Source organism: Massilia mucilaginosa (assembly GCF_011682145.1).
Taxonomy (GTDB): domain Bacteria; phylum Pseudomonadota; class Gammaproteobacteria; order Burkholderiales; family Burkholderiaceae_D; genus Telluria_A; species Telluria_A mucilaginosa.
This window is the reverse complement of sequence record NZ_WHJH01000022.1, coordinates 1-57671: the sequence shown is the minus strand read 5'-3', so window position 1 is coordinate 57671 and position 57671 is coordinate 1. Positions and strand designations below refer to the sequence as shown.

Sequence of the window (57671 nt, the reverse complement as noted above, 5' to 3'; positions counted from 1 at the left end):
TGGTCAGGATCGGCCGCACGCGGCTCCACGGCAGGCCCACACGCGCGCCGCCGGGCAGGCGCGCCATCAGCAGGTCGCTGTCGGCATGCGCCGCCAGCGCCTGCGCATCGAATTCCATGGGGGCGCTGCGGATCAGTTGCAGCAGGATCGGCAGCAGGGGCACGCGCTCGCCCTCGACCACGATGCCCAGTTCCAGCTCGAACCAGGCATTGCCCTCGGCGCCCGGGTCGACCTCGGCGTACCAGTCGTCGATCGCGCGCAGGTCGAAGCGGAAGCTGGGCGCCAGTTCCAGCAGCCAGCCGCGGGCGCGCAGGGCCGGCAGGCCGGCGCGCCCGAATTCCAGCCAGGCCTCGCTATCGGCCAGCTCCAGCGCCCCCGCGAAGCGCTTCAGCGCGGGCGCGCCGCTGGGGCGGAAGCCGTAGCGTTCCAGGGTGGCGCGGGCCAGCGTCTCGGCGCCGCCGTCGCGCTCGATCTGCTCGCTGCCGCCTGGCGCCTGGCGCACCAGCCGCGCGCCGGGGTCGGCCGAGGCGCGCGTGCCGTCGTAGTCGAAGGCCAGCACGGCGTAATCGTGCCAGCCTGCGGCGTGCTCCATGCTGCCCAGCAAAAGATACGGGGTGCAGCCGATATCGCGGCGCACGGTTTCGGCCATCACGGGCGGCAGCGGGATCAGGCGCTCCAGTTGCAGGGATTGCATTTCAGCGCCAAGGCGCGCCGCCTGCGCCGCCGCGACCTGGGGCGCCAGCCGGACCAGGTCCAGCACGGCCGCCGTGGGCATGGCGCGCAGCGCGGCCGGCAAGTCGAGCTCGCCCACTTCGTCGTCATGCAGGTACATCGGCGGATCGGTCGGCAGGATGGTGTCGATGGCGCCGCCCTCGCCCTCCCAGACCAGGCTGATCATGCCGTTCGCGCTGCGCCAGGCCGGCGCGGCGGCGCGCCGCGCACCGCGTGTCAGTGGCCGCATCCTGCCCTTGAGGTCCTTGCGCGAGCCGGCCCGCAGCAGCAGGCCCTGGTCGAGCAATTGGGCGAGCAACTGCGCTCCGAGCGCGCCGCGTGGCTGGGCCACCGCGCCGTAGGCGTCGCCGTCGGCGCGCAGGGCGAGGAACAAGCGGATCAATTCGCCCTGCGCGCCGCCACTGGCCGCTTCGGCCACCAGTTCGTAGCCCTGCGCAATTGCGCTGGCGCTGGCGTAGCCGCCGCCCGGGCGCGGACGCGAACGGCACAGCGCCAGGTCCAAGCCGCTATGTTGCTTGGATGGCAGGAAAACGTAAATCAACTGCGAAGCCGGCTTGTCCATCCCGGCGACATCGGCTGCGGCGGCCACCCGTGCAAGCCGGTCGAGCCAGGCGGTGCTGGCATACGGCAACGCAGGCGCGGATGGCGCTTGCGCCTCCGGGCGCTGCAAATACGTCAACAGGACGGCGACCACGTGCTTGCAGTTGTATTCCATGGGACAGGAGCAACTGCCGTCGATCATCACCCCGCCATCCTCGCTCACCGCGATCATTTGCCGGTAGAACGAGCGGCCGCTGCCGCGCACCGTGCCCACGATGTCGTCCCCCTCGACGCTGCAGAAATGCACTTTGCCGCGCCGAAAGTAATCACTGCCGCGCGCGTAAGTCGCTTCATCGATATTTTCATGAATGTCGTCGTCGTCGAAAATGGGCATATGCATGGGAATTGAGGGATCGGAAAGATGGCCGCTATTATCGCAGCGCAGGCGCGGCATGGCACGGCATATATGACTTGCGTACGACGCGATGGTTCCCGGCTGCCAGCGCCGCAAGATACCTGGCGGATCCCGTTTCAGCGCCCGGGCAGACGATCGGTCTACTGCATTCCGGCGCATTGCTTGCCCGCCGATAGGCAAAAACGCCACCCGAGGGTGGCGTTTTCAGTTGGTGCGGCCCGGCTTCAAGGCCAGGCGCTGCTGTCTCAGTTAAAGATGAAATACAAAACCACCAGTACGACGGTCGGAATTCCAAGCATCCAGCCAATGACATATTTACCCATGATCGTGCTCCTGTAGAAATTGTGTGGTGTCGATGTGTGCAGAATGCCCTGAAAAACCGAACCCGTCCGTACGTTACGTCACGCAAGGAGCACATCGGGTTGGCGCGGCGCGCGCCGGCCGCGGCGGCGGCATCCGGCGGCGCCGCATTTGCACGCCCCACAGCCGATCGCTCCGGATAAAATACCGGCATCGATACAGCGCCAGCATCGCCCCATGAAAATTCTCGAATACGCCAGCTTTACGCCGCCGCGCAACAAGGCGCACTATGACAAGCTGCGCCAGGCCATCGAACGCGACGACTTTCGTTCGATCGATGTCAAGAAACTGGCCAATCTGAGCCACGCGCGCATCTATCGGGCCAAGCTCGACTACGCCGACCGCCTGCTGTTCTCCATTGTCCGCTACCAGGGCGAAGCGTATGCGCTGCTGCTCGAGGTGATCGAACAGCACGCCTACGACAAGTCGCGCTTCATGCGCGGCGCCCGCATCGACGAAGACGCCATCCCGATGGCCGACCTGGCCGAGGCGCTCGAACACGCCACCCCGATGCCTTACCTGCATCCGCAACGGCGCCGCGTGCACTGGCTCGACAAGGCCATGTCCTTCGACGATGCCCAGCACGCCATCTATCTGCATCAGGCGCCGCTGATCATCGTCGGCAGCGCCGGCAGCGGCAAGACCGCGCTGACGCTCGAGAAAATGAAGCAGGTGCCGGGCGAGGTGCTGTACGTGACCCATTCGGCCTACCTGGCGCAGTCCGCGCGCGACCTGTACTACGCCCAGGGCTTCGAACAGGCGGGCCAGGAAGCGACCTTCCTGTCCTACCGCGAGTTCCTCGAGTCGATCCGGGTGCCGCCCGGACGCGAGGCCGGCTGGCGCGATTTTTCCGCCTGGTTCGCGCGCCAGCGCCAGCAGTTCAAGGGCATCGACGCCCACCAGGCCTTCGAAGAAATCCGAGGCGTGCTCGGCGCCGACGCGGCCGCCGTGCTCACGCGCGAGCAATACCGCGCGCTCGGCACGCGCCAGTCGATTTTCGCGGCCAGCGAGCGCGACGCGCTGTACGATCTGTTCGAGCGCTACCGCGCCTGGCTGCGCGAAGCGGGGCTGTTCGACCTGAACCTGGTGGCGCACGCGTGGCGCGCCGAGGTGACGGCGCGCTACGACTTCGTGGTGGTCGACGAAGTGCAGGACCTGACCGTCGCCCAGCTCTCGCTGGTGCTGCGCGCGCTCAAGAACCCGGGCCAGTTCCTGCTGTGCGGCGACTCGAACCAGATCGTCCATCCGAACTTTTTCTCATGGAGCAAGGTCAAATCGCTGTTCTGGCGCGACCCCGGCCTGGCCGAGCGCCAGCAGTTGCACGTGTTGCGCGCCAATTTCAGGAATGGCGCCGAAGTCACGCGGGTCGCCAACGCGCTCCTGAAAATCAAGCACCGCCGCTTCGGTTCGATCGACCGCGAAAGCAATTTCCTGGTCGATGCCGTCAACCTGGAGGCCGGCACGGTCAGCCTGCTGGCCGACAGCGACAGCGCGCGGCGCGAACTGAACGCGCAAACGCGCCGCTCGACCCGTTTCGCGGTGCTGGTCCTGCGCGACGACGACAAGGAAGAAGCGCGCAAGCATTTCGACACGCCGCTGATTTTTTCGGTGCACGAGGCGAAGGGACTCGAATACGACAGCATTGTGCTGTTCCGTTTCATCTCCGGCAACCGGGCCCGCTTCGCCGACATCGCCGAGGGCATCGACGCGGCCGACATCGCCGGCGGCGAACTGGCCTACAGCCGCGCCAGGGACAAGTCCGACAAATCGCTCGAAATCTACAAGTTCTACGTCAATGCCCTGTACGTGGCGCTCACGCGCGCGATCCGCCATGTCTACCTGGTCGAATCGGATGCCGCCCACCCGCTGCTGCGCTTGCTCGATATCGCCCAGGCCGGCGCGCAGGCCCAGGCCGGCCAGGCCGCGTCAAGCCTGGAAGACTGGCAAAAAGAGGCGCGCAAGCTGGCCTTGCAGGGCAAGCAGGAGCAAGCCGACGCGATCGAACGCATGATACTGAAAAGCACGCCGGTGCCCTGGCCCGTGTTCGGCGAGGCCAGGCTGCGCGAGAGCCTGGCGAAAGTGTTTCGCGAGCAAGCCCCGGGCAGCAAGCACAAGAGCCAGCTGTACGAGTACGCCGCCTGTTACAACGAGTCGGTGCTGGCCGACCTGCTGGCGCGCTGTGCCGGCTACGAGCAGGCGCTGCAGTTCCGCCGGCTGGGCGCGACCCAGGGGCGGCGTCACTACATGCCGTATTTCGCGCGCAATATCAAGGATGTGCTGAAACTGTGCGACAAGCACGGCGTCGAGCACCGCACGCCGATGAACCAGACCCCGCTGATGGCGGCGGCCGCGGCCGGCAATCTGCCCCTGATCGAGGCGCTGCTCGCGCGCGGCGCCGACCCGTCCGCCACCGACCACCTGGGCCGCAATGCGCTGCACTGGGCCATGGCCACCGCCTTGCGCGACAGCGCCTATGCCGGCGGCGCGTTCGGCGCCGTCTATCAGCTGGTGGCGCCGCCCTGCATCGACGTCATGGCGGGCGAGCGCCTGGTGCGGATCGACCGCCGCCAGTCCGAGTACCTGCTGTTTCAAACCATGTGGGTGCTGTTCAAGGAATGCTTCGGCCGGGCCGACGCGAGCGACCGCGGCGTTTTCGACGCCGGCATGCTGCTGGCCGCCTACCAGAAATGGCCGGCCGCGGTGCTGGCGCCCGAACGCGCCAGGCGCACCTTCATTTCGGGTGTGCTGGCGCGCAACGAGGTCGTGCGCGACTATGCCTACAACCGGCGCCTGTTCCAGCGCATGAGGACCGGGTGCTACCAGTTCAATCCGCAGTTGGCGCTGCGCCAGCCGGGCAAGGAGGATCGGGCGTGGGTCAAGGTGTTCGCCGCGCTGAACTTGCCGCTGGTCAAGGAGCTGGCCGACCCATGCTACGCCGATTTGATCGACGCACTGCTTGCGCAGGCCGGCATGGCGCCCGCCGGCGAGGCGATCTGGCACGCGGCGGTGATGCGCCGCGCCGGACTTGCGCCCTGAGCCGCGCCGGAAGTACACCATGCATGCTGATGATGGCTGGGCCATCCCTTATCGTTTCTTCGACTGCTCAGGAGGAGCAACGGTTTTCAGACAGGGGAGTTCCGGACCGTCGGCGATGGCACGGGCTGCGGCGTTGGCGTTGGCGGAGCCGGCGCCGATCGCTTTCACCACGCACGCTTCGCTCTTGCGGATCTGCGCCACGGCCAGCAAGGGCACGCGCTTCGGATGCGAGAGGTCGGATTGATCGGTGCCGTTGACGCGCACAATCAAGGCGGCAGGAACAAGCTTGCCGTCAATCCGGGCCACGCGCCATTCGGCTTTTTTTCCCAGCGAGGAAAAACTGTGCGTGACCACCTCCCCGTACTGCAACTCGAAGACCTTCTTTTGCGGGCTGACGATATTCACCGAGCTGCGATCGTCGTCCTCGAGCACTTCCAGCGCGAACTTGCCGACGCCGGGGCATGTCAGGATAAAGGCGCCGGTGATCTTTTCAAGGATGGTCTTCTTGCACGACTTGCCCTCAAGGCTGGTGTACACGCTTTCCATGCCGGTCCGGGCGGACACCCCGCCACTGGCGCCAAGCGCCACCGCAAAAATCCACACCATCGAGCGAATAGTCATCCATGTCCTTTTTGTTGAACGCTTGCCAGCGACAGTGTCATCCCCGCATTGACCGAAATGGCAAGCTGGCAAATTTGATTTTGCGAACATTATCACTCAAGGTGCTGCGCTAGCCTACTGCTAACAGGCCAGCGCGCAGCGCAGCGAACACCGTGCGCTTGAAAACCACAATGGCCGGCACGCGCGACACGCGGGCCGGCCATCGACAGGATCACTTCTTGAAGACGCTGTTTACCCCAGCTTGAAAATGCTCACCGAGCGTTCCAGTTCGGCCGCCATCTCCTGCATGGCTTGCGCGGCAGCAGCGGCCTCTTCCACCAGCGCGGCGTTTTGCTGGGTGGCCTGGTCCATCGACGCCACCGCCTGGTTGACTTCGCCGATGCCGGCGCTCTGCTCGTCCGACGCGGCCACGATGTCGCCCATGATGTCGTTGACCTTCTTGACGCTGCCGACCACCTCGTCCATGGTGCGGCCGGCGCTGGTCACCAGTTCGCTGCCGGTGGCGACCTTGGCGGCCGAGTCGTCGATCAGCGCCTTGATTTCCTTGGCCGCCTGGGCCGAGCGCTGCGCCAGCGAGCGCACTTCGGTCGCCACCACGGCGAAGCCGCGCCCCTGCTCACCGGCGCGCGCCGCTTCCACCGCCGCGTTGAGCGCCAGGATATTCGTCTGGAACGCGATGCCGTCGATCACGCTGATGATGTCCGCAATCTTCTTCGAGGACGCGTTGATCGCTTCCATGGTCGAGACCACCTGCGCCACCACCGTGCCGCCCTTCCGGGCGATGGCCGATGCCGACAAGGCCAGCTGCTTGGCCTGGCGCGCATTGTCGGCGTTCTGGCGCACCGTCACGGTCAACTCTTCCATCGACGAGGCGGTTTCTTCCAGCGAGCCGGCCTGCTGCTCGGTGCGCGACGACAGTTCCTGGTTGCCCGAGGCGATCTCGCTCGACGCCGTCGCCACTTCGCCGGTGCCCTGGCGGATGGTCGTCACGACCGTGGCCAGGCCGGCGCTGATGCCGTTCATCGCTTCCATCAACTGGCCGATTTCATCGTGCGTGGCAGCGTGCAGGCGCACCGTCAGGTCGCCCTGGGCCAGGCGCGAGGCGGCCGCGGTCGCCAGTCCCAGCGGCGTCGACACGATTTTGCGCACGATGAAAAACAGCGCCGCCGCAAAGCCCAGCAGCGCAAGGCCGCCGACCACGAACAGGGTCAGGCGCAGGCGGCCCACTTCCTGCGTCACCTCGTCGGCAAAGGCCACGCCGACGATGGTCCAGTTCCAGTCGTCGTTGGTGCGGTACACCAGGATGCGCTCGCGCCCGGCCTCGCCCTTGGCGCCGGCCGGCACCACGTGCATCATGCCCTTGCCGCTGCGCAGGATCTCGTCGATGAACGCGCGTCCGCCGGTATCGCGCTGCGCCAGCGCTTTCTGGCCTTCCAGCTCGGGATGGACCACGTACTCGCCGAACTTGTCGCCTTCCTTCGCATTCAACACAAAGTAGTAACCGGACTCGCCCACCTTGAGCGACTTGATCAGGCTTTTCAGCGCATCGATGTCGCTCGACATATCGACACCCACATACAAGATGCCGATGACTTTGGCATCGGCGCCCATCACCGGCACGTATTCGGTCACGTGCGGCTTGCCGAACAAGACCGCCATGCCGCGGTAAGCCTTACCCTGCATGATCTTCTCGAACGCCGGGTGGGCCTTGCCGAGATTGGTGCCGACCGCGCGCGCGCCGTCCGCCTTCTTGACCGAGGTGGCCACGCGCACGAAGTCGTCGCCATGGCGGATGAAGATGGTCGCATTGCCACCGGTCATTTCGGAAAAGCGGTCCACGGTGGAGAAATTCAGATTCAGGTCGACGCCGTCGTGCTGCATCACTTGCGCCATCACCGCGCCGGTCTGCACGCTGCGCGCGCTGTCGATCGAGAACTTGCCGGGCAACAGGCTGGCGAACACCCTGGAAAACTTTTCGATGTTGCCGAGCTGGGTGCGGTTGAAGGTTTCGATCACATTGCCCACGCCCTCGGCTTGCGTGTTGACCGTGTCGTTCGCGCGTTTTTCAATGGCGTTCGACATGGCATGCGCCACGAACAGGATGAAGGCGATGAAGATCGCGCTGATCAGGGCGATGGTAAATAGCGTTAATTTGGCACCAACCATCAGTGCCCGGGGTCGGGTTTGGGATGTGTTCATATCAGGAGAAAAGAAGAAGGAGGAAAGCTGCCGTGCGGCGCAACGAGGCGCGCAGGTACATGTTCAGAATACATGAGGTTGTGCGCCAAAAAATCGTCCAAACGTTATTTTTTGGAAACCGATGTTTTCTTCCAACAACTATATGAGGGGTACTACGTAGGCGAGTAAACAACATTTGCGCCGCTGCCACGGAAAACGCCGTCGGATGGGAAAACGTGCCGAGTTGTAAGCAGATAGCGCAAGTTGTAAGCGCGTGTAAAGACCGTCAACTCATCGGTTGCGGGCCGCGTTTTCAGCTCAGTGACACGGCAAATGTGCACCGAACCTCAAACCAGAAAAAGGACTGACCATGAAAAAAGTAATCGCTACCCTGACCGCCGGACTGTTCGCCAGCGCTGCGTTTGCACAAGCCCCGACGCCGGCCCCGGCACCAGCAGCACCGGTAGCGAAGGCCGACGTCAAGGCGGAAACCAAAGCCGACGTCAAAGCAGCAGCCAAGGACATCAAGACCGCCGAGCCAGCCGCCAAGCCGGCGCCTCAGGCAGGCAAGTAAGCAATCAAGCCCCGCCATCCATAAAAATATAAACCGTTTATACCAATTCCAAGGAAACCACATCATGAAAAAAACTATCGCTACCCTGATCACCGGCCTGTTCGCAACCGCAGCTTTCGCCCAGGCGCCAGCGCCTGCCGCCGCACCGGCGCCGGCGGCGAAAACCGAAGCGCAGGTGGTCAAGACCGACACTAAGGAAACCACCGTCGTCAAGACCGATACCAAGGCTGCCCACGGCGCCGCGGACACCCATTCGGTCAAGACCGAAGTCAAGGAAACCAAGTCGGCTGCGGGCGTGAAGGAAGAAGTCACCACCAAGACCGAAGTGAAAACCGAGAAGAAGACCAGGCACGCCAAGTCGGCCAAGGCGGCCAAGGCGGCCAAGCCGGCTGACAAAGCCACGCCAGCGACGGCCGGCGTTGCGGCACCGGTGGTCACGGCAGCGGCAACGCCGGCTGCGCCAGCGACCAAGTAATCCCGCGCGACTTCCTGAAAAACGCCAACCCATGCGGGTTGGGGTTTTTTTCGTTCCAGGCTGGCGTAAATTGACTGTATTTTGTCATTTACGCCAAACCTCCGGCCTCATAAGATGGTTTCACACCCCGGATGCGATACCGATCCGGGCTTGAAGCTCATCGAATGATTCACCGGAGTCCGACTCATGACTGCATTCCCACGGCTGGTGCTCATCGCACTGGCCTCCCTCGCCTTTTGCGGCCCCTCCTTCGCGCAGGACGGCGCGGCCGTCGCGGCGCCGAGCGCCGCCACAAGCCCGGACGCCGAAAAAATCGCCCCGTACGTCGCGCGCTTCGGGCGCGCCAGGCCGGTGATCGCGGTGGTGGGCGAAAACGCAGGCACCGTCATGTCCGACTACGTGCTGCCCTACGGCGTGCTGGCCCAATCCGGCGTGGCCGAGGTAGTAAGCGTGGCCACCCAGCCCGGCCTCTTGCTGTTGCCGCCCTTGAAAATCGCCCCCGGCGCCAGCGTCGCCGAATTCGACCAGCGTTATCCGGACGGCGCCGACTACGTTGTCGTTCCCGCCGTCAAACACGCCGATGACCCGGCCCTGCTGGCATGGATCGGCACGCAGGCAGCCAGGGGCGCGACCATGGTCGGCATCTGCAACGGCTCCATCGTGCTGGCCAACGCCGGCCTGACGCGCGGCCACCGCGCCACCGGCCACTGGAGCACCCACGCAGCGCGCATCAAGCGGTTCCCGGATACGGCCTGGCTGAAGAACACGCGCTATGTCGCCGACGGCAAGCTGGTCACCAGTGCCGGCATCAGCGCGGCGATACCGACATCGCTGGCGCTGGTCGAAGCGATCGGCGGCAGCGAACGCGCGCAGGCGCTGGCCACCCGGCTCGGCGTGGCCAACTGGAGCGCCGCGCACGACAGCGACGCCTTCCGCATCACCTTCGGCGACCGCATGACGGCGCTGACCTCGTACTTTATGCGTCCGAGCGACGATATCGGCATTCCGGTCGCCGACGGCGTCGATGAACTGGCGCTCGCCCTGAGCGCCGACGCCTACACCGCCACCCTGCGCGGCCGCGTCCACGCGCTGGCGCAGAGCGGCGCGCAGGTCACCACGCGCAGCGGCTTGATGCTGGTGCCCGGCGCGATTGCCGGACAAGGCAAGCCGATGGACTGGATCCTGCCCGCCTTCGACGCCACGCCGTCCGCCCAGGTGCTCGACAAAGCCCTCGGCGAAATCACCGCCCGCTACGGCGCGGCGGCGGCCCGCTTCGTGGTGCTGGAAACCGAATACCCGTGGCAGGGCGATAATGCGACCATCCGATGACATAATCCCAGACATGCTCACTTCCACCCCGCGCCGCATCGTCTTTCTCGCCTACGACGACATGAACCTGCTCGACCTGGCCGGGCCGCTGCAGGCGTTCGCCACGGCGAACCGCTTGAGCGAGGCCGGCGGCGGCCCGGCCTTGTACCAGACCGTCATTGCGTCGGTGGGCGGCGGCAGCGTGATGTCCAGCGCCGGCCTGGCGGTCGACACGCAGCCGGTCGCCACGCTGGGCGCGGCCGGCATCGATACCATGATCGTCGCCGGCGGCTGCAAGGGAGAAGAATTTACCGTCAGCGCGCAGCTGGCCGGCTGGATCGAAGAACACGCGGGCGCCGTGCGCAGGCTATGCTCGGTGTGCACCGGGGCCTTTGTGCTGGCCGCCGCCGGCCAATTGCAGGGGCGCCGCGTGGCGACCCACTGGGCCTGGGTCGAGCGCTTCCGCCAGCGCCACCCCGAAGTGGAAGTCGATGCGGACGCCCTGTTCATCCACGATGGCAGCGTCTGGACCTCGGCCGGCGTCACGGCCGGCATCGACATGAGCCTGGCGCTGATCGAAGCCGACTACGGCCACCGGATCGCCATCCAGACAGCGCGCCAGCTGGTCATGTTCATCAAGCGCGCCGGCGGACAATCGCAGTTCAGCGTGCCGCTGGCGGCGCAGGCGCGCGACGACGGCAATTTTGCGGCTCTACATGCGTGGATCGCCAGCCATATCGATCAGGACTTGAGCGTGGCGCGCCTGGCCGGCATGGCCAACATGTCGCTGCGCACCTTCGTGCGGGTCTATACCGCCACCGTGGGCCGCACGCCGGCCAAGACGGTCGAAGCGATCCGCATGGAAGCGGCATGCCGGGCGCTCGAATCGAGCACCCTGCCCCTGAAAGCCATCTGCCAGAAGATCGGCTATGCCGAAGAACAAACGCTGCGCCGTGTCTTCCTGCGCAATTTCGGCGTCAATCCGCTGCAGTACCGCGCGCGCTTCTCGGAACGCGCGCGCAGCTGAGGCTTACCACATCAAATCGTCGGGAATCTGGAACGCCGCGTACGGGTCGTCCGCATCGACCTCGGTGCTGGCTTTGTTCACGCGCACCACGATCGAGGCATTGCGCTCGGCGATCTTGTCGGCGATCACGCGCGGCACCAGTTCGGTCGAATCGCCCTGGCGGATGATCACCAGCCGCCCGGCCACCAGGTGCGCCTGCACCGCCGCCGACACGTAAAAACGCTCGATCTTGTTATTGTGGGTGAAGTTGTAGGCGATATCGCCATTGCCCTTGCTCTGGCGGTTCTTCTGCACCATCTGGGTGATCTGCGCCGCGATCGCCTTTTCGTTGGCGGCCGCGTCGCGCTGGGCATTGAGTTCGCGCGCCCGCTCGGCGTTCTTGCGCTGGGTTTCCAGCGCGGCCAGGCGCGTTTCATCCACGCTCTGCGTGCCGGTGCGGCGCTCGACCTTCTTCTGCTTGGTCTTTTCCTGGTTGGCCTGTTTGGCCTTGTTTTTGTCGACCAGGCCGGCTTTCAAAAACTGCTCTTGCAACGAGGCCATATGCACTACTCCGTAAATGAGGTTCGCCGGCCCGGGCAAGGGCGCCAGCCGGTGGAAAGTCGATAGCATAGCAAAAATGCGGCCGCTGTTAGAATCCGCGCATGACATTCTTCACTCCACACACCGCCACCCTGCGCTGGCTGCTCGCCAGCCTGGCCCTGGCCACGGCGCCGGCCGCCGCCCAGCAGCGCAACACGCTCATCGAACTGATTAACGCCTACCGCGCCGCCCCGCATCCCTGCCAGGGCGGCACGCTGGGGCCGGTGGCGCCGCTGCTGGCGCATCCGGCCTTGTCCAAGGTCCAGGTGGGCTCCGGCACCCTGCTGGCGCCGGCGATCGAGCGCGCCGGCTATCCGGTGGCCCAGGCCGACGCGATCCATGTGGCGGGAGTGTCCGATCCGGTCCGGGTCATGGCCAGCATCGAACGCAGCTACTGCAAGACGCTGTTAAGCGCCCGCTTTGCGCACGTGGGCGCGCGCCGCAGCGGCGACAGCTGGCTGATCGTGCTGGCCCAGCCGGCCCCGCCCTCGGCCGCCTCGCGCCTGCCGCCCTCGCGCGAGGCCGGGCTGCGCATCCTGGAGGCGGCCAACCGCGCCCGCGCCAGCGCCCGCAACTGCGGCGCGCAAGCGTTCGAGGCCGCGCCGCCGCTGGTGTGGAACGAGGAACTGGCCGCCGCGGCGCAGGGCCACAGCGCCGACATGGCCGGCAAGCGCTATTTCAGCCATGCGGGCAAAGACGGCCGCATGGTCGACGAACGGGCGCTGGCGGCCGGGTACAACTGGCGCCGCGTCGGCGAAAACATCGCGGTCGGCCAGGAGTCGCCCGACGAGGTGGTGGCCGGATGGCTCGACAGCCCGGGCCACTGCGCCAACCTGATGGATGCGCAATTGAGCGACATGGGCGCCGGCTACGCCATCCACCATGCCGGCGAGCGCGCGCGGGTGTACTGGACCCAGGTGCTGGCGGACCCGGTCGCGCCGCTCGACCCGGCCAGGTAGCTGGCGCGCGCGTGCTTTAGTGCCTGCACCATGCCACCGACACGGGTCGCGCTCGACCCCGCGGCCAAAGAATTGACCCAGGACGAAATCATCGTGCGCGCCGAAGCGTTCGGCGCCGGCGCCGCCCTCGGTGGCGGCCTGATCGGCGCGTTCATCGGCTCGAAAGTGGCCGAATCGCGCCAGAACACCATTCATGGCACCCTGGCCCCGTTCTACGCCTCGGTCGACGACTACGATTTCCGCTCGCACTACGTGCAGGCGCTGTCGAGACCCAGCCGCTGCCGTCGACGATGCAGCAGATCACCGACCGCGTCAATGCGGTGGGCGCCGGCAAGGGCCTGATGGTCATTCAGACCAGCTACACCTTCTCGCCCGACTTCAAGCAGCTGAGCGTGCGCTCGGTGGCCACCCTGTCGCGCCCGAACGTGGAACAGAAGTCCTTCCTCAATACCTATGTGTTCTTGTCCAGCCCGCTGGGCGCGGGCGGCACCGAGTCGCTCAAGGCATGGGGCGACAACCAGGGCGCGGCCTACCGCAAGGCCTCCAAGGACGCCATCGACAACATCATGCTGATGATGAAACTCGACCTGATGGCCGGCCCAAGCGACGCCGCCGACCTGCCGAAAGGCGCGATTCCGATGATTCCCGGTGTCAGCGTGGCCCAGCAGAACGCACCAGTGCTCGCATCCGGCAACGGCCGCGCCGTCCTCCGTGCGCTCAACGGCCACCTGTATTCCATCGCCCAATAAGAAGCGGAACCAACCATGATGAAACCATCGATCCACCTGTTTGCCCCTTGTTGTCGTGCCTGCTGGCCGTCAGCGCCAGCGCGGCCGAGACCAAGGTAGCGCTCAATTACGAAGCCGCCAGCAGCGATGTCGTCGCCAAGCCGGTCGCCGGCGCCTGCGCCATTAACATCGTCGGCATCAGCGACCAGCGTCCGACCAAGGACGGCATCGGCGCCGACTTTTTTGGCGAAGCGTGCGGATATGCAGTTAGCGTATATTGTTTGGTTGACCATACCGACATCAACCGGGCCTGCGGCCCCTGGAGAAAACATGAACCGTCACGGCATTGCGCGCACCCTGATCCTCCTGCTGGCCTCCAGCTCACCGGCATGGGCCGAACCGCCGCCGCCGACCGGCGCCAAGGTTGCGCCGCTGCCGCCGGGCTTTGCCAAAACCGTGCTCGCGAGCGGCTTCGCCAATCCCCACAATATGGTGCTGGGTCCGGATGGCCAGCTATGGCTGACCGAGCAGACCGGCAAGCGCGTGGTGCGCGTCGATCCGGCCAGCGGCAAGAAGACCGTGATCGCCACCATCGACGACGTGGTCTCCTCCGACAAGGCGCAAGACGGCTTGCTCGGGCTGGCCCTGCACCCGGACCTGCTCAGGAAACGCGGGCGCGACTATGTGTATGTGTCGTTCTCGTACGCCGGCGGCGACGGCGGCGCTTTTCCCAACCGCACCGCGATCCGCCGCTACACCTACGATGCGACGACCCAGAAACTGAGCGCGCCGAAGGATGTCATCAAAGGCTTGCCGTCCTCGCACGACCACCAGTCGGCGCGCCTGCTGTTCGGCCCCGACCAGAAACTGTACTACGCCATCGGCGACCAGGGCGCCAACCAGATGAGCTATCTGTGCGTGCCGAACCTGGCGCAGGTGCTGCCGAGCGCCGCCGAGGTGCGCGCCGCCGACTGGCGCCACTAGCCACTATCGCGGCAAGATCCTGCGCCTGAACCAGGACGGCTCCATCCCGCCCGACAACCCGCTCATCCACGGCGTGAAAAGCCATGTCTACGCCTGGGGCATCCGCAATACCCAGGGCATGGTGTTCAGCCCCGCCGGCCAGCTGTACGCCACCGAACAGGGACCGAACACCGACGACGAACTCAATCTGATCCTGGCCGGGCGCAATTACGGCTGGCCCAACGTGGCCGGCTACAAGGATAACGCCGCCTATGCCTACGCCAACTATTCGAAGGCCGAAGGCGGCTGCGAGGGCGTCAAGGACCCGGCCGCGAACGGCACCAGCGTGCCGCCCGGCGTACCGGTGCAGAAGGAATCGGCGTGGTCCGATCCGGATTTCGTCGAACCGCTGAAAACCTTCTACACGGTCGACAACAGCTTCAGTTTCAAGGACCCTGTGTGCGCCGACAGCAGCCTGTATTACATTTGCTGGCCGACGGTCGCGCCATCGTCGGTCGCCTATTACAAGGGCGGCAAGGCGGGCGTGCCCGGTTGGGAGAATTCGCTGCTGATCGGCAGCCTGAAACGCGGCACCATCTACCGCGTGCGGCTCGATCCGGCAGGCCACCTGCCGCTCGGTGACGCCGAGCCGCTGTTTCGCTCGGTGAACCGCTATCGCGACGTGGTGGTCAGCGCCGATGGCGCCACCATTTACGTGGCCACCGATGTTGAAGGCTCGCTCGGCACCGGCGAGAACGGCGCGCCGGCCACCAGGCTGGAAAATCCGGGCGCGATCCTGGCGTTCAAGTACAGCGGCGCCAGATAAGGCGCCGCCGGATCGGGGCCGGCCGCCGTCACCAGCGCGCCGGCCGGCCCTGGTCGCCGGCCCGATAGTCGCACACGCCTTGCGGGAAGATCCGCTCCAGCCATTGCCTGTCATCGGCGCTGAACCCGGCCGCAGCCGGATAGGTGCCATCGCGCAGCGCGGCGGCCACCGGTTTGAGCTTGCACTTGAAGATATCGCCCTTGATCGAGTCGCCCGCCATCATGCGCGGGCTGGCAAAGATCGGAAAGGCGGCGCTGCAGACGCCCTTGGGGCGCTGGTTCAACACGCCATCCCAGGCCGATGGTCCGCTGCCGATCAGCGCACCGCTGGCGTCGAAACAGCGGTCGGCAAAAGCGGCCGGCGCGGCGCCGTCGCTCAGGTAGCGGTCCAGCACCGCCAGCGCATCGATGGCGCGCGCGGCCTGGTCGGCTTTCTCGGCCGCGAACCAGATCACCTGGTTGCGCGCCGCCGCGCGGCTGGCGTCCAGCAGGCGCGCGCGCACCGAAAACGCCTGGCGCGCGTTATGCATATTCAGCGAAGGCTCCAGGTACGGGCGCACGTCGATCATGGGAATGCCCAGGCGCTGCCCGGTGAACACGTGGCCCGATGCATAGGCCGCGCGCATGGCCGCCAGGTCGCCCGCGCGCCGTGGCGCCGGCACGCCGCCCGGATCGCGGCAGCTTGCGCTGCGCTGCATGTTGCGCCCGTCGAAAGGATCGGCGGCCGCGTCCCACATGACGAATTGCGACGGCTCCTTCCAGCTGCCGACGCAGGCATTGATACGCAAGAATTCATCCTTGCCGATCTGCCCTGCGGCCAGCGCGCCAAGGCCGTACTGCACGCCGACGTTATCGACCGGGCTCGGGGCGTGGCCGTCGGCGCCGCTGCCGTAGATATTGGCCAGGTCGTTCCAGTGTGTCCATTTGACGTTCGCAAAGACGTCCGCCGGATAGCCGTAGTTTTTTGCCACCAGCTCGTAGCGCGGATCCTTGAAGACGGGATTGAGCACGGTCGGCACCGCGCCCTGCCAGCCGTTGATGCATTCGGTCGACCCGGGTTTGCCGGTGACCGGATTGGCGGCCGTATCGCTGGCGTTCGAGCCTTCGATCAGCGCGCGCCGGCTCCAGCTTGCCCAGGGCGAGGCCGCATCGCGCGCCACCTCGTCGCTGAAATACTGTTCCAGCAGCGGGCAGTCGGCCACCGGGATGGTTTGCGTGACCATGTCCGGATACGATTGCACCGGAATCCCGGCGTCCAGCAATCCCGGCCGGTTTTGCGCGAACAGATACTGCTGCACCGCCCCGCCCGAGCCGCCGATCCCGATCGTGAACGCCGGCTGGCCGACCGCTTCGATAAAGCGTTCCTTGGTCATCATGGCCGTTTCTTCGGCCAGGCGCATGTTGTAGTGCACGCCCGCTTCATTGCCGGACGAACTGAGCACCGCATAGCCCTGCGCCAGGATGCGCGAAACGATCTGGCGCTCGCTGCCGCGCAAGCCATTGCTGAACCAGATCGCGGTGCCCTGCTGGTGACCCAGGCCGACCCCGCCGCGCAGCCAGTACACCAGCTTGCGGTTCCAGGATGCGCGGTCGAAGCCAGGCGCCGTACCGGACGCCGCGTCCGGGCGCGGCGCCGACGGCGCCAGCATGGCGATGGTGTACACGAAACGGTTGATGGTGCCGGCTTCGACCCGCACCACATACGGCACGCTGGCGCCGCCAAGCGTGATGGTTTTCAGGTCGGCCGGGGGCGTGGCGTAGCCGGTGGCGGCATCGAAGGGCTTGAAGCCGTCGCCGGTAAAGTAAAAGTAGTGAATCTGGGTCTTGATGGCGCAGGCCTTGCTGTGACCGACCGGGCGCCCGCCAACCGTGTCGAATACCGGATGGCCGATGCCGTCCTGGTTGTCCACCAGCGGCTGACCCAGGCCCGACTCGTGGGTGCGGCACACGAACGGCTGCTGCTGCGGGCCGCTGAAAATGGGGCCGCTCAGCGCGTGGTTGGTCAGCACCAGCGAGGCCGAAGCAGCGCGCCCGCCATGGCCGGCGTAGCGCACTTCGAGCGTGTTGGCGCCGTCGGCCAGGCCGGACACCACCCCTTCCATGCGCGTGCCGGCGGTGACCATCGGCGGGTCGATGCGCTGGCCATTGAGCAGGAATGTCAGCCCGGACGCGTCCGCAACGGCGCTGACGGCAATGCGGGCGTCGCCGCCGGAGACTTCATGCGGCTTGCTCGACAAGACGGTGAGCGACAGCTTCCTGTCCGGCGCCTGGACCGCGCCGCCGCAGCCAGCCAGCACGATGGGCACGAGCGCAGCGGCGAGCGCGCGGGCGAACGATGGGTTCCAAGGGGTCATGGCGATTGCCTCCGGGGTGATTGAACGGGACCGACCAGTCTTCAATCTTGCTCTGCGACGCAGGGACAGCATTGACGATAGTCAATTTTCTGAAACGTCGAGCCAAGGGCGCAGCTTGATAGCCGGAAACGCTCCGGGGTGGGACGATGTCCAAGCAAAGATATTATCAATCTTTCTCTGCCGTTTACCTTTTGCCATTTGCCATTTGCCAATTGCCAATTGCCGCCGGCATTGATGACAGCCGGTCGGCCAGACATTCTTCCTGCCTGTTGCGCACGCTAAAACAACACCTTGGCAGCTACCGTCGCGACCGGCTTTTTTACGCACGCCGCATGGCGCGCCAGTCGCCCGTAGAGGAAACCGCGAGCGCTCCATCGGCGCGCCGTCCCGCGCCGCTTCACCCGCGCGCCGCCGTGTCCGGGACGCTGCGGATTTTGTTTGCATGGGGCATTACTCATAGTAGACTGAATCATCAACGCAAGCTGGGGAACACCGAAGCATGCCTGCCCGATTCCATACCGCCATTCATCAAGCGACGCGCCTGGCATACCCCGGCGGCGCCGCCCTTGCCCTGTCCCAGCTGTCCCGTTTGCAGTCTCTTTCTTCACGCCGCGACTGACCTTCAAAAGGAAGCCCCATGCCCGTCCTCTCCGCATTTTTTCAGAACGTCAAACTCCCGGTGATTTCCGAAGTGGCCCACGCGCTCATCAAGACGCTGGACGATGAAGATGCCTCGGCCAAGTCGATCAGCGCCATCATCGCGCGCGATCCGGCGCTCACCGCCAAGCTGATGCGCCTGGCCAACAGCGCCCGCTTCGGCGTCTCGCGCGGCGTCAATTCGCTCGACGACGCCATCGCCATGACCGGCATGGCGCACGTGCGCACCCTGGCGCTGGCGGCCTGCTTCGCCGAATCCTTTCCCGACCTGCCAGGGCTCGACAGCGATGAATTCTGGAAAAGCAGCATGGCCTGCGCCGGCTACGCCAAGTGGCTTTCGACCAGCCTGGGCAACGATGGCCAGGATGCCTGGCTGGCCGGCATGATGGTGCGCCTGGGCGAACTGCTGATTTACCAGGCCGAGCCGACCGCGTTCGCCGAAATCGAACAGCAGCCGCACCTGCCGGGCGGACGCTGGGAGCGCGAGCAGCGCTTGCTGGGATTTTGCGAAGGGGAAATTACGGCCGAGCTGGGCCGGCGCTGGAACTTTCCGGAACAGATCGTGCGCGCGCTGGAATGCTCGTCGGACCCGATGGCGGCCCACCCGTTCAGCAAACTCGGCGCCATCATCCACCTGGCCAGCCTGCTGGCCGATACCCCGAGCGACGATCCGGAGATTCTCGATACGCTGCCGGACGATATCGTCACCGCCCTGCAGTTGAACGACGAATGGATGAAGAAAAAATTTCCATCGCATAGTTCGTTTTCGGCGGCGCCGTAACGGCATGGCGCATGTGCACGCGCAAGGGCGTGCACATGCGCATCCGCCCGCTTAGTCGGCAGCCAGCGCCAGTCCGCCCATGGCCGGATCGCTGATCGCATCCTTGCCGGTTTCCACGCGGCCGGCAAAGCGCCGCACGTAGCCGGGCAGTTCGGTCACGCGCACGCTGAAGTCGTACCAGTTGCCGCAATCGCACAGCGGCCAGGCTTGCTCCGCTATGGCGCCGGCCGCCACCGTCACGCTCCACGCCGGCGCATCGAGGTAGGCGTTGGCCTTGAGCACGAAGGTGGCCGCGACCGCGCCGTTGTTGCGCAGCTTGGCCGACACGCCGCCGTTGGCGATGTCGTAGCAGACCTGGATTTCCGGCTGCGGCCCCTGGCGCGAGGCGGTGCCGCTGAAGTGGCGGTGAAAACCGTTCGGCCCCAGCACCCACAGATCGTACTTGCCCATCTGCTCCCCCAGCGCCCAGACCCCGTTCAGGTCCTTGCCCGCTTCGACCGTGTAGCGCCGTGGCGGCTTGTTCAACTGGTTCTGGTCGTACACATGGAACACCGCGGCGGCCGCCCCCGTGTTCGCGAACAGCAGCTCGACCTCGACCTTGTCGGGATGCACGCGTGCGCTCGTGTGCAGCTCGTACGGCAAGGCGCGCGAGGGCCGCGTGCCGGCCACCTGGGTTGGCAATTCCGGCAGCGGAGGCAGGTCCGGCATCCTGGTGTCGCCCAGCGCGCGGGCGCGCGCGGCCAGCGCCCTGGTGTCCGGCAAGGCGGTCGCAAAAGCCGTGCCGTCCGGGTCCCGGAAGTTGAATGCGCTCATCAGGTCGCCGCAAACGGCGCGGCGCCACGGCGTAATGGTCGGTTCCATCACCCCGAAACGGGTTTCGATGAACCGAATCACCGAGGTGTGATCGAACACTTGCGAGTTGACCCAGCCGCCCTTGCTCCACGGCGAAATCACATACATCGGCACGCGCGGGCCGAGGCCGTACGGCCGGTGCATGAGGGCGGGCGCTTCACTGGTTTCGGCGGAACGAATGTCATGGTATTCGCCGACGGTGCTGACGGTCGAGGCGCCGGCCAGCACGGCCTGCTTCTGGTCGCTGTTCCATTGCACATACGATGGCGCGGCAGGCGGCGGTACGTGGTCGAAAAACCCGTCGTTTTCGTCGAACATCAGGAACAGCACGGTCTTGCTCCAGACCTCGGTATTCGAGGTCAGCGCGTCCAGCACGGCCGCGGTGTACTCGGCGCCCTGCGCCGGGCTGGACGGGCCGGGATGCTCGGAGCCTTCGGCGGTGGCGACAATGAACGACACTTGCGGCAGCTTGTTGCCCTGCACGTCGAGCTTGAGCTGGTCGAGGTCGCGCGTGCTCATGCCCCGTTCGCGCAACTGCGGATCGGACCCGGGCAGGTTGGCGAAGGCGTCGCGGAAGCGCCGGAAGCCGGCCAGCGGGTTGTCGGTGAAGTTGTCTGCCATGTTCTGGTACACCTGCCAGCCGATGCCGGCCGCCTGCAGCCGTTCCGGATAGGTGAGCCAGGCGTAGCCGCCGGTCGGGTCGTGCTCGACGCTGTCGTAGCTGTTGCCGATGACCGGGCCATTACCCTGCTTGAGCGGGTCGTTGGCGCCGGTCCAGGCATACACCCGGTTCGGGTTGGTGCCGCCCTGGAACGAGCAGTGGTAGGCGTCGCAAATGGTAAACGCGTTGGCCAGCGCGAACTGGAAAGGAATATCGGCTTCCTTGTAATAGCCCATCGAATGGTTTTGCTTGTGGGTCGGCCAGGTGTCCATGATGCCGTGGTTCCACGCGTACTGCGCATTGGGCCAGCTGTGCGGCGTGCCCGCCACCCGCATGGCATTGAAACTTTGCTGGGTATTCAGATGGAAGGGCGCGATCACGCGCGGCGCCGCCGGCACGCTGTCGTTGAGCTGGTACCAGACCCGGTGCTTGCCCATTGCGGTCGAGGCCGGCAGCGGGATCGGAAAGCGGTCGCCGAAACCGCGCACCCCTTTCAGGGTGCCGAAGTAATGGTCGAAGGAACGGTTTTCCTGCATCAGGATGACGATATGCTCGACATCGCGGATGGTGCCGGTGCGGTTGTTGGCCGCGACCGCAAGGGCCCTGCTGATCGCGGGCGGAAACATGGAAAGCGCGGCGGCGCTAGCGCCGACCTTGCCGGCCTGGCGCAAGAACGCGCGTCTGCTGGTGGGTGTCATCGTCATTGTCTGTCGGTTTTATCGGGTGGCGCGAGGGAAAGCTGCGCTCACGGGGCGCAACGCATGCTGGCTGACTTGCTACTGCAGGCGCGCGACGGGTCGGCCGCGCCGGGCGCGGGCGCCGGCGTTTGCGCGACCGGCGTGGCCGGCGCCGGATCGTCGTTGCCGCAGGCGGCCAGGCTCGCGCACATCAGTGCGGCAAACAGGAGGCGCGCGGCAAGCGGCGTCCGGCGGGGTGTTGGCGGGCAATACTGCATGGCTGTCTTTCTTGAAAAATCATCAGGGTCGTGGCCTGTCTTACAGGCAAGAAAGATAATATTGCTCTAATGTTACGACAGAGTGACGCCGGGATGACCTTGCTATTACACATTATTTCCACATATCTATGCGAAGCGCATCCGGCCTGTTGCTTTTCGGGTGGGCCGAGACACTTTCCATCGGCCTGCACCAGTCAATGTTTGACTGTCTACTTTCTATGACGTAACCTTTCCTGTAAGTACTTTATTCCGGCCTGACGGCGACCCCGATCCCGCTTTCCCCGTCAAGCCCGCCACCGGCGTGCCTGCCGACCCGCGCACGCCCGGCCGGCCGCCTGCGGCGCTCGGAGTCTGCGCGGCAGAAGGAGTCGAGGCGAAACGGGTGGGAAAAGAACCCAATTCACACCCACTTTTGAGGTCTGTAGCCGTAGGTAGGTGCGCGACGGCGCACCTACGACCGAGAAATGGGTGGGGAGTGGGACTTTTCTCCACCCGTTTCGGCCGACGAGCTTCTGCCGCGCAGACTCCTAGGGAGACGCCATCGCAATCTGTCGCCAGCCAGCCTCGGTGGCGTTCCAAAAAGCACCAAAAACCCATTGCACATGCTATCTTTCACAAGACAGACCGGCTCGCAGACTGCACGCACAAGGATGTCACCATGAATATTTCCGTTCTCGAATCGATGAGCATCGCGAAGAAACTCGCTACGCTGATCATCAGCAGCGTCATCGGCATCGTGGTCTTGACCGCGCTGTTCCTCATTTCCGAAAAACGCATGATCCTGGAAGAGCGCCAGAACAATGTGCGTCAGACTGTCGAGACTGCGCACGGCGTGGTCGCCTACTATCATGGACTGGCGGAAAAAGGCGGCATGCCGGCCGCCGAGGCCCAGAAGCATGCCCTGGCCGCCATCAAGGCGCTGCGCTACAACAAGACCGAATACTTCTGGGTCCAGGACCAGAGTGCCAGGATCCTGATGCATCCCATCAAGCCGGCACTCGACAATACCGATGGCAGCGGCACCAAAGACCCGACCGGCAAGTTTTTCTTTACCGAATTCTCCGACACCGTCAAAACCAGCGGCGCCGGCTTCGTGTTCTACATGTGGCCCAAGCCGGGCAGCGAGAATCCGGTGCAAAAAGTATCCTACGTCAAAGGCTTCGCGCCATGGGGCTGGATCGTCGGCTCGGGCGTGTACATCGACACCGTCGACAGCGCCATCCACGCGCGCCTGCTGCGCTTCTCGCTGGGCGCGCTGGCGCTCGCTGGCGTACTGCTGGGCATCGGCCTGCTGATCGGACGCGGCCTGCTGCGCCAGCTCGGCGGCGAACCGGCTTACGCGGCCGGCATTGCGCGCAGCATCGCCGAGGGCGACCTGAGCATCAACATCGACCTCAAGCACAATGACACCAGCAGCCTGCTGCACGGCATCCGCACCATGCGCGACGACCTCGCCAAGATCGTGATGCAAGTACGCATGGGGACCGACACCATCGCGACGGCCTCGAGCCAGATCGCGTCCGGCAACCTCGACCTGTCCTCGCGCACCGAGCAGCAAGCCAGTTCGCTGGAAGAAACCGCCGCCTCCATGGAAGAGCTGACCGGCACCGTCAAGCAAAACTCCGACAACGCGCGCCAGGCCAACCAGCTGGCCGCCACCGCGTCCGACGTGGCCATGCAGGGTGGCGCGGTGGTGGCCCAGGTGGTCGATACCATGGCCTCGATCAACGATTCGTCGAGGAAAATTGTCGACATCATCAGCGTGATCGACGGCATTGCCTTCCAGACCAATATTCTGGCGCTGAACGCGGCGGTGGAAGCGGCGCGCGCTGGCGAGCAGGGCCGTGGGTTTGCCGTGGTCGCCTCGGAAGTGCGCAACCTGGCCCAGCGCAGCGCCGCGGCCGCCAAGGAAATCAAGGCCCTGATCGGCGACTCGGTGGAAAAGGTATCGGTCGGCAACAAGCTGGTGGCCGACGCTGGCGGCACGATGGACAATGTGGTGGCCAGCGTGCGCCGCGTGACCGACATCATGGCCGAGATTTCGGCCGCCAGCCACGAGCAGAGTGCCGGGATCGCCCAGGTCAACCAGGCGATTGCCCAGATGGACGCGGCGACCCAGCAAAACGCCGCGCTGGTCGAAGAAGCGGCCGCTGCCGCCGAAAGCATGCAGGACCAGGCTGCGCGCCTGTCGCAAGTGGTCGGCGTGTTTCGCCTCGACGGGGTCGAGTCCGGTGCGCACGCGGCCCGGCCGCTGGCACCTGCGCCGGTGCGCGGGCGCCTCGGCGCAGCCAGCGCGGCCGGCAGCCGGCAATAGACTCCCACTCCGGCGCCCTCCCCGACAATGCCAACAGCTTGCTGTTGGCATTGTTGTTTCTACGCCTGCCATGTCTTCAGCGGCACAAGCATTTCCTACCGTAAATATTACTGAATGATTATAATTAATTCCCTACCAAAAATTACAATGACAAAGGAATGGTTTTGTTAAACAAATCCCTCATCAGCGCGGGTATCGTGTTACTCCTGAGCGCCTGCGCGACGACCACCACCCCGCCAGTGGCGGTGGAAGCGAGCGCCTCGCGCAGCGCCCAGCAGGCCGCACAGCAAGCGGCGGCGATTCCGGACGCCAAGGTCTTCAAGCGCAAGGTCGCCATTGGGCGCTTTTCGAACGAAACCCGTTACGGCCGCACCTTCCAGACCGACGCCAGCCTCGATCCGCTCGGCAAGCAGGCCTCGGACATGCTCGCCACCAAGCTGGTCGGCTCGAACAAGTTCCTGGTCTTCGAACGCCAGGACATCGGCAAGCTCACCGACGAGGCGGCACGCAACGGCGCCGCGGCCCAGCTGATCGGGGTCGATGCCCTGATCCTCGGCTCGGTCACCGAATTTGGCCGCAGCACCACCGGCAAAAGCGGCTTCCTGAGCTCGACCAAGGTCCAGACCGCGCGCGCCAAGGTCGAGGTACGCCTGGCCGACGCCCGCACCGGACACATCTTCTTCACCGCTTCCGGCGTGGGCCAGGCCAATACCGAGTCGGGCGAGATCGCCGGCTACGGCAGCAAGGCCGACTACGACAGCACCCTGAACGACCGCGCCATCGCGGCCGCCATCTCGGATGTCCAGAATGCCCTGATCTCGAAGCTGGAAGAACGCCAGTGGCGCACCGACATCCTCAAGGCGGACGGCAAGCAAGTGTTCATGTCGGGCGGCGCGAAACAGGGCATCAAGACCGGCGACACCTTCGCCATCATGCGTGAAGGCGACAAGATCAAGAGTGCACAAACCGGCTTCCAGATCACCCTGCCCGGCACCGCGGTGGGCAGCGTGCGCGTGGTGAGCCTGTTCGGCGACGCCGAAAGCAATGAAGGCGCCGTCGCCGAGATCATCAGCGGCAGCGTCCCGAGCGGCAACAACGCCGGCTATTTCATCACCGAACAGAAAAAATGAGCCCTATGAAAAACCTCCTCGCACTGGCCGTGGCCGCCTGCCTGACCGCCTGCGCCATGCCGACCACCCAGGTCAGCACAGGCGCGCCGCGCCCTACCCTGATCGTACAGGGCGCGCCGGCCGACGCCATCCTCTACGTCGACGGCCTGGCGGCCGGCAATGCGGCCCAGTACAACGGCGTCGCCAACAGCCTCTTGATCGAAGAAGGGGTGCACCAGGTCGAACTGCGGCGTGGCGCCAGCGTCCTGATGGCGCAGAAAATCTTCGCCAGCAACGGCGAAAGCAGCAAACTCGTCTACGCATCCGAAAGCGCCAAATGAAACGCATCCTGTTGACCGGCGCCACCCTCGCCCTGCTGGGCGGCTGCGCCACGGCGCCCCCACCGAAATACGACTGGGGCAATTACGAACAGTCGATGTACGGCTACTACAAGAACCCGAGCGCGCCCGACGCCCTGATGCTCGACATCGAGAGCACCATCAAGAAGGCCGAGGCCGGCAAGCGCAGCGTCGGTCCCGGCATGTATGCCGAGTACGGCTACCTGCTGATGGCGCGCGGGCGCCAGCAGGAGGCGCTCGCCTGGTTCGAGAAAGAAAAGAGCCGCTGGCCGGAATCGGCCGTGCTGATGGACAGAATGAGCAAGATCGCGCTGACCCAGGCGCCGCCCAAGGTGGAAGTGAAACAATGATGCGTTATACAAGCAAACTGTTCGCCCTGGCCGCCGCGCTCGCCCTCATGAGCGGCTGCGCCACGCGCGCTCCGGTCCACAAGGACTACGCCAAGTTCCGCGAAGCGAATCCGCGCTCGGTGCTGATCGTGCCGGTGGTCAGCCGCAGCGTCGACGTCGACGCCCCGGACTACTTCCTGTCGACCATCTCCCGTCCGATCGCCGAACGCGGCTACTACGTGTTCCCGGTCAACCTGATCAAGCGCGTGATGGAAGACGACGGCCTGGCCGACGCCGACATGGTCCACGCCAGCGATCCGGTCAAGCTGGGCGGTCTGTTCGGCGCCGACAGCATCCTGTATGTCGTCATCGAACGCTGGGACTCGCGCTACGCGGTGCTATCGACCGTCACCACGGTGGAACTGAGCTACTCGCTCAAGAGCGGCAGCACCGGACAGGAACTGTGGAAGCACCAGGAAAAAATGGCCTACGACCCCTCCGCCCAGCAATCGCAAGCCGGCCTGGCCGGGCTGATCGCCAAGGCGGTTGTCGCCGCCATGGAAAAAGCCAAGCCGAACTACATTCCACTGGCGCGCCAGGCCAACGGTCTGGCTGTGTACCGCCTCGGCGCAGGCCTGCCGGCCGGTCCGCACGATACCTTGTACCAGCAGGACAAGACGCAGTTCTGAGGCGGTTTCCCGCATTCCTGTTGCAGCACCGTCCCCACCACGGGAACACAACGCCGGCCCCCAGCCGGCGTTTTTTTGTGGCATTTGTCAATACGGGCGTCGAAAAGACATCCCTTTTAAATGCGGGGCCCGTCCCCATGTGATGATATCGCGCTGCACCATCGTGGCCGCGCCAGACCCATTACCGAAGGCACCCATGATCCCCTTTTCCGTACTCGACCTGTCCCCGATCACCCAAGGCAGCACCGCCCGCGTTTCTTTCCAGAATACGCTCGACCTGGCGCAGCATGCCGAACGCTGGGGCTTTCAGCGCTATTGGCTGGCCGAACACCACGGCATGCCCGGCATCGCCAGCGCCGCCACCGCCGTGCTGCTCGGCTACGTGGCCGGCGGCACCTCCACCATCCGGGTCGGCGCCGGCGGCGTGATGCTGCCGAATCATTCTCCGCTGGTCATCGCGGAACAATTCGGCACGCTCGAGTCGCTGTATCCCGGCCGTATCGACCTCGGCCTGGGGCGCGCTCCCGGCTCCGACCAGGCCACCGCGCGCGCCATGCGCCGCAACCTGCAATCGGACGCCGACGAGTTCCCGCAAGATGTGGTCGAGCTGATGGATTACTTTGCCGAAAACTCGCGCCGCCCGGTCATGGCCGTGCCCGGCCTGGGCCTGAAAGTGCCGGTCTGGATCCTCGGCTCGAGCCTGTTCGGCGCCCAGCTGGCCGCCCATCTCGGCCTGCCGTACGCCTTCGCCTCGCACTTCGCCCCAAGCCAGATGATGCAGGCCGTCGACTTGTACCGCGCCCAGTTCCGCCCATCGGCCCAGCTCGACAAACCGTACGTGATGCTCGGCTTTAACGTGTTCGCCGCCGATACCGACGAGCAAGCCGCGCTGCTGGCGACCTCGATGCAGCAGGCGTTCGTGAACCTGCGCAGCGGCCGTCCGGGACGCTTGCAGCCGCCCGTGTCCGGCTACCTGGACGCACTCGGCCCGCAAGAACGCGCCATGCTCGACCAGGTGCTATCGTGCTCGGCCATCGGTTCGCCGCAAACCGTCAGGCGCCAGTTGCAGCAGTTCATCGAACGCACCGGCGCCGACGAGCTGATGATCACCTCGCAGGTGTTCGATCACAAGGCGCGCCTGCACTCCTACCAGATCGTCGGCCAGATCCACGCCGAAGCCGGCGCGCACGCGCTGGCCTGAAATCGCTTATATTCCTCACCGCTTTCCATTTATCACTTCATACAGGAGCATGCACTTATGAACAGCAAAACCTCGCAAGCCCCCATGGTCGACCTCGGCATTGCCGACGAAGACCGCAAGCAAGTCGTCGAAGGCCTGTCGCGCCTGCTCGCCGACAGCTACACCCTGTACCTGAAAACCCATCAGTACCACTGGAACGTCACCGGTCCGATGTTCCAGACCCTGCACACCATGTTCATGACCTTGTACAACGAACAGTGGCTGGCGGTCGACCTGATCGCCGAGCGCATCCGCGCGCTGGGTGAGCTGGCGCCGGGTTCCTACCAGCAATTCGCCACGCTGACGTCGATCACGCCGACCAATGGCACGCCGAACGCCAAGGAAATGATCCGCGACCTGATGGAAGGCCAGGCCACCGTGGTGCGCACCGCGCGCGCCCTGTTCACCGTGGCCGAAAAAGCCAACGACCAGCCGACCTGCGACCTGCTGACCCAGCGCATGCAGACGCACGAAAAATACGCCTGGATGCTGCGCAGCCTGCTCGAAGACTGATCGCCCTCGCGCCAGCCGCGCCCTCGCGCCCGGCTGGCGCCTGCCTGCTGGCGCGCGCCTGTGCTGCCGCTCCCGTTTTCTTGCCATGGCGTTGCGGTTTTCGTACGAAATCACCCTGCATCCCCTCTAATTCGCCCGCGCCGGCCGATGCTGCATCGCAGCATGCTAGTATTGAAAATCAATCACTTTTCCCGGACCGCAGATGAAACGTGTGATTTTCAACCAGAAGGGTGGCGTCGGAAAATCGACGATTGCGGTCAACCTGGCAGCCATCGCGGCCCACGAGGGCAAGAAAACCCTGCTCATCGACATCGATCCTCAGTGCAACGCCAGCCGCTACCTGCTCGGCGCGGCCATGAACGAGGTGGCCCCGACCATGGGCGCTTACTTCGAGCAGATGCTCAACTTCATCGTCTTCCCCAAACCGGCCGCCGACTTCGTCCACCCGACCCCGTTCGAGAACTTGTCGATCATGGTCTCGCACCCGGAACTGGGCGACTTGCAGGCCAAGCTCGAATCGCGCCACAAGATCTACAAGCTGCGCGACACCCTGAACGAACTGGCCAAGGACTTCGACGAGATTGTCGTCGACACCCCGCCCGCCTACAACTTCTTCACCCAGTCGGCCCTGATTGCCGCCGACCGCTGCCTGATCCCCTTCGACTGCGACGACTTTTCGCGCCAGGCGCTGTACACCCTGGTGGCCAACGTGGCCGAGATCAAGGCCGACCACAATCCCGCGCTCGCGATCGAAGGCATCATCGTGAACCAGTTCCAGGCGCGCGCCCTGCTGCCGCAGCGCCTCGTCAACGAACTGAGCGCGGAAGGCTTGCCGGTGCTCGCCAACAAGCTGTCGAGTTCGATCCGCATCCGCGAATCGCACGACCGCAACCTGCCCATGATCCACCTCGACCCGCGTCACAAGCTGAGCCAGGAAATGCTGGCGCTGTACCACGAACTCCAGGCTGCATAAGGCCTGCCGCCATCCTGCGCGAGGACGCCGTCGCGCCATCTGTGCGAGACTGCCAGCATTACACCGAAGAAGAAGGCGTCGGCCTGACCAGGGTCGTGCCATTCCTGGTGGAAGACATGCTCAAGGAAAACGGCGGCATCTATTCCAAAGGGCCGGACCGGGCCTCGTATGTGCAGACCGATGGCTTGCTGGTCACCGGCCAGAATCCGGCGTCGTCGGAAGCGGGCGCCGAAGCGCTGCTCACACCGCTGTAAATGCGCCGACCCGCGTTGGCGGCGCACCAGCGCCGATGCGGGTCGGCGAAACGATGCGCTCCCTGCGCGCATCTTTGATCCATCTCAAACTCCCTGCGCCAGGCGGCTTCGCCAGGCTGCGGCCGCGAACCACTCGCGCCGCATCCGGTCCAACTCCCATCAGCTAAACGGGAGAACACCATGATGATGTATCGATCCATGTTTCCAGGCGATGTACTCGCCGAAATGGACCGCCTTCAGCGCGAAATCCAGCAAGCCTTCGACCTCGGCCCCAGCATTCGCGGGCTGGGACGTGGCGGCTTTCCGGCGCTCAACGTCGGCAGCACGCCGCACAGCGTCGAGATGTACGCGTTTGTCCCCGGGCTCGACCCGGCCTCGATCGACGTGCAGCTCGAACACGGGGTGCTGACCATCGCCGGCGAGCGCGCCGACGATCTGTCGAGCGCGCAGCAGCAAGCCACGGTCCAGATCAACGAGCGCTTCGCCGGCCGCTTCAAGCGGGTGGTCAGCCTGCCGGACGACATCGACCCCGAATCGGTCTCGGCACACTATCGCGATGGCGTGCTGCACGTTACCGTGGCGCGCCGCGAGGCAACGCAGCCGCGCCGTATTTCAGTTCACTGAACAGGAGAGCGCACCATGACGAACAACGACAAAGAACACAGCGGCACGGCAGAGTCGGCCGGCCAGGCGGGCAATCCAGGGCCGAGGGGTGACCCGTCCGATGCCGCCCTCGCCGGCAGTGCGGGCAACACCGGCAATGCGGGCGGCGCTGCGGGTGGCGGCAGCGGCGCGGGCAGCGAGGTGGGCGGCGATATCAGCGACACCGGTGCTGGCGGCAGCCAGGGCAACACAGCGATGGGCGCGGGCGCCAGCCGGGAAGGCAGTGCAAGCACGGGCGCCGGCAGCGGCCAGGGCAGCGCAGCGGCGGGCGCCGACACGGGCGAGATGACCACAACCCGCTCGACCGACCAGGCCGGCGGCAGCGTCGCAGCCCGCACCGGCATGCTGATACCGCCAGTGGACGTGATCGAAGATGCCAACGGCATCACCCTGCTCGCCGACATGCCGGGCGTATCCAAAGACAAGCTCGACCTGCGCCTTGAAACCAACAGCCTCACCATCAACGGCGCCGTTTCGCTTGATGTGCCCGAAGGAATGGAATCGCGCTACGCCGAGGTCAAGCACCAGCAATACCAGCGCACCTTCGCGCTGTCGAAGGAACTCGATGGCGAACAGGCCAGCGCGGAACTGGCGCATGGCGTACTCAAGATCCGTATTCCGAAAACGGCGCATGCGCAGCCGCGCAGGGTACAGATCAAGGTCGCATAGCGTTGCAAGACAAGGCGCCGGCCCGGTCCAAGGTTCGGAGTCGACGAGCCGCTCGGCCTGCCGCATTGGGACCAGGTGTCCGTGCGTGCTGGCCGGTCGCATTGTGCGGGTGTGTGGGCACTCATGCAAACGAGGTCATCGGCCGTCTGACTCCAGTACCCCGCCTCGAAGCGAAGCGACGAGTCGGACAGCGCGGAAAAGTGCGCCAGCGCGACATCGACATCGTATGCTTCAAAGGCAATGGTAGCGCGGCTGCGGGCCTGCCGTCCGACCTGGCCTTACGGGTGGCCGACCACCGATGCGCTGGCCATCAGCTCGTCGATCAGCGCCAGCGAATTCTTGCCCGACATTGCATGCGGGTTCAATCCCGGCAAGTCCGAAAACCGCAGCAGGGTCGACGGATTGATGCGCGCCAGGTTTGCCTTGCCCATGGTCCAGCCGGCATAACGCCGCTCGTTGATTTCTTCATAGTGCAGCAGCACCACATCGGTATGGCGCGGATCGCGCACGATTTTCGCGTACAGCGCATTGATCGCCTCGCGCCCGCCTTCGAGCACCTGCATGTAGACCTGTTCGCTATGGCACAGGATGCCCGTAATGCCCTGGGCGGGATTGTGCGCGTGCGACTGGCACATGATGTCGTGAATCGTATCGGGCTGCGGCGAAGCAATGGCGCGGCTGGCGTACAGGAGACGGACGAGCATGGTGTGATTCTCCGAAGATCAGCGTTTAATCAGGGACAAGAACTCGCGCCGCAGGGCCGGATCTTTCAAAAACGACCCGTGCATGACGCTGTTGATCATTTTCGCATCCATATCCTTTACGCCGCGCCACTGCATGCAAAAATGGTCCGCTTCCATCACAACCGCCAGCCCGTCCGGCTGCATTTTTTCCTGCAGCAAGTCAGCCAGTTGCACCACGGCTTCTTCCTGGATTTGCGGACGGCTCATGATCCAGTTGGCTATGCGCGCGTACTTCGACAGGCCGATCAGCGCCGAATGCTCGTTCGGCATCACTCCGATCCAGACCTTGCCGATCACCGGGCACAGGTGGTGCGAACAGGCGCTGCGCACCGTGATCGGGCCGATGATCATCAGCTCGTTCAAATGCGATGCGTTGGGAAACTCGGTGACCGGCGGCATCGGCACATAGCGGCCGCCAAAGACTTCGTTGATGAACATCTTGGCCACGCGGCGCCCGGTGTCCTGGGTGTTGTGGTCGCTCACGGTATCGATCACCAGGCTCTCGAGCACGCCTTGCAGCTTGGCGCTGACCTCGTCGAGCAGCTCGTCGAGTTCGCCCGGCTCGATGAAGCGCGCGATATTGTCGTTGGCATGGAAGCGCGTCTTGCTGGCGACCAGGCGCTCGCGGATGCGCTCCGACACCGTCACGGTGCTGGGTTGGTATTCGGTAGTCAGTCCGTTCGACATGCTCAATTCCTGTTTAAAGAGATAAAAATGGCGGCCCGGCTCACGCCAGCCCATCCGGCAGCGGCAAGCCTTCGGCCCGCGCCAGCCGTTCCAATGCATTTTCCAGCAGCGCGCGCGCTTGCGCCGCGGCCTGCCCCAATTCCTGGTGCAAGGCCGCGTCGCTTGGATTGCGCGATCCGCATTGCATACTGTAACGCTCAAAACTGCCGATCATCAGCAAAATGTCCGCCAGGTGACGCGGACATTCGCACATCACGCTGTTGCTGGCCGCTGCCAGCGCCGCCAACGCCTGGTCGTCGAGCCGGCGCGGCGCCACCGCTTGGCCGGGCTGCACCAGCGGCGCGCGCGGCGGCGCGGCAAGGTGCGCGCGGCGGGCCGGAAACGCCACCTGGCACAGCAATGCTACCTCGGCCATGTCGGACGGCGCCCGCGCCACCAGGCAACCGAGGGCGCGCAAGTGGCGGATAGTGGCGCTGGCGCAAAACCGGTATAGCACCACCACCGCCGGCGTGCCGCACGCCAGGCGTGCCGCCGCCACCAGCGGCAGGGCCGAATCGTCCAGTTCCGACAGCTCGATCAGCAGCACATCGGCGTCCACGCCGCGCAAAGCGGTGGGCGCCTCTTCCAGCCGGGCGCAGGAATGGCGCACGTCGAGCGTGAGCAGCTCGCGCCCGCCGGCGGTCAACTGGCGCGCCAGTCCCGCGCCCACCACCGCCACGCGGATCGGGCCGCTGGCGGCGGTGTCGGTTTCCAGAGGCTCGGCCAGGTGCTGGAGCTGTTCCAGCGGCAAATGGGCCATGGCGCCGATCGGATGGCCCTGGTCGACCAGCTGCTTGATCAAGCTCAGCCGGCGCACCTGGGCGCTCGAATACAAACGTTGCCCGCGCGCCGAACGTTGCGGCGTCGACACGCCATAACGGCGCTCCCACACCCGCAAAGTTTCGACGGGCAAGCCCGCAAGGCGCGCGGCCACGCCGCTGCGGTAGGCGCCAGTGTCGTCGGAGCGCACCGTATCGTGATCAGTAGAAAGTTCATTCATGGCGTCATCCTTCATGTTGAACCGCTTGTGAACCGTGAAAAATCAATTATACCGCTTCAAATCATGGACAGTTGGAAGAGCGCAAAAAAGCGCTGGCGGCAAGAAAATGTGGTGGAGAGGGTGACAACTAACGTATATTTATCTTGTTGCACGCCAGAACAATCCACTTACCTGAGGACTACCTGATGAAAAACATGTTGATGAGCTGCGCCCTGCTGGCATTCACCGGTGCCGCATTTGCTGCGCCCGAGGCAGCGGCGCCGGCGGCCAAATCGGCCCAGCAGAACAAGATGGTGACCTGCAACGCCGACGCCAGCGGCAAGAAAGGCGACGAACGCAAAGCCTTCATGAAAGAATGCCTGAGCGCCAAACCAGCAGCCCCTGCAGCGACGCCGCAGCAGAACAAGATGAAGACCTGCAATGCCGAGGCGGCAGGTAAAAAAGGCGACGAGCGCAAAGCCTTCATGAAAACCTGCCTGAGCGCCCCAAAATAACCCCACCCCCGGTGTCAGGTCTGACATTCGGACACGGCCTGGACAGTTGACCCGGCGTCAACCCGGTGTCAGGTCTGACACCGGGATTGATTGGATACCGGGAGTCCTGTTCAGGCGCCTGGGCGGCGCCCGCCCGGCGTCACTCCTCCCAGCCGGTACGACAATCCCACGTACATCAGCCGCCCATCGTAGCGGCGCAGGCTGCTTTCGCGCAGGATGTCGCTGTCGATCCGCGACTGGGTCGTGTTCGAATTGAATACATCCGTCACATTCAGCACCACGTTCAAGCGCGCCGTCAGGCTGTGCCGGTAACTCAGGTTGACCGTCGAATTCGGCTCGCGAACACCCTGCCCGATCAAGCTCTTGCCCTGCGTGTTGAATACCACCTGCAACTGATCCGCAGCACTCAACTGGTAATTGATGCGCCCGCGCACATTGAGCGAGGTGGCCGAGCGCCGCATCGCCGCACCGCTGTTGTTCAGGTACGCCTGCTCGCTATACCCCACATTCCCGCTGGCGCTGAGCGATAAGGTCTTGCCGACCTTCCCGCTCAGACTGAACTCCAGCCCGCCCGACTGGCGGCTGCCGCTGTTGTCGCGCGTGGTCAACAGGACGTTGTCGCCAATAAAGTAGCGCCGCTCGGAAATCAGATCGTGCTCCTTGCGCAAAAACGCGCGCAGGTTGGTATCCACCGGCCCCAGCGAAGTATCAAGGCCGAGCTCGATCGAATCGGTTTCCGACGGCAGCAATCCGGGATTGCCGGACGATACATTTACCTCATCCCGGTATACCACGAACGGATTCAAATCCCCCGCCGCCGGACGCTGGATACGGTGCGCATAGCTGAGCCTGATCGTGGTCTTGTCGGACGCCTTGTAACTGATGAAGAAACTCGGAATCGTGCTCAGGTAGTCGTTGCGCGCTTCGGTCCGCGCCGTCAGTTGCCGGAGTTCGACCTGGGTAATTTCCGCGCGCACGCCGCCCAGCACGCCCCAGCGTTCGTCGATCCGCCACTGCCACGAGCCGTACAGCGCGGCCGTGGTCTCGTCGAGCGCGAAGCGGTTGCTGCGCGCCGCGTTGTCGGTCTCGTCCATGGTGAGCGCATCGATGTTCACATGGCGCGCGTCGACGCTGCCGGCATTGCGCGCCAGCTTGTAGCCGAGCTTGAGCATGGCCGTGTCGACCGAGCGCTCGTAGTCGCCGGTCCAGTCGGTAATGCGGTTGCGGCTGCCGCTGCCCTGGCGGTTGAAAGCGCGCTGCTTGCCGCCGCTGTCGTAGAGATAACTGTTCGCGTAAGCGCTGTCGTTCCGGTTGCTGCTGGTGGAAACGCGCAGATCCATCTTGAACAGTTCGCCGTCGGCTTCGCCCTTGTGCTCGCCGCGCACGCCCCAGCTGCTGCTCTCGCTGGTGCCGCTGCGCTCGCTGGTGCGCAAGTAATCGCTGGCCAGCTCGCCCGTCGCGCTGTTGTTCACATAGTGGTCGCGCCCGCGCTGGTCGTTGCTGCGCTTGCTGTAAGCGAGGTTCGCGGCCAGCTTGCTGCGCGTGCCCAGGTTGTAGCCCACGCCGCCATTGATGCCGAACGCATCGTTGAGTCCTTCGCCGCTGGACTGCTGGGTGCTGCGCCGCACCGCCCCGCTGACCGGATCGATGCGCTCGCGCGCCACCGTGGCCATGGAATCGCGCCCGTCATGGCGCGCGTTGATGCCGCCCTGGAAACTGAACAATCCCTGGTTGTAGCTGCCCGACAGCGCCGAGTTGGCGCGTCCGCCCGTGCCCGCATTCAGGTTGGCCACGCCCAGGCCGCCGGCGCGCCGGTTGCGCCGCGTGACCAGGTTGATGATCGGCCCGCCGCCGCCTTCGTTGCCGAACTGCGCCCCGGGGTTGTTGATCACCTCCACCGATTCGATATCGTCGGCGGCCATGGCGGCCAGCGCCGCGCCGCGGTTCTCGCCCTGCAGCATGGCCGACGGTTTGCCGTCGATCAGAATCTGCACATTGCTGTTGCCGCGCAGGCTGACGCTGCCATCCGGGTCGACCGCCACCGACGGCACATTGCCCAGCGCATCGGCCGCCGAACCGTTGGTGGTGCTCACGTCCGCCTTGATGTCATATACCTGGCGGTCGATGCGGTTGGTGGGACGCTCGCCTTCGACCGTGACCGAGGGCACCGGAATATCGCCTTCCGGCGGCGGCTTCGGCGGCTCCGCAGTGCGCGCGGCCTGCGTACCGGCAGCCGGCATACGGGCAGCCGGCATACGGGCAGCCGGCATACGGGCAGCCGGCATACGGGCAGCCGGCATGCCGGCGACCGGTGTAACGGCGGCCGGGGTACCGGCAGCGGGTATACCGGCGACCGGCGTACCGGCGACCGGCGTACCGGCGGCCGGCACACCGCCAGCCTGCGCCACCGGGCCTTGCGCCTGCGCGCCATGCACTGCGCACACGGCCAGCAGCGCCAGCCACCGTGCTCTTGCGCGGCGGGCGCCGGACGGGCCGGACAATGGAAACTGGTTCATCGGGAAACTCGGGCGACATCCAGGCGCTGGATGGGGATTGATGGAATTGTCCAGCGGGCACTATACACAGACTGTGCGCGAAACGTTCTTGAAATCAACAGATTCAGCCGGCATCCGAACCGCCTCCAACGCGTCAATACGCCATTTGCGAAATAAGTTATCTCAAAGCAGGCACTTTCTTGCGGCACGCGTGTCTTATATGCTTGGTGGGCTCGGGCGAGCTCCGCCTCTCCCAGCGGGATCACCATGCAACGATGCTAGCTGCCCTCTCCGACTCCATTCCCGCCGTCACTATCGATGCCTTGCTGGAGCACATCGTCGTGATCGACCAGGGCGGAACGATTCTGTCGGCCAATAAGGCCTGGCGCGACTTCGCGCTCGCCAACGGCGGCGACCCGCTGTGCGTCAGCGAAGGCATCAACTACCTCGACGTGTGCGACCGCGCCGCCATGTCCGGCTGCGGCGACGCCGCCCACGTCGCCTCGCTGGTACGCGACACCCTGGCCGGCCGCCGCCGCTGCGCCACCTTCGACTATCCCTGCGACGCCCCGCACGAGCCGCGCTGGTTCTCGCTCAAGATGACTGCGCTCGACCACGCGGGCGCGCCGGCCGTGGTACTGGTGCACGACAATATCACCGAGCTCAAAAGTTGCGAGCGCCAGATCCAGTTCCAGGCCAGCCTGCTGGCCTCGGTCGAGCAAGCCGTCATCGCCACCGACGTCGCCGGTACCATCCTGTACTGGAACCCCTTCGCCGAAAAACTCTACGGCTGGAGCGCCGCCGAGGCGATGGGCCGCAACATCATCGACCTGGTCCCGGCCGACAGCTCGGCCGAGCGCGCCGCCCAGATCATGGCGCGGCCATGCGCTGGCGCGGCAGCATCGATCCGGAATTCCAGATCAGCGTGAACATGTCGCCCGCCCAGTTCCGCCGCCAGCCGTGCGGCAGCGGCCAGCCCCTGCACGCGCCGCACATCCGCAGCCATCCGGTGCTGGGGCGCTACGCCGGCACCGAAATCGTGGTCGAAATCACCGAAGGCATGCTCATGGAATCGACCCTCAGCATCCGCGAGCAGCTGCTGTCGTTTCGCGAAAGCGGCATCCAGATGTCGCTCGACGACTTCGGCACCGGCTACTCCTCGCTGTCCTACCTGAAAAAATTCCACATCGACTAACTGAAGATCGACCAGTCCTTCGTGCTCAAGATGGTGGCCGGCTCGGACGACCTGGCCTTGTGCGAAGCCATCGTCGTCATGGGCCACAAGCTCGGCATCAAGGTCATCGCCGAAGGCGTCGAGACCCAGGAACAGCGCGACCTCCTCACCGGCGCCGGCTGCGATTTCGGCCAGGGCTACCTGTTTGCGCGGCCGCTCACCGCCGTCCAGTTCGACCGCCTGCTGCGCTGCCACGATACGCGGCGTTAAGCGAATCTCTCGGCGCTGCACCAAAACGGATGCGCCGCCGTGGTGCGCCCGGTGCCTCCAGGCCCAGCCGCCGGCCGCTTTTCCGTTTTTAATCAGCGACTTGGCGCAACGCACCAAAATGGAACGATTATTGCTTTATCAAAGGACGCCAATCCTTCCATGCACCTTTATCGGGAATCGTCCAATGAACGGAACCAACCACGCCGCCGACGCACTCTTCATTTTGCTCGGCGCCATCATGATCCTGGCGATGCACGCCGGCTTTGCCTTTCTGGAGCTGGGCACGGTCAGGAAAAAGAACCAGGTCAACGCCCTGGTCAAGATCCTGGCCGACTTTGCGGTCTCGACAATTGCCTATTTTTTCATCGGCTACGGCATTTCCTACGGCGTCGATTTCTTCGCCAGCGCCGATGTGCTGGCCGAGCGCAACGGCTACGAACTGGTCAAATTCTTCTTCCTGCTCACCTTCGCCGCCGCCATTCCGGCGATTGTCTCGGGCGGCATTGCCGAGCGCGCCAAGTTCCATCCGCAGCTGATCGCCACCGCCTTGCTGGTCGGCTTCATTTATCCGCTGTTCGAAGGCATCGCCTGGAACCAGCGCTTCGGCATCCAGGCTGCGCTCAAACTGGCCTTCGGCGCCGAGTTCCACAACTTTGCCGGCTCGGTCGTGGTGCACGCCGTGGGCGGCTGGATCGCCCTGCCCGCCGTGCTGCTGCTGGGCGCGCGGCGCGGGCGCTACGGCCGCAACGGCGCCATCGCCGCCCATCCGCCCTCCTCGATTCCCTTCCTCGCGCTGGGCGCCTGGATCCTGGCGGTGGGCTGGTTCGGCTTTAACGTCATGAGTGCGCAAACGCTCGACAAGATGAACGGCCTGGTGGCCGTCAACTCGCTCATGGCCATGGTCGGCGGCACCCTCGCCGCCCTGGTGCTCGGCAAGAACGATCCGGGGTTTACCTACAACGGCCCGCTGGCCGGACTGGTGGCCGTGTGCGCCGGGTCCGACCTGATGCACCCGCTCGGCGCGCTGGCCACCGGCGCCATCGCCGGCGCGATTTTCGTGGCCATGTTCACGCTCACGCAGAACCGCTGGAAGATCGACGATGTACTCGGCGTATGGCCGCTGCACGGCCTGTGCGGCACCTGGGGCGGCATCGCGGCCGGCATCTTCGGGCTCAAAAGCCTGGGCGGCATGGGCGGGGTGGCGTTCATGTCGCAACTGGCCGGCACCATGCTCGGCGTGATCATTGCGCTGGCCGGCGGCTACCTGGTGTATGGCGTGCTGAAAAAGGCCATGGGCTTGCGGCTCGACCCCGAGCAGGAATTCCAGGGCGCCGATTTGTCGATCCACCACATTTCATCGACGCCGGAGCGGGAATCGAACTGGTAGCGCGTGTGGAGGAGCCTTGCAACATTAGCCATACCAAACTAAAATCAGGCGAGCATGCCTCCCTCACGCCTTACCCCGGATCCAAGTAATCAATGAAGAAACCCTCTGCGCCGCAAGAATCGACCTCGGCTGAGCCGCGCCTGTACCGGGTGGTTGCCACCCGCATCCAGGCCCTGATCCGCGACGAGAGCATCCAGGCCGGCGAGCGCCTGCCGGCCGAGCGCGACCTGGCCGCCAAGCTGAGCGTGAGCCGGGCCTCGCTGCGCGAAGCGCTGATCGTGCTCGAACTGAGCGGCATCGTGGAAGTGCGCGGCGGCTCGGGGGTGTATGTCAGCGAACAAGCCACGGCGCAGGCCGATGTGCCCGAAGTCGGGCCGGGTCCGTTCGAAGTACTGGCCGCGCGCCGCATGATCGAGTCCGAAGTGGCGGCGCTGGCGGCCAAGATGGCCACCGATTCGGCGATCGACGCAATCCTGACGGCGGTGCTGGAGATGGAGCATCACCACGAGGACCGCGCCAGCAACGAGCAGGCCGACCGCAATTTTCACCTGGCGATTGCACGCGCCACGGGGAACACGGCGCTGGTGGGCGTGGTGGATTATCTATGGAACCAGCGCGGCAGCTTGTGGCACAAACTCAAGGAGCATTTCCAGACCGAGGATTTGCGCGTGACCACCCTGACCGATCACCGCAAGATTCTCGAGGCGATTGCCTCGCATGACGTGGCCGGCGCGCGCCAGGCCATGCGCGCGCACCTGGAGCGCGTGACGCGCACGTTCTCGCGGGGGTAGTCGCGCACCCGCGTCGCGGCCTGACCAGCAGCGCGACCTCGACCTATGCGCCGCCCTCACCACCACCTCGTCGTTCCGGCCTGGGCGGCCCCCTTGGCGGGAACCCAGGTTTGCGCTGCCGCCAACGGCGCGTATCGACGAACTTTGCTTCCCGCCAAGGGGGCCGCCCAGGCCGGAAACGACGAGCTAACGGAAACAAATTGGCAAGTCCGCCTTGATTAATTGGTCAGGCCAAACTAGAATTGGCCTAACCATAAAAGCAATTCCAATCAGGAGACACGCCGTGCCAACATCATCCAGGTTCCCGCAGCCGACGCTGCTGCTTTCCTCCATCGCCATCGCGGTCCTGACCCTGACGAACCAGGCCGCAGCCCAGAGCGACGGCGCCATGACCCGGATCGAAGTCACCGGCTCCTCCATCAAGCGCCTGGCCAGCGAAAACGCCCTGCCCCTGACCACCATCAAAGCCGAAGACCTGGTCAACCGCGGCCTGACCACGATGTCCGAAGTGGCCACCTCGCTCACTGCCGGCTCCACCAACGAACCGGTGGGCGGCGGCGGCGGCGGCACCATGATCAACATGCGCGGCCTGAACACCAACCGCACCCTGGTCCTGCTCAACGGCCGCCGCCTGGCCAACGAAGCCATCGGCGACAGTTCGATCAACGTCGACGTCATCCCGATGAGCGCGATCGAACGGGTCGAAGTACTGCGCGACGGCGCCTCGGCCATCTACGGCACCGATGCGATTGCCGGCGTGGTCAACTTCATCACCAAGCGCACCATCACCGGCACCACCGCCAGCGCCAGCGTCATGGCGCCCGAGCGCAGCGGCGGCGGCGAGCATCGGCGCTTGAGCCTGACCACCGGCAAAGGCGACCTGGCCAAGGATGGCTGGAACATCTACGCCGCCTTCGACACCCAGAAACGCAGCGCCCTGATGCAGCGCGACCGCCCCAACATCAGCGACCCGGACGACATCGCCCGCCTCGGCGGCACCGCCTTCACCAGCAACACCTCGGGTTCCTCGTCGGCGCCGGCCAACTACACCGTCTACGCCAACGGCAAGCCGACCAGCGTCACCGGCAACCCGTATTTCAGCGCCGGCTGCGTGGCCCCGTACCAGGGCCAGTACACGATTCCATCGACCAAGCCGAGCGGCGCCGGCAGCAAAACCTGTGTGCTCGACCCCACGCTGTATCCGCAACTGCTGGCCGACAACAAGCAAACCACGCTCCTGACCAAGGGCAGCCTGCGCCACGGCGACGGCAACATGCTGACGGTCGAACTGCTCAGTTCCGAGTCCTGGATCGACGCCCTCAATCCGCCGCAGCCGTTCGGCGCCCAAACCGACTACGACAAAGTCAATCCCGGGCTGAGGAAGCCCTTGCTGATCACCAAAAACAGCAAGTGGTATCCGGGCGGCGCCGGCGGCGTGCCCGCCGTGGCCGGCCTGAACGGCGCCGACCTGGCGCTCACCTGGAGCCTGGACGAACGCGGCCCGGCCATCACCGACGACCGCCAGAACAGCCACCGCCTGGTGGTCACCGAAGAAGGCCAGTTCAAGGGCTGGGACTACAAGGCCGGCTTCAACTACGCCTACAGCAAGCGCACCGTCAAATTCCTGAGCGGCTACCTGCGCACGCCCGAGCTGTACAAGGGCGTGGCCGACGGCGTGCTCAACCCCTTCGGCCCGCAGGACGCAGCCGGCCAGGCCTACCTCGACAGCATCTCCGCCGACGGCCTGGTCAACCGCCGCGCCGAAGTCCACTACTACGGCCCCGACCTGACCTTGGGCCGCGAGCTGATGACCCTGGGCGGCGGCGCGCTGGCGCTCGCCATCGGCGCCGACCTGCACCGCGAAAGCTACCGCGACGCCTCCGGCGACATCGGCGACTCGGTGGTCTACAAAGTCTCCGGCACGCCGAACCGCTACCCGCACGGCGCCCGCACCGTGCTCGGCACCTACCTGGAACTGGACGCGCCGTTCACCAAGCAGCTCAACCTGAACCTGGCCGTGCGCGCCGACCGTTTCAGCGACTTCGGCACCACCTTCAACCCCAAGGCCAGCGTGCGCTACGCGCCATCGAAGGCCCTGATGCTGCGCGCCACCGCCAGCACGGGTTTTCGCGCCCCGACCCTGCCCGAGCTGTACGGCACCCCGCAAACGCGCGTGCCCTCCACCTCCAAGTGGGATGACCCGCTGCTGTGTCCGAGCGGCACGCCCGGCATCAGCGGCACCGGCACCCTCACCACCGATCCGGCATACGCGGGCCTGAACCTGGACGCCGCCAAGGTCTGCGGCAGCACCCTGACCGTGCTGACCGGCGCCAATCCCGACCTCGAACCGGAAAAATCCAGGACCTTCACCGCCGGCATCGTCATCGAACCGATCAAGAACCTGGTCGCCTCGCTCGACTTCTGGAACGTCGAGATGACAGGCACGATCGCGCAGATTTCCGAAGACACGATCTTTGGCGACGTCAACAAATACAACAAGCTGTTCGTGCGCAATGCCGACGGCAGCCTGGCCTACATCACCAAGACGCGCCTGAACATGGGCGGCCTGCGCACCCAGGGCATCGACGCCAGCCTGAACTACACCCTGCCGACGGCCAGCATGGGGCGTTTCGGCATGTCCTTCGACGGCACCTACGTCAACAAATACGAAGGCCAGAACGAAGAAGGCGGCGACTGGATCGACAGCGTCGGAAAACCCGGCGCGCTCTCGACCGGCGCCACCTCGGCCAACACCTACGTCTTCAAATGGAAGCACAACCTGCGCCTGTCGTGGAGCCGCGGCGGCTTCGGCACCCAGCTGACGCAGTCGTACACCTCGAGCTACATCGACACCAATGCCCTGCCGAGCCAGAAGCCGGGCCAGCCGTTCTACAACGAGATCGATCCGTACATCCTGTACAACCTGACCACCAGCTATGCGTGGAACAAGCAGCTCAAGTTCACGTTCGGGGTGAACAACCTGCTCGACGTCGACCCGCCGCTGTCGAACCAGCGCCTCAGTTCGCGCGTGGTATTCGCGCAAAACATCGCCAAGCCGATCGGCCGCGCCTACAACGTGCGCGTGAACTACCGCTTCTGACGATGAACAGCGTTCACTTCTTGACAGCGCTGGCCTGCCTGGCGCTCGCCGGCGGCGCAGCGGCGAAGGCGGCCGACGATGGCGCCAGACCGGCGCGCCTCATCCTCGTCGGCGACTCGACCATGGCAACCCGTTCCGGCTACGGCGACGCCCTGTGCCAGCGCCTGCGCGCCGGCGCGGCCTGCATCAACCTGGCGCGCGGCGGACGCAGCTCCGGCAGCTTTCGGGCCGAAGGGCGCTGGGACGAAGTGCAAGCGCTGCTGCGCGACGGCGCCGCGTTCAGCGCCAGCTACGTGCTGATCCAGTTCGGCCACAACGACCAGCCGGGCAAACCCGGGCGCTCGACCGACCTGCTGACCCAGTTCCCGCAAAACATCGCCCGTTATGTCAGCGAAGCGCGCGCGCTCGGCGGCGTGCCGGTGCTGGTCACGCCGCTGACGCGGCGCAGCTTCAAGGGCCAGTATCTGCGCGACGACCTTGGGCCGTGGGCGTCGGAAGTGCGGCGCGTGGCCAAAGAGACGGGCACCTTGCTCGTCGACCTGAACAAGATCAGCGCCGACGCGGTGCAAGCGATGGGATCAAACGAAGCCGACACCCTGGCGCAAGCGCCGCCGCCCGACCCGAACGCGGCGCCGGTGGCGATGGCGCCCGGCGCCGCCGTCGAACCGCAAGGCACGCCCAAAATCAGCTTCGACCGCACCCACGTCGGCGCCAAAGGCGCGGCCCTGTTCTCCGGCATGGTTGCCAGCGAGCTACGCCGCCAGATCCCCGCCCTGCGTCCCTCCCTCGCCCCCTGCCCTGATTCCTACAACCGGGGTCAGAGCTCTGACTAGAAATGTTTCAAGTCAGAGCTCTGACCCCGGTGTGATTGCAAGTGCCGCGCATCCCGTTTTCCTCCGAGTCCCGAGCCATGACCAAGCATCCGACCACCCCTCTTCTCCTCGCCCTGCTGCTGCCCGCTGCCGCTTTGGCCGAGTCTCAGGTAAAGCCTCCTACAACCGGGGTCAGAGCTCTAATTAGTAATGTTTCGAGTCAGAGCTCTGACCCCGGTTTGCTGTGGAGGAAGAAAGCGCTGAGGGTGGAGGAAGGACCGGGCGCCGTGCGCACGCTGTTCTCGCAGGTGGCGCCCGCCGCCGACTATTTTGTCGAGGCCCGCATCCGCGCCTTGCCCGGCCCGCACGGCCAGCTGTACTTGCTCGGCCGTCATGTCGACGCCGGCAACTGGCTCGGCGCCGGCCTGCGGATGAGCGACGCCAGCCCGACCGTCCAGGCCGACATCGTGCGCCAGCAGGACGCTCAACTCGGCCGCCTGAAACAGGTCAAACGCACCATCCCCAGCGATGGCCGCTTTCTCACCGTGCGCTTCGAGATGATCGGCGAGGCACTGGCCGTCTACCTCAACGGCGAAAAACTCAGCACCGCCACCGTACCCGGCTCGGCCATCCCCGGCGCGGTCGGGGTCTACAGCAGCGGCAAAGGTTTTGAGCTCGCCGATATCCGCGTGGGCAATCCCGCCGACAAACCCATGCGCATCGCGCCCGCCGTCGCCGCCGGCAGCTTCAGGGCGCAGGCCGGCGATCCGCCATCGACCATCGCCATCAGCGCGTTCAACGGCGACGGCATCACCCCGGCGCGCTTCACGGTGCGCTCCAGCAACCCGGCCGTGGCCGGCGCCATCGTGCGCGGCAGCAGCATCGTCGTCACGCCGAAACAGCCCGGCAGCGCCAGCCTGATCGTCGCCAGCGTCGCCGATCCGAGCGTGCGGAGCATCATCGACGCCAGCATCGCGCCCGCCTTCGCACCGCCCGCCGCGTACAAGATCGACCTGGCCGGCGCCATCTCCCCGCCCGCGCGCGCCGACGCGGTCCAGCCCGACACCCTGCTGCGCCTGCGCTTCGACCAGCCGCCGCGCCTCGGCAGCGCCGGTTCGGTGCGCATCTACCGCCAGGCCGATCACAAGCTGGTCGACATCATCCGTCCCGGCGATGAAGTCGCGGCCATCGGCTATCCGGGCCAGGACCAGATGCGCTACACGCGCCGCGCCCCGATCACCATCGACGGCCACAGCGCCACCATCCGCCCGCACGCCAACCGCCTCGCCTACGGCAGCGCCTATTACGTGGTGATCGAGCCGGGCGTGTTCGCCGGCGCGGCCATCAACGGCGCGCCGTTCGCCGGCATCGGCCGCGCCGGCGGATGGACTTTCCGCACGCGCGCCGCCGCTCCCTCCGGCACCACCTTGAAGGTGGACGACGACGGCCCGGCCGACTTCCGCACCGTGCAGGGCGCGCTCAACCACGCGATGCGGCATGCCGGCCAGGCCACGCCGGTCACGATCGCCGTGGCCAACGGCCGCTACGACGAGATGCTGTTCATCCGAGGCAAGGACAAGCTGACCATCAAGGGCGAAAGCCGCGACGGCGTGGTCATTCACAACGGTAACAACGATGGCTACAACCCCGGCTCGGGCATCAGCCAAGCTCCCCAATCGCCATCCTTCACGGGCGGGCGCGCGCTGCTGATGGTCGAAACGTCCGACCTGCTCACGCTCGACACGCTGACCCTGAAAAACACCACCCTGCGCTCCGACAAGATCGCCGGCCAGGCCGAAACTGTCTACTTCAACAACGACAGCGGCCGCCTCATCGCGCGCAACGCCAGCTTTTTCAGCGAGCAGGATACGATCCAGGTCAAAGGCTATTCCTGGTTCTACCGCACCCTCATCGAAGGCAACGTCGATTTCATCTGGGGCGCCAACCGCGCGGCCCTGTTCGAAGAAAGCGAGCTGCGCTCGGTCGGCGACAGCGCCAACCCGTCCAGCGGCGGCTATGTGGTGCAGGCGCGCACGGTGAGCGCGCTTGATCCCGGCTTCGTGTTCCTCAACAGCGCGCTGACGCACGGGCCCGGCCCCGGTCCGCTGGCCAACAGGATTGCGCGCGGCGCCACCTACCTGGCGCGCAGTCCGGGTACACAGGCCACCTGGGATAACGTGGCCTATATCAACTGCAGGATGGGCGGGCACATCGCCCCGGCCGGCTGGGCCGGCAAGGGCGTCCAGCGCGACGCGACGCGCGAGCCGGCGCCCAATCCGGCCAGCGCGACCGCCGCCAGCGGCTGGCGCGAATCGGGCAGCATGGACCTGGACGGCAAGCCGCTCGACCTGTCGCAGCGCGTGGGCGGCGCGATTCTCGGCGCGAAGGAAGCGGCCGCGCTTTCCAGCCGGGCGGCGGTGTTTTCCGGCTTCGATGGCGGGCGGGGATGGAACCCGGAGCCGGGCCAAGCGACGCCCTGAACCGGGTTCGTGATACGCTAGCGGACTGTTTCAGCCGCCTGCGGCACCCTAATGATCGAACTTCGACACATGCAAAAGATAAATTCCAAAGCCCAGCTCAACTGGATCCTGCTGCGCGGCCTGATCGCGTTCGCCCTTGGCGCCGGCGTGGTCATCACGCGCGACATGGATGCCAGCGCCTGGCTGGTCGTGATCGGCGTGCCCGCCGCGCTGACCGCCTTCAACGTGTGGCGCTGGCGCCGTTCGCGCATGGCGGCCAACGATCCGGCCTTTTAAGCGTTCCGCTGCCCAGCCCTATCGACTGACCCGGAAATAATCGACATCGGCATGCGCCTGCGCCCCGCCGGTGCTGAATAACCCCATCTGCGCCCCCACCCAGCGCCCCATGCTGGCCTTGAACGGCTGCCCCGCCTCCACAAAACGGCTGTTATCGAGGCTGTACGAAAACGTCGCCACGCCGTCGGCCATCGTCATGCGCAGGTACACCGCATTCCCGGCCACCGGCAGCACCAGCTGATCCTTCTCGGTGCATGCGTTTTCATTGCCTTCGCACACCCCCAGCACCAGCTGCGAGCCAGTCCCCGCGCGGCGCAATCCCAGCCACGCATACTTCATCCCCAGCAGCACCATCCCGGCCCGCTCGCCCTCCTGCGTGGCCGACAGGTCGATGCGCGTGTCGACCGTAAACGCCGGCGCCGGCAGCTTCTGCGTCAGCACCGACGCCATCTCGCGCAGATTGGTCCCCGGCTGCGCTTGCAGGCGCAACTGGCCGGGTCTGGCCGCCAGCGACATCCACTCCGGCTTGCCGTTCGCGCTCCACTGCCATTGCAGCCCCAGCGCCGCGCCCGAAAACTCGTCGCCGGTCGGCGGCACCGGCCCCGCCCCCGGTCCGGCCGCCAGCGGCTTGGCATGCCGCACGAACGGCTGGCCCACGCCGCTCGTGTCGACTTCCTCGCCGATCAGCGGCCAGCCATCCTTCCAGCGCATCGGCTGCAAATGCACCACGCGCCCGTACGCGCGCTTGTCCTGGAAGTGGAAGAACCAGTCGCTGCCATCCTGCGCCGTCACCCACGCGCCCTGGTGCGGGCCGTTGATGCTGGACTTTCCCTGCGCCATGACGATCCTGTCTTCATACGGCCCTTTGACACTGCGCGAGCGGAACACCGACTGCCAGCCTTCCTCCACCCCGCCGGCCGGCGCGAACACATAGTAGTAGCCATCCTTCTTGTAGAACTTCGGCCCTTCCAGCGTCTTGTAGTTGGGCAGCTTGTTGCCGTCGATGACGACCTGGCCGCCGGCATCAAACAGGCTGCGTCCGTCCGGCGCCATGCCGCGCAAGGTCAGCACATTGTTGAAACCGGCCCGGCTCTTGGCCCAGCCGTGCAGCAGGTACGCCTTGCCGTCGTCGTCCCACAGCGGAGTCGGGTCGATCAGGCCCTTGCCGCCGGCCAGCAGGTGCGGCGCGCTCCACGGTCCGTTGAAATCGGTGGCGCTGATGACGTAGATGCCGAAGTCGGGATCGGGATAGAAAATCCAGAATTTGCCGTCATGAAAACGCAGGCACGGCGCCCACACGCCCTTGCCCGGCTGCGGCGTGGCGAACACGTTTTCCGGCACCAGTGTCGGCAGCGCGTGGCCGACCAGTTCCCAGTTGACCATGTCCTTCGATTGCAGCAGCGGCAGGCCGGGCGTGTTGCTGAAGCTCGACGCGGTCATATAATACGTGTCGCCCACGCGGATCGCATCCGGGTCGGAATAGTCGGCGTGCAGGATCGGGTTCTGGTACTGGCCGTTGCCCAGGTCGGCCGTCCACGGCTGCCGCGGCGCAGTGGACGTGCTCTGGCAGGCGCTAAGGGCCAGCGGCAGGATCAGCGGCAGGAGCATGGGCACGGCCCGGTACAGGAAATGCGTTGTGGTCATGGTGCTTGTCTCGTTGTTGTTGGAATGTGGGTATGCAGGAAGGCGGCGATGGCGTCGGCCGTGGGGTCGATCCAGGGCTCGAACAGCCAGAAGGAATGGGGCGAATCGGGCAGCATCACGACCTGGGTGGCGACGCCGGCGGCGCTCATTTTTTCGATCATCTCGTCGCGCCCGACGGCAAAGCGCGGCTGCGCGCTGCCGATGAACAGCATCGGCGGCGTGTGGCGGTTGACGTAAAAGGTGGGCGAGGCTTCGCGCCACAGGCCGGCCGTTTCGGCGTAGCTGCCGCCGAACCAGAAGCCGGCCGCCGAGGGTTTTTTCTTCGGGTCGTCTTCGTTGGCGCGCGCGGCCGGCGAGGTGAAATCGGACAGGCCGTCGATGTTGATCACCGCCTGGGCGGCGCTCGATACCGGGCTGCCTTCGCCATCGGGATCGAACTTCGGCGTGCCGTTGGTGACGCCGGCCAGGCTGGCGATTTGCCCGCCGGCCGAGCCGCCCGCCACCGCGATCCGTTGCGGGTCGATGCCGTGCGCCGCGCTGTTGGCGCGCAGCCAGCGCAGGGCGGCCTTGACGTCGTGGATGGCGGCCGGGTAGCGCGCTTCATCGGCCAGGCGGTAGTCGATGACGGCGGCGGCGATGCCGCGCGAGGCCAGGCGCGCGGCCAGCGGCGCCATGTTGCTCCGTTCGCCGGAACGCCAGCCGCCGCCGTGCACCAGCACCACCGCCGCCAACGGTCCCTGGTTGCGCGTGGCTTGCCCCGGCAAGTGCAGGTCCAGTTGCAACAGGTGCTGTCCAGGGCGGGCATACCCGATACCGCTGATGGTGATCGTCTCGGCGCCGGTGCGCGTGCCGGCGATCTTGATGAAGGGGTAGGCCTTGACCAGCTTGGCGTAGGTGGTGGCTGCGTTGTAAGGCACGGAGGCGGGCGCGGCGGCGCGGGAATGACGGTCTTCGATCTGGTGGCGAGAACCGGCAACACACCCTGCCAGCAGCGCGCCCGTCAATACGATTGCCCAGCCCCGCACAGCATTGCCCATCGCGATCTTCCCAGTTCAGCCACGTGTCGATAAAGTATGCCATGGGCTGACACAATTGGCTAGTCCGCCTTGCACATTTGGTCTGACCAAACTAGAATGGCCTGACCAAATAGCGCTTAAAAAATCATCACTTATAACAGGGGACAATGTGAATACAGCACTTAAACTGTTTGCCGCCATCGCCACGGTGGCCTGCATGGGCAGCCCGGCGTACGCCGAAGGCCCGTTCCGCAATCCGGACAACAAGAACCTGAACGACCCGGGCGAAGGCAGCTATCCGGTCCCGTACAAAAAACCGGTCGTGGCCGACATCACCGCCGCCCTGCACCGCATCCGCGGCTTCATGGAAACGGCCACCCCCACCCGCGTGGTCGACAAAAAGACCGGCGCGCCGATCCTTGACTTCAGCAAACCGAACGCCAGCGCCATCACCGAAGCGAGCCATTCGGACATGGGCATCATGGTCTACGAAATGGGCGTGGTCCACGCGGGGATGTACAAGGCCCAGGAAGTGACCGGCGACAAACGCTTCACCGACCTGACCGCGCGCCACTTCAACTTCTTCGCCGACAAGCTGCCCTACTTCCAGGCCCAGGAAAAGCAATTCAAACTCGAACGCGCCAACAGCTTTTCGCGCTTCCTCGATCCGCGCGCGCTCGACGACGCCGGCTCCATGTGCGCCGCCATGATGCGCGCCCGCGCCCTGAAAATCGGCCCGGACCTGTCGCACATCATCGCCACCTGCGGCGACTGGGTGGTCAACAAGCAGTTCCGCCTGAAAGACGGCACCATGGCGCGCGAACGCCCGCAAGCGGTCTCGCTGTGGGCCGACGACCTGTACATGTCGGTGCCCGCCCTGGCCGAACTGGGCCGCATGAGCGGCAAGCGCGCGCATTTCGACGACGCCGTCAAGAACGTGCTGCAGATGAGCGGCTACCTGTTCGACAAGCAAACCAAGCTGTACACCCACGGCTGGAACGCCAACAACACCGACGCCCCGCACTTTTACTGGGCGCGCGCCAACGGCTGGGCGGTGATGAGCATGTCCGACCTGCTCGACGTGCTGCCGAAGGACCACCCGGGCTATCCGCAGGTGCTGGCGCAGTTGCGCACCACATTGAAGAGCATCGGCGAGCGCCAGTCCGGCACCGGCCTGTGGCACCAGATGCTCGACCGTAACGACTCCTACCTCGAAACCTCGGCCAGCGCGATGTTCGTCTACGTGTTTGCGCACGCCATCAACCAGGGCTGGATCAGCCCGACGACCTACGGCTCCATCGCCCAGGCCGGCTGGGCCGGTCTGTCGACCCGCATCAACGACAAGGGCCAGGTCGAAGGCACCTGCGTCGGCACCACCTTCGCCAGCGACCAGGTGTACTACTACAACCGTCCGACCAGCCCGTTCGCGCTGCACGGCTACGGCCCGACCCTGCTGGCCGGCGCCGAGATGATCAAGCTGATCAACAATCCGGACATCGAAGTCCAGCACAAGGTGCGCACCTATCACTACATGCCCAAGGGTGCCGGCCAGACCAACTACCGCGAACATCACTGAGAACGCCATGACCAGATCACTCGCTTCGTTTTCCTTCCTTGCCCTGGCTGGCGCGGCGGCTGCGGCAAGCTCGCCGCTGGCGCAGGCCGGCCCGGCCGCCACCATCACGGTCAGCCATGAACTCGACATTGCGCGGCCGTCCGAAACCGTCGTCCTGCCGTGGAGCGAGATCAACCGCGCCCTGCCCGGCGCGCTGATCCAGCGCATCGCCGTCAAGGATGCGGCCGGCCGCGTGCTGCCCTACCAGGTGACGAATATCGCGCCGCTGGCCAAGGATCCGAACAACGTCGGCATCGCCTACGGCGAGCTGATTTTCCAGCACAGCTTCGCGGCCGGCGAAAAGCGCGCCCTCTTCACGGTCGAGAAAATCGACACGGTGGCGCCGCCGTTTCCGGTCAAGGCCTTGGCCCGCTTCGTGCCGGAGCGGCTGGACGACTTCGCCTGGGAAAACGACAAGCTGGCGCACCGCACCTACGGCCCGGCGCTGGGCGCGCCGGCGGCCAGTCCGGGCGCCAAGGAAGTGCTGGTCACCAGCGGGCTCGACATCTGGTTCAAGCGGGTGCCGTATCCGGTCGTCGACCGCTGGTACAACAAGGGCCACGACCATTATCACAAGGATGAAGGCGAAGGCATGGACATGTACAACGTCGGCAAGACGCGCGGCGCCGGCGGCACCGGGGTGTGGGATGGCACGGTCCTGTACACCGGCAAGAACTTCAGCGGCTGGAAGGTGCTGGCCAACGGCCCGGTGCGCGCCGTCTTCGAGCTGAGCTACGACAGCTGGGATGCGGGCGGCACGCCGGTGTCCGAGGTCAAGCGCTTCACGGTCGACGCCGGACATTATCTGGACCGCATCGACAGCACCTTCACCTTCGCCGGCAAGCCGGGCATCGATGTGGCGGTGGGCCTGAACAAGACTCCGACCGACAAGGGCCAGAACCCGAGCATCAAGGTCGGCAACAAGGCGCCGGGGATCTTGATGCAGTGGGTCGAGCAGGCCAGCAATGGCGCGATGGGCACGGCCATCGTGCTGCCGTCGGCGACCGGCTTCACGGAAGATCGGCTCAATCACCTGGTGGTGGCGCCGGCGGCGAGCGGCAAACCGCTGCGCTACTACGCGGGGGCGGCGTGGAGCCGGGCCGGCGAGATCCTGACCGGGCAGGACTGGGAACGCTACCTGGTCGCGCACGCTGCGCGCGATGCCAGCCCGGTCAATGTGAGCGTTGCAGCCACGCCATAAAAACCACAAAGCGGTCTGACCATAAAAAGATTGTGGCCTGACCAATTGTGCAAAGATGCAAACCGGCCTAGAATTGGTCAACCGCTTAATAAACTGGCAGCAACAAGCCAGGCGCCACGGGGGCGGGAGATGCGCCGACGTTTGTACCGTCGTCCCCGCGCAGGCGGGGACGACGGTCTTGAGGTCGGCGGCATTGCCCAGAATCGGCGCGCGGTAACCCGGCCGGTTGTTGGATCAGCGGCAGCAAGACCGCGCGGCATCCGGCTGTGTATTCCAAAAACGATAAAAACGATAGGAGACAGCAGCATGCGCATCACCAACCAGACCCGCGCGCTCGGCAAATTCGCCGTGCGCCTCGTGGGCAGCACATCCGTCACAGCCATGGCCATCAGCGGGGCCTATGCCCAGACCAGTGCCCAACCGAGCTCTCCCGCAGCAGACCAGCAAGCCCAAACCGTGGTCGTCACCGGCTTGCGCGCTTCGCTCGAGAGCGCCCTCAACAAGAAAAAAGAAGACTTCGGCATCGTCGATGTCATCAAGGCCGAAGACATGGGCAAGTTCCCGGACACCAACCTGGCCGAGTCCCTGCAACGCGTCCCCGGCGTGGTCATCGACCGCGACGCCGGCGAAGGCCGCAACATCACCGTGCGCGGGCTGGGCCAGGATTTCACCCGCGTGCGCATCAACGGCGTCGAGGGCTTGGCCACCACCGGCGGCACCGACAGCTCCGGCGGCGCCAACCGCTCGCGCGGCTTCGACTTCAACGTGTTCGCCGCCGAACTGTTCAGCTCCCTGACGGTGCGCAAAAGCTCCTCGGCCGACGTCGACGAAGGCTCGCTCGGCGCCACGGTCGACCTGCAAACCATGCGTCCGTTCGACCTCAAGGGCTTCAACGCCACCGTCATGCTCAAGGGCCGCTACAACGACCTGTCCGAAAAGACCGACCCGCGCGTCGCCTTCCTGCTGTCGAACACCTTCGCCGACCGCAAGCTCGGCGTGCTGGTCTCGGGCGCCTACTCCAAGCGCCAGGTGCTCGAAGAAGGCTTTTCCACCGTACGCTGGGATAACGGCCCGTCCTCGGGCGGCTGGTGCGCACCGATGGGGATCGCCGCCAACCCGGCCAATTCGACCGCCACCACCTGCGGCCCGGCCGCCCAGGGCGTGGCGCGCCTGCCGAACAGCCCGGGCGCCGTGGCTGCCTACAACGCCGCCAGCAATCCCAACAACTTCACCCCGCGCATTCCGCGCTACGGCCGCCTGACCCACGACCAGGACCGCCTCGGCCTGACCGCGTCGGTCCAGTGGCGTCCGGCCGCCGGCACCCGCCTGACGCTCGACATGCTCTACTCCAAGCTCGACGCGACGCGCCAGGAAGACTTTTTGCAGGCCACCTCGTTCAGCCGCGGCGCGACCCAGGGCGGCAAGCCGCAGACCAGCGTGCTCGACACCGCCTACGCACCGAACGGCGCCCTGCTGTACGGCAGCTACAACGGCGTCGACATCCGCGCCGAATCGCGCTACGACGAGCTGAACACCACCTTCACCCAGCCGACCTTGACGTTCGAGCACGATCTGAACGAGCGCATGCGCCTGAACGCCCGGGTCGGGCGCGCCACCTCCAAGTTCCGCAACCCGATCCAGACCACCACCACGCTCGACGCCCTCAACGTCAACGGCTACCGCATCGATTTTCGCGGCAACGACCGCCTGCCGTCGATCACCTACCCGTTCAACGTCGGCCAGCCGGGTGGCGCGCTCGGCATCGTCGGCGTGCCGCAGGTCGCCAGCGGCGCCCAGCCATCGAGCATCGCCAACACCAGCCCGAGCGAAATCCGCATGCGTCCGCAAGGCGCCAACAACCGCAACGATGTCGGCCACGTCGACTTCGCCTGGGATGTGGTGCCCGACAAGTTCACCCTGAAAGCCGGCGCCGACTACAAAAAATTCGAATTCGACTCCTACGAGTTCCGCCGCGTGAACCAGGGCGACACCATTTTCGCGCCGCCGGCGGGCGTCTCGGCGGCCAGCCTGAGCACCCGGATCAATGGCTTCGGCAAAGGCCTCGGCATGCCGGCCGGTACCCCGACCAGCTGGGTCCTGCCCAACCTGAACGGCATCGCCCAGGCGTACGACATCTACTGCAACTGCATCAAGAGCGGCCCGGCCGGCGGCCCCGGCGACTTCACCCTGTCCTCGATCAGCAACGCCAATGCGCGCGGCAACAACCGCTCGGTCAGCGAAGAAGACAACGGCCTGTTCCTGATGGGCGAATTCACGAGCGAGCTGGGCGCCATTCCGCTGCGCGGCAACCTCGGCGTGCGCTATGTCGAAACGCAGCAGAGTTCGACCGGCTACCAGGCCATCGGCAACGGCACCGCTGTCACGATCGACAACGACTACCACGACGTGCTGCCATCGTTCAACATCGCCGCCAACATCACCAAGAACTTCATCGTGCGCGCCGCCGCCGCCAAGGTCATGTCGCGCCCGCAGCTGGCCAACCTGACGCCGGGCGGCAGCGTGGCCACCACCGGCACCCTGTCGATCACCAGCGGCAATCCGATGCTCAAACCGTTCCGCGCCAAGGCCTTCGACACCAGCTTCGAGTGGTACTTCGAGAAGAACGCGTTTATCGGCGTCGGCCTGTTCCAGAAGAACATCGCCACCTACATCCAGAGCATCCGCAACGATGTGCGCTTCAAGGATACCGGCCTGCCGCTGTCGCTGCTGCCAACCAATATGACGGGCGACGAAATCTTCCAGTTCACCGCGCCGATCAACACCGAAGGCGGCAAGCTGCGCGGGCTGGAACTGAACTACCAGCAACCGTTCACCTTCCTGCCGGGCTGGGGCCGCAACGTCGGCAGCTTGCTGAACTACACCTACGTCAAGTCGAAGATGGACTACGTGGTCTCGCCGACCAGCAACCAGACCGTCACCGACGACCTGCTGAACCTGTCGCCGACATCGTGGAACGCCACCCTGTACTACGATGACGGCAAGCTCAGCGCGCGCGTCTCGACCTCGCAGCGTTCCGGTTTCGTCACGCGCGTGCCGGGCCAGAACAACAACGATGTCGAAGGCAAGAACAAGACCTTCAACGTCGATGTATCGTTCTCGTACAAGGTCAACGAGAAGCTCGAGCTGACCCTGGAAGGCGTGAATCTGACCAACGAGGAGAACGACCAGTTCGCCAGCCGCGCGCGCAACAGCGTGGTGGTCAACAACGTGACCGGACGCGAAGTCCTGGCCGGGCTGCGTTACAAATTCTGACCGCACGCCGCCGGAGCGCCGGGCGCCACGTCATCGCAAGGATGAACTGGCGCCCGGCGTGCTTTTGCACCCGCCATGGCCGCGCCTTCGGCCTGAGGTATGCTGTGCCTGGTCTGGTTCTCTCACCCGAAGGCAGCCCATGATGTTTCCCGACCCGAAGCGCCAGCGGCCTGCCGCGCCCTCCTTTCCCCCAATCCGGTTCGACCAGGCCGCCTCCAGCACGCTGCGCCGCTTCGATGAACTGTGCGATAGCGACATCATCCACGCCCACTTCCGGCAGCGCTCGTTCGCGCCGCACACCCACGACACCTGGACCATCGGCTGGGTCGAGCAAGGCGCCAACCGCTTCCGCCGCGGCCGCACCGAGTGGGTGGCCGGTCCCGGCACCGTGTGCGTCGTCAACCCGGGCGAAGTCCACACCGGCGGCGGCGAAGCGATGACCTACTGGAACCTGATGCCGAGCGACGCGCTGCTGGCGCGGGTATTCCCGCACACGGCGCACGAACAGCTGTTCCTGCGCGATGCCGTCGTCGCCGACGCCGCGGCCGTCGCGGCGATCCGGCGCCTGTTTTCCTCCTGCGCCAGCGCCGGCACTGCGCTGGCGCGCGAACAGGCGGTGGTGGACGGGCTGGCCGGCCTGTTCATGCGCTGCGCACGGATCGCCGCCGCCGATATCCGCCGCGACAACATGCCGTCGGCGGCGCGGATGGCGCAGGAGTTCATCGAAGCCCATCTTGACCAGTCCCTCTCGCTGGCCACGCTGGCTGGCGCGACGGGATTGAGCCTGTTCCATTTCTGCCGCGTGTTCGAGGCGGCGCATGGCATGCCGCCGGCCGCGTACGTACGCAACCGCCGCGTGCACCGCGCCCGCCAACTCATCGGGGCCGGCGCCGCCCTGGCCGATGCCGCCGTGCGCGCCGGTTTTGCCGACCAGCCGCACATGACGCGCCAGTTCCGCGCCGTGCTGGGGATCACCCCCGCACAGTGGCGCGCCCGAGGCTGACGCACGGCCATCGGGCCGGGGGACTACGAACGGTTGACGCTGGCATCGAGCGCGGCGATACTCGCTGGTTCCCGATGGCCGAGCCAATGCACGCCCGCATCGGTCCTGCTGTCAATACCCTGGAGCCCGCATGCCCCCTGCCTCTGTTCCCATGATCACCAACGACGCCGTCATCTTCGGCATGCTCGCCCTCATCCTCGGCACCGTCATGTGGACGGCTGCGCGCCAGGACGGTTTCTGGAAAAAATTCTACACCTACGTACCGGCCCTGCTGCTGTGCTACCTGATCCCTTCGCTGCTCAACACCCTCGGCGTGATCGATGGCGCCAGCTCGAAGCTGTACCCGATGGCGCGCGACTACCTGCTGCCCAGCTCACTCGTGCTGCTGTGCGTGGCGATCGACTTCAAGGCCATCGTCCGGCTGGGTCCGAAAGCGGTCATCATGTTCCTGACCGGAACGCTCGGCGTGATGCTCGGCGCCGTCGTGGCGTTCGAGGCGATGCGCCTGATCCACCCCGAGACCGTGGCCGGCGACACCTGGCGCGGCATGACCACCGTGGCCGGCGCCTGGATCGGCGGCGGCGCCAACCAGGCCGCCATGCGCGAGGTGTTCAATGTGGACGCGACCATGTTCGGCCAGTTTGTCGCCGTCGATGTGCTGGTGGGTAATCTGTGGACGGCGATCCTGCTGTTCCTGGCCAGCCGCGCCGCCGTGTTCGACCGCTGGACCGGGGCCGACCTGACGGCGCTCAACCGCCTGCGCGACAGCATCGAGCAATACCAGGCGCAGCACGCACGCATTCCGACCCTGACCGACATCATGGTGATTCTTGCCATCGGCTTCGGCGCGACCGGCTTGTCGCATTTCCTGTCGCAACTGCTGGTCGGCTGGATCGGGACCCTGCCTGCCGAATGGCGGCTGCAGGACTACAGCCTGACCTCGGGCTTTTTCTGGATCGTCGTGATCGCCACGACCATCGGCCTGCTGCTCAGCTTCACCAAGGCCCGCACCTATGAAGGCGCGGGCGCCTCGCGGATCGGCTCGGTGATGCTGTACATACTGGTCGCCACCATCGGCATGCAGATGGATCTGGCGGCCCTGCTCGAGCGCCCCTGGCTGTTCCTGCTGGGCTTGATCTGGATCCTGTTCCACGGCGGCTTGATGATCCTGATGGCCAAGCTGATCAAGGCGCCCCTGTTCATGATGGCGGTCGGCTCGCAAGCCAACATCGGGGCCGCGGCATCGGCCCCGGTGGTCGCCAGCGCCTTCCACCCGGCCCTGGCGCCGGTCGGCGTGTTGCTTGCCGTGCTAGGCTATGCGCTGGGGACCTACGGTGCCTACATCACCGGCATCACCCTGCGCGCGCTGGCCGGGGGCTAGCCTGAATTTTGCATAAAAAAGGGCAAGAATGCCGTAAGTGATTGATAAAATGTGAGTTATCTAGAAACACAGCTATCAACAAAAACGCCACCTTGCCC

The 57671-nt window shown here is 65.5% G+C and carries 48 protein-coding genes and 2 pseudogenes (1 of these 50 running past the window's edge); 36 read left to right on the top strand and 14 right to left on the bottom strand.

What is annotated here, in order from left to right:
- Positions 1-1672, bottom strand: the 5' portion of a protein-coding gene (locus F2P45_RS18220) for a DEAD/DEAH box helicase (RefSeq protein WP_166878106.1). 1658 nt of this gene lie to the left of the window's left edge; the window shows 1672 of its 3330 coding nt (coding positions 1-1672); its start codon is at positions 1670-1672; its stop codon lies off the left edge, out of view.
- 552 nt (positions 1673-2224) lie between these two features.
- On the opposite strand from F2P45_RS18220, the gene F2P45_RS18215 reads away from it, so the two are divergent.
- The gene (locus F2P45_RS18215; protein WP_166878103.1) at positions 2225-5083 is read left to right on the top strand and encodes a UvrD-helicase domain-containing protein; all 2859 of its coding nucleotides are present in this window, start codon (positions 2225-2227) and stop codon (positions 5081-5083) included.
- A 48-nt stretch (positions 5084-5131) separates the two neighbouring features.
- Here the strand turns inward: F2P45_RS18215 and F2P45_RS18210 are convergent, their stop codons facing one another.
- Positions 5132-5794: a hypothetical protein gene (locus F2P45_RS18210; RefSeq protein ID WP_166878100.1), complete on the bottom strand. Its 663-nt coding sequence runs from the start codon at positions 5792-5794 to the stop codon at positions 5132-5134.
- Positions 5795-5935: 141 nt separating this feature from the next.
- Positions 5936-7870, bottom strand: coding sequence for a methyl-accepting chemotaxis protein (locus F2P45_RS18205; RefSeq protein ID WP_229505149.1), 1935 nt, complete (start codon positions 7868-7870; stop codon positions 5936-5938).
- Positions 7871-8252: 382 nt separating this feature from the next.
- On the opposite strand from F2P45_RS18205, the gene F2P45_RS18200 reads away from it, so the two are divergent.
- The 4 genes from F2P45_RS18200 (at position 8253) to F2P45_RS18185 (ending at position 11266) form a co-directional block, all read left to right on the top strand.
- On the top strand, positions 8253-8456 hold the full coding sequence (locus tag F2P45_RS18200) for a hypothetical protein (RefSeq protein ID WP_166878094.1): 204 nt from the start codon (positions 8253-8255) through the stop codon (positions 8454-8456).
- Between the two features lie 64 nt (positions 8457-8520).
- Complete coding sequence (locus F2P45_RS18195) at positions 8521-8931, top strand: hypothetical protein (RefSeq protein ID WP_166878091.1); 411 nt, start codon at positions 8521-8523, stop codon at positions 8929-8931.
- Between the two features lie 186 nt (positions 8932-9117).
- On the top strand, positions 9118-10260 hold the full coding sequence (locus F2P45_RS18190; protein ID WP_166878088.1) for a DJ-1/PfpI family protein: 1143 nt from the start codon (positions 9118-9120) through the stop codon (positions 10258-10260).
- 13 nt (positions 10261-10273) lie between these two features.
- Positions 10274-11266 (top strand): GlxA family transcriptional regulator, encoded by a 993-nt coding sequence (locus F2P45_RS18185; protein WP_166878085.1) that lies wholly within the window; start codon positions 10274-10276, stop codon positions 11264-11266.
- 3 nt (positions 11267-11269) lie between these two features.
- On the opposite strand, the gene F2P45_RS18180 is transcribed toward F2P45_RS18185, so the two are convergent.
- Positions 11270-11806 (bottom strand): DUF2058 domain-containing protein, encoded by a 537-nt coding sequence (locus F2P45_RS18180; RefSeq protein ID WP_166878082.1) that lies wholly within the window; start codon positions 11804-11806, stop codon positions 11270-11272.
- 101 nt (positions 11807-11907) lie between these two features.
- On the opposite strand from F2P45_RS18180, the gene F2P45_RS18175 reads away from it, so the two are divergent.
- The 5 genes from F2P45_RS18175 (at position 11908) to F2P45_RS35705 (ending at position 15321) form a co-directional block, all read left to right on the top strand.
- Positions 11908-12804: a CAP domain-containing protein gene (locus F2P45_RS18175; protein ID WP_166878080.1), complete on the top strand. Its 897-nt coding sequence runs from the start codon at positions 11908-11910 to the stop codon at positions 12802-12804.
- Positions 12805-12834: 30 nt separating this feature from the next.
- Positions 12835-13146: a hypothetical protein gene (locus F2P45_RS18170; protein WP_166878077.1), complete on the top strand. Its 312-nt coding sequence runs from the start codon at positions 12835-12837 to the stop codon at positions 13144-13146.
- Positions 13095-13553 carry a hypothetical protein gene (locus F2P45_RS18165; RefSeq protein WP_166878074.1) on the top strand — a complete coding sequence of 153 codons (459 nt, stop codon included), beginning with the start codon at positions 13095-13097 and terminating at the stop codon, positions 13551-13553. Before F2P45_RS18170 ends, F2P45_RS18165 begins: the two co-directional genes overlap by 52 nt.
- Positions 13554-13862: 309 nt before the next feature.
- A complete protein-coding gene (locus tag F2P45_RS35710; RefSeq protein ID WP_223164776.1) occupies positions 13863-14516 on the top strand; it encodes a PQQ-dependent sugar dehydrogenase in 654 nt (217 codons plus the stop codon).
- Positions 14443-15321, top strand: coding sequence for a PQQ-dependent sugar dehydrogenase (locus tag F2P45_RS35705; protein ID WP_370663274.1), 879 nt, complete (start codon positions 14443-14445; stop codon positions 15319-15321). Before F2P45_RS35710 ends, F2P45_RS35705 begins: the two co-directional genes overlap by 74 nt.
- Before the next feature lie 28 nt (positions 15322-15349).
- Here F2P45_RS35705 and F2P45_RS18155 read toward each other — a convergent pair whose 3' ends face one another.
- A complete protein-coding gene (locus F2P45_RS18155; protein ID WP_166878071.1) occupies positions 15350-17674 on the bottom strand; it encodes a DUF6351 family protein in 2325 nt (774 codons plus the stop codon).
- An 81-nt stretch (positions 17675-17755) separates the two neighbouring features.
- On the bottom strand, positions 17756-18118 hold the full coding sequence (locus F2P45_RS18150; RefSeq protein ID WP_166878068.1) for a hypothetical protein: 363 nt from the start codon (positions 18116-18118) through the stop codon (positions 17756-17758).
- 193 nt (positions 18119-18311) lie between these two features.
- Between F2P45_RS18150 and F2P45_RS18145 the strand changes: the two genes are divergently transcribed.
- Positions 18312-19112: an HDOD domain-containing protein gene (locus F2P45_RS18145; RefSeq protein WP_166878066.1), complete on the top strand. Its 801-nt coding sequence runs from the start codon at positions 18312-18314 to the stop codon at positions 19110-19112.
- Between the two features lie 51 nt (positions 19113-19163).
- Here F2P45_RS18145 and F2P45_RS18140 read toward each other — a convergent pair whose 3' ends face one another.
- Entirely contained in the window at positions 19164-21323 is a 2160-nt protein-coding gene (locus F2P45_RS18140) for a phosphocholine-specific phospholipase C (RefSeq protein ID WP_166878221.1), read from the bottom strand.
- A 47-nt stretch (positions 21324-21370) separates the two neighbouring features.
- On the bottom strand, positions 21371-21580 hold the full coding sequence (locus F2P45_RS18135; RefSeq protein WP_166877999.1) for a hypothetical protein: 210 nt from the start codon (positions 21578-21580) through the stop codon (positions 21371-21373).
- A gap of 658 nt (positions 21581-22238) precedes the next feature.
- On the opposite strand from F2P45_RS18135, the gene F2P45_RS18130 reads away from it, so the two are divergent.
- The 11 genes and pseudogenes from F2P45_RS18130 (at position 22239) to F2P45_RS36285 (ending at position 30692) form a co-directional block, all read left to right on the top strand.
- Complete coding sequence (locus F2P45_RS18130; protein ID WP_229505148.1) at positions 22239-23894, top strand: methyl-accepting chemotaxis protein; 1656 nt, start codon at positions 22239-22241, stop codon at positions 23892-23894.
- Positions 23895-24058: 164 nt separating this feature from the next.
- Positions 24059-25024 (top strand): CsgG/HfaB family protein, encoded by a 966-nt coding sequence (locus F2P45_RS18125; RefSeq protein ID WP_229505147.1) that lies wholly within the window; start codon positions 24059-24061, stop codon positions 25022-25024.
- Between the two features lie 5 nt (positions 25025-25029).
- Positions 25030-25344, top strand: coding sequence for a hypothetical protein (locus F2P45_RS18120; protein WP_187367188.1), 315 nt, complete (start codon positions 25030-25032; stop codon positions 25342-25344).
- Positions 25341-25712: a DUF4810 domain-containing protein gene (locus F2P45_RS18115; RefSeq protein ID WP_166878060.1), complete on the top strand. Its 372-nt coding sequence runs from the start codon at positions 25341-25343 to the stop codon at positions 25710-25712. Before F2P45_RS18120 ends, F2P45_RS18115 begins: the two co-directional genes overlap by 4 nt.
- A complete protein-coding gene (locus F2P45_RS18110; protein ID WP_166878057.1) occupies positions 25709-26380 on the top strand; it encodes a DUF799 domain-containing protein in 672 nt (223 codons plus the stop codon). The genes F2P45_RS18115 and F2P45_RS18110 overlap by 4 nt, the downstream gene beginning before the upstream one ends.
- Positions 26381-26576: 196 nt before the next feature.
- Entirely contained in the window at positions 26577-27581 is a 1005-nt protein-coding gene (locus F2P45_RS18105; protein WP_166878054.1) for an LLM class flavin-dependent oxidoreductase, read from the top strand.
- A gap of 57 nt (positions 27582-27638) precedes the next feature.
- Positions 27639-28133: a Dps family protein gene (locus F2P45_RS18100; RefSeq protein WP_166878051.1), complete on the top strand. Its 495-nt coding sequence runs from the start codon at positions 27639-27641 to the stop codon at positions 28131-28133.
- A gap of 202 nt (positions 28134-28335) precedes the next feature.
- Positions 28336-29106 carry a ParA family protein gene (locus F2P45_RS18095; protein ID WP_166878048.1) on the top strand — a complete coding sequence of 257 codons (771 nt, stop codon included), beginning with the start codon at positions 28336-28338 and terminating at the stop codon, positions 29104-29106.
- 62 nt (positions 29107-29168) lie between these two features.
- Positions 29169-29360: pseudogene (locus F2P45_RS18090) on the top strand (type 1 glutamine amidotransferase domain-containing protein); the annotation flags it as partial.
- Between the two features lie 186 nt (positions 29361-29546).
- Positions 29547-29984 (top strand): Hsp20/alpha crystallin family protein, encoded by a 438-nt coding sequence (locus F2P45_RS18085; protein WP_166878216.1) that lies wholly within the window; start codon positions 29547-29549, stop codon positions 29982-29984.
- A gap of 15 nt (positions 29985-29999) precedes the next feature.
- Positions 30000-30692: an Hsp20/alpha crystallin family protein gene (locus F2P45_RS36285; RefSeq protein WP_229505146.1), complete on the top strand. Its 693-nt coding sequence runs from the start codon at positions 30000-30002 to the stop codon at positions 30690-30692.
- 278 nt (positions 30693-30970) lie between these two features.
- Here the strand turns inward: F2P45_RS36285 and F2P45_RS18075 are convergent, their stop codons facing one another.
- The 3 genes from F2P45_RS18075 to F2P45_RS18065 are packed head-to-tail and all read right to left on the bottom strand — an operon-like array spanning position 30971 to position 33161.
- The gene (locus F2P45_RS18075) at positions 30971-31396 is read right to left on the bottom strand and encodes a BLUF domain-containing protein (protein WP_166878045.1); all 426 of its coding nucleotides are present in this window, start codon (positions 31394-31396) and stop codon (positions 30971-30973) included.
- An 18-nt stretch (positions 31397-31414) separates the two neighbouring features.
- Positions 31415-32122 carry a GTP cyclohydrolase I gene (folE, locus tag F2P45_RS18070; protein WP_054266098.1) on the bottom strand — a complete coding sequence of 236 codons (708 nt, stop codon included), beginning with the start codon at positions 32120-32122 and terminating at the stop codon, positions 31415-31417.
- A gap of 40 nt (positions 32123-32162) precedes the next feature.
- Entirely contained in the window at positions 32163-33161 is a 999-nt protein-coding gene (locus F2P45_RS18065) for a MerR family transcriptional regulator (protein ID WP_166878042.1), read from the bottom strand.
- A gap of 185 nt (positions 33162-33346) precedes the next feature.
- Between F2P45_RS18065 and F2P45_RS18060 the strand changes: the two genes are divergently transcribed.
- Entirely contained in the window at positions 33347-33655 is a 309-nt protein-coding gene (locus tag F2P45_RS18060) for a PsiF family protein (RefSeq protein WP_166878039.1), read from the top strand.
- Between the two features lie 110 nt (positions 33656-33765).
- On the opposite strand, the gene F2P45_RS18055 is transcribed toward F2P45_RS18060, so the two are convergent.
- Positions 33766-36171: a TonB-dependent receptor domain-containing protein gene (locus tag F2P45_RS18055; protein WP_166878036.1), complete on the bottom strand. Its 2406-nt coding sequence runs from the start codon at positions 36169-36171 to the stop codon at positions 33766-33768.
- Between the two features lie 254 nt (positions 36172-36425).
- Between F2P45_RS18055 and F2P45_RS18050 the strand changes: the two genes are divergently transcribed.
- The 8 genes and pseudogenes from F2P45_RS18050 (at position 36426) to F2P45_RS18015 (ending at position 46440) form a co-directional block, all read left to right on the top strand.
- Complete coding sequence (locus F2P45_RS18050) at positions 36426-37079, top strand: PAS domain S-box protein (RefSeq protein WP_166878033.1); 654 nt, start codon at positions 36426-36428, stop codon at positions 37077-37079.
- A pseudogene (locus F2P45_RS18045) lies at positions 37034-37594 on the top strand (EAL domain-containing protein). The gene F2P45_RS18050 and the pseudogene F2P45_RS18045 overlap by 46 nt, the downstream one beginning before the upstream one ends.
- Before the next feature lie 184 nt (positions 37595-37778).
- On the top strand, positions 37779-38981 hold the full coding sequence (locus F2P45_RS18040; RefSeq protein WP_166878030.1) for an ammonium transporter: 1203 nt from the start codon (positions 37779-37781) through the stop codon (positions 38979-38981).
- Between the two features lie 92 nt (positions 38982-39073).
- Positions 39074-39772 (top strand): FadR/GntR family transcriptional regulator, encoded by a 699-nt coding sequence (locus F2P45_RS18035; RefSeq protein ID WP_166878027.1) that lies wholly within the window; start codon positions 39074-39076, stop codon positions 39770-39772.
- A 283-nt stretch (positions 39773-40055) separates the two neighbouring features.
- Positions 40056-42872, top strand: a complete 2817-nt coding sequence (locus F2P45_RS18030; RefSeq protein WP_166878025.1) for a TonB-dependent receptor domain-containing protein — start codon at positions 40056-40058, stop codon at positions 42870-42872.
- A gap of 2 nt (positions 42873-42874) precedes the next feature.
- The gene (locus F2P45_RS18025; RefSeq protein WP_166878022.1) at positions 42875-43705 is read left to right on the top strand and encodes a rhamnogalacturonan acetylesterase; all 831 of its coding nucleotides are present in this window, start codon (positions 42875-42877) and stop codon (positions 43703-43705) included.
- 266 nt (positions 43706-43971) lie between these two features.
- A complete protein-coding gene (locus tag F2P45_RS18020; RefSeq protein ID WP_166878019.1) occupies positions 43972-46164 on the top strand; it encodes a pectinesterase family protein in 2193 nt (730 codons plus the stop codon).
- Positions 46165-46233: 69 nt separating this feature from the next.
- The gene (locus F2P45_RS18015; protein ID WP_166878016.1) at positions 46234-46440 is read left to right on the top strand and encodes a hypothetical protein; all 207 of its coding nucleotides are present in this window, start codon (positions 46234-46236) and stop codon (positions 46438-46440) included.
- 18 nt (positions 46441-46458) lie between these two features.
- Here the strand turns inward: F2P45_RS18015 and F2P45_RS18010 are convergent, their stop codons facing one another.
- Together F2P45_RS18010 and F2P45_RS18005 are read right to left on the bottom strand one after the other, a co-directional pair.
- The gene (locus tag F2P45_RS18010; protein ID WP_229505145.1) at positions 46459-48084 is read right to left on the bottom strand and encodes a glycoside hydrolase family 43 protein; all 1626 of its coding nucleotides are present in this window, start codon (positions 48082-48084) and stop codon (positions 46459-46461) included.
- Entirely contained in the window at positions 48081-49001 is a 921-nt protein-coding gene (locus tag F2P45_RS18005; RefSeq protein WP_223164774.1) for an alpha/beta fold hydrolase, read from the bottom strand. Before F2P45_RS18005 ends, F2P45_RS18010 begins: the two co-directional genes overlap by 4 nt.
- A 268-nt stretch (positions 49002-49269) precedes the next feature.
- Between F2P45_RS18005 and F2P45_RS18000 the strand changes: the two genes are divergently transcribed.
- From F2P45_RS18000 to F2P45_RS17980, 5 genes are all read left to right on the top strand, one after another.
- Positions 49270-50676 carry a glycoside hydrolase family 88/105 protein gene (locus F2P45_RS18000; RefSeq protein ID WP_370663272.1) on the top strand — a complete coding sequence of 469 codons (1407 nt, stop codon included), beginning with the start codon at positions 49270-49272 and terminating at the stop codon, positions 50674-50676.
- 7 nt (positions 50677-50683) lie between these two features.
- The gene (locus F2P45_RS17995) at positions 50684-51916 is read left to right on the top strand and encodes a DUF4861 family protein (RefSeq protein ID WP_166878010.1); all 1233 of its coding nucleotides are present in this window, start codon (positions 50684-50686) and stop codon (positions 51914-51916) included.
- A gap of 306 nt (positions 51917-52222) precedes the next feature.
- Entirely contained in the window at positions 52223-55189 is a 2967-nt protein-coding gene (locus F2P45_RS17990) for a TonB-dependent receptor (protein ID WP_166878007.1), read from the top strand.
- A 139-nt stretch (positions 55190-55328) separates the two neighbouring features.
- Positions 55329-56192 carry an AraC family transcriptional regulator gene (locus F2P45_RS17985; protein WP_166878005.1) on the top strand — a complete coding sequence of 288 codons (864 nt, stop codon included), beginning with the start codon at positions 55329-55331 and terminating at the stop codon, positions 56190-56192.
- 130 nt (positions 56193-56322) lie between these two features.
- Positions 56323-57573, top strand: coding sequence for a DUF819 family protein (locus F2P45_RS17980; RefSeq protein WP_166878002.1), 1251 nt, complete (start codon positions 56323-56325; stop codon positions 57571-57573).
- Positions 57574-57671: the final 98 nt, after the last annotated feature.

What these genes read in the sequence shown, in the direction of transcription:
- F2P45_RS18215 (WP_166878103.1), top strand. Translation starts at nt 2,225, where the DNA reads ATGAAAATTCTCGAATACGCCAGCTTTACGCCGCCGCGCAACAAGGCG.
- F2P45_RS18210 (WP_166878100.1), bottom strand. Translation starts at nt 5,794, where the DNA reads ATGTTCGCAAAATCAAATTTGCCAGCTTGCCATTTCGGTCAATGCGGG.
- F2P45_RS18205 (WP_229505149.1), bottom strand. Translation starts at nt 7,870, where the DNA reads ATGGTTGGTGCCAAATTAACGCTATTTACCATCGCCCTGATCAGCGCG.
- F2P45_RS18200 (WP_166878094.1), top strand. Translation starts at nt 8,253, where the DNA reads ATGAAAAAAGTAATCGCTACCCTGACCGCCGGACTGTTCGCCAGCGCT.
- F2P45_RS18195 (WP_166878091.1), top strand. Translation starts at nt 8,521, where the DNA reads ATGAAAAAAACTATCGCTACCCTGATCACCGGCCTGTTCGCAACCGCA.
- F2P45_RS18190 (WP_166878088.1), top strand. Translation starts at nt 9,118, where the DNA reads ATGACTGCATTCCCACGGCTGGTGCTCATCGCACTGGCCTCCCTCGCC.
- F2P45_RS18185 (WP_166878085.1), top strand. Translation starts at nt 10,274, where the DNA reads ATGCTCACTTCCACCCCGCGCCGCATCGTCTTTCTCGCCTACGACGAC.
- F2P45_RS18180 (WP_166878082.1), bottom strand. Translation starts at nt 11,806, where the DNA reads ATGGCCTCGTTGCAAGAGCAGTTTTTGAAAGCCGGCCTGGTCGACAAA.
- F2P45_RS18175 (WP_166878080.1), top strand. Translation starts at nt 11,908, where the DNA reads ATGACATTCTTCACTCCACACACCGCCACCCTGCGCTGGCTGCTCGCC.
- F2P45_RS18170 (WP_166878077.1), top strand. Translation starts at nt 12,835, where the DNA reads ATGCCACCGACACGGGTCGCGCTCGACCCCGCGGCCAAAGAATTGACC.
- F2P45_RS18165 (WP_166878074.1), top strand. Translation starts at nt 13,095, where the DNA reads ATGCAGCAGATCACCGACCGCGTCAATGCGGTGGGCGCCGGCAAGGGC.
- F2P45_RS35710 (WP_223164776.1), top strand. Translation starts at nt 13,863, where the DNA reads ATGAACCGTCACGGCATTGCGCGCACCCTGATCCTCCTGCTGGCCTCC.
- F2P45_RS18155 (WP_166878071.1), bottom strand. Translation starts at nt 17,674, where the DNA reads ATGACCCCTTGGAACCCATCGTTCGCCCGCGCGCTCGCCGCTGCGCTC.
- F2P45_RS18150 (WP_166878068.1), bottom strand. Translation starts at nt 18,118, where the DNA reads ATGCAAACAAAATCCGCAGCGTCCCGGACACGGCGGCGCGCGGGTGAA.
- F2P45_RS18145 (WP_166878066.1), top strand. Translation starts at nt 18,312, where the DNA reads ATGCCCGTCCTCTCCGCATTTTTTCAGAACGTCAAACTCCCGGTGATT.
- F2P45_RS18140 (WP_166878221.1), bottom strand. Translation starts at nt 21,323, where the DNA reads ATGACACCCACCAGCAGACGCGCGTTCTTGCGCCAGGCCGGCAAGGTC.
- F2P45_RS18135 (WP_166877999.1), bottom strand. Translation starts at nt 21,580, where the DNA reads ATGCAGTATTGCCCGCCAACACCCCGCCGGACGCCGCTTGCCGCGCGC.
- F2P45_RS18130 (WP_229505148.1), top strand. Translation starts at nt 22,239, where the DNA reads ATGAATATTTCCGTTCTCGAATCGATGAGCATCGCGAAGAAACTCGCT.
- F2P45_RS18120 (WP_187367188.1), top strand. Translation starts at nt 25,030, where the DNA reads ATGAAAAACCTCCTCGCACTGGCCGTGGCCGCCTGCCTGACCGCCTGC.
- F2P45_RS18115 (WP_166878060.1), top strand. Translation starts at nt 25,341, where the DNA reads ATGAAACGCATCCTGTTGACCGGCGCCACCCTCGCCCTGCTGGGCGGC.
- F2P45_RS18110 (WP_166878057.1), top strand. Translation starts at nt 25,709, where the DNA reads ATGATGCGTTATACAAGCAAACTGTTCGCCCTGGCCGCCGCGCTCGCC.
- F2P45_RS18105 (WP_166878054.1), top strand. Translation starts at nt 26,577, where the DNA reads ATGATCCCCTTTTCCGTACTCGACCTGTCCCCGATCACCCAAGGCAGC.
- F2P45_RS18100 (WP_166878051.1), top strand. Translation starts at nt 27,639, where the DNA reads ATGAACAGCAAAACCTCGCAAGCCCCCATGGTCGACCTCGGCATTGCC.
- F2P45_RS18095 (WP_166878048.1), top strand. Translation starts at nt 28,336, where the DNA reads ATGAAACGTGTGATTTTCAACCAGAAGGGTGGCGTCGGAAAATCGACG.
- F2P45_RS18085 (WP_166878216.1), top strand. Translation starts at nt 29,547, where the DNA reads ATGTATCGATCCATGTTTCCAGGCGATGTACTCGCCGAAATGGACCGC.
- F2P45_RS36285 (WP_229505146.1), top strand. Translation starts at nt 30,000, where the DNA reads ATGACGAACAACGACAAAGAACACAGCGGCACGGCAGAGTCGGCCGGC.
- F2P45_RS18075 (WP_166878045.1), bottom strand. Translation starts at nt 31,396, where the DNA reads ATGCTCGTCCGTCTCCTGTACGCCAGCCGCGCCATTGCTTCGCCGCAG.
- folE (WP_054266098.1), bottom strand. Translation starts at nt 32,122, where the DNA reads ATGTCGAACGGACTGACTACCGAATACCAACCCAGCACCGTGACGGTG.
- F2P45_RS18065 (WP_166878042.1), bottom strand. Translation starts at nt 33,161, where the DNA reads ATGAATGAACTTTCTACTGATCACGATACGGTGCGCTCCGACGACACT.
- F2P45_RS18060 (WP_166878039.1), top strand. Translation starts at nt 33,347, where the DNA reads ATGAAAAACATGTTGATGAGCTGCGCCCTGCTGGCATTCACCGGTGCC.
- F2P45_RS18055 (WP_166878036.1), bottom strand. Translation starts at nt 36,171, where the DNA reads ATGAACCAGTTTCCATTGTCCGGCCCGTCCGGCGCCCGCCGCGCAAGA.
- F2P45_RS18050 (WP_166878033.1), top strand. Translation starts at nt 36,426, where the DNA reads ATGCTAGCTGCCCTCTCCGACTCCATTCCCGCCGTCACTATCGATGCC.
- F2P45_RS18040 (WP_166878030.1), top strand. Translation starts at nt 37,779, where the DNA reads ATGAACGGAACCAACCACGCCGCCGACGCACTCTTCATTTTGCTCGGC.
- F2P45_RS18035 (WP_166878027.1), top strand. Translation starts at nt 39,074, where the DNA reads ATGAAGAAACCCTCTGCGCCGCAAGAATCGACCTCGGCTGAGCCGCGC.
- F2P45_RS18025 (WP_166878022.1), top strand. Translation starts at nt 42,875, where the DNA reads ATGAACAGCGTTCACTTCTTGACAGCGCTGGCCTGCCTGGCGCTCGCC.
- F2P45_RS18015 (WP_166878016.1), top strand. Translation starts at nt 46,234, where the DNA reads ATGCAAAAGATAAATTCCAAAGCCCAGCTCAACTGGATCCTGCTGCGC.
- F2P45_RS18010 (WP_229505145.1), bottom strand. Translation starts at nt 48,084, where the DNA reads ATGACCACAACGCATTTCCTGTACCGGGCCGTGCCCATGCTCCTGCCG.
- F2P45_RS17995 (WP_166878010.1), top strand. Translation starts at nt 50,684, where the DNA reads ATGACCAGATCACTCGCTTCGTTTTCCTTCCTTGCCCTGGCTGGCGCG.
- F2P45_RS17990 (WP_166878007.1), top strand. Translation starts at nt 52,223, where the DNA reads ATGCGCATCACCAACCAGACCCGCGCGCTCGGCAAATTCGCCGTGCGC.
- F2P45_RS17985 (WP_166878005.1), top strand. Translation starts at nt 55,329, where the DNA reads ATGATGTTTCCCGACCCGAAGCGCCAGCGGCCTGCCGCGCCCTCCTTT.
- F2P45_RS17980 (WP_166878002.1), top strand. Translation starts at nt 56,323, where the DNA reads ATGCCCCCTGCCTCTGTTCCCATGATCACCAACGACGCCGTCATCTTC.